The 57,671-nt window shown below is 59.6% G+C and carries 46 protein-coding genes and 1 pseudogene (2 of these 47 running past the window's edge); 22 read left to right on the top strand and 25 right to left on the bottom strand.

The window, feature by feature from the left end:
* The 6 genes from ydfG to RE418_RS19350 form a co-directional block, all read right to left on the bottom strand.
* Positions 1-584, bottom strand: the 5' portion of a protein-coding gene (ydfG, locus tag RE418_RS19375; RefSeq protein WP_025302722.1) for a bifunctional NADP-dependent 3-hydroxy acid dehydrogenase/3-hydroxypropionate dehydrogenase YdfG. Its footprint begins 166 nt before the window's first position; the window shows 584 of its 750 coding nt (coding positions 1-584); the start codon lies at positions 582-584; its stop codon lies off the left edge, out of view.
* A 125-nt stretch (positions 585-709) separates the two neighbouring features.
* Positions 710-1,231, bottom strand: a complete 522-nt coding sequence (locus RE418_RS19370) for a GNAT family N-acetyltransferase (RefSeq protein WP_043143257.1) — start codon at positions 1,229-1,231, stop codon at positions 710-712.
* Between the two features lie 199 nt (positions 1,232-1,430).
* Positions 1,431-3,683 (bottom strand): TonB-dependent Fe(3+) dicitrate receptor FecA, encoded by a 2,253-nt coding sequence (fecA, locus tag RE418_RS19365; RefSeq protein WP_337250000.1) that lies wholly within the window; start codon positions 3,681-3,683, stop codon positions 1,431-1,433.
* A 214-nt stretch (positions 3,684-3,897) separates the two neighbouring features.
* Positions 3,898-4,854, bottom strand: coding sequence for a ferric citrate uptake sigma factor regulator FecR (gene fecR / locus RE418_RS19360; RefSeq protein ID WP_060447217.1), 957 nt, complete (start codon positions 4,852-4,854; stop codon positions 3,898-3,900).
* On the bottom strand, positions 4,851-5,375 hold the full coding sequence (gene fecI, locus RE418_RS19355) for a ferric citrate uptake sigma factor FecI (protein ID WP_049295523.1): 525 nt from the start codon (positions 5,373-5,375) through the stop codon (positions 4,851-4,853). The genes fecR and fecI overlap by 4 nt, the downstream gene beginning before the upstream one ends.
* Before the next feature lie 58 nt (positions 5,376-5,433).
* Positions 5,434-5,616 (bottom strand): hypothetical protein, encoded by a 183-nt coding sequence (locus tag RE418_RS19350; protein ID WP_127146125.1) that lies wholly within the window; start codon positions 5,614-5,616, stop codon positions 5,434-5,436.
* 187 nt (positions 5,617-5,803) lie between these two features.
* On the opposite strand from RE418_RS19350, the gene guaD reads away from it, so the two are divergent.
* Positions 5,804-7,120, top strand: a complete 1,317-nt coding sequence (guaD, locus tag RE418_RS19345; protein WP_197821831.1) for a guanine deaminase — start codon at positions 5,804-5,806, stop codon at positions 7,118-7,120.
* On the opposite strand, the gene RE418_RS19340 is transcribed toward guaD, so the two are convergent.
* Positions 7,102-8,268 (bottom strand): MFS transporter, encoded by a 1,167-nt coding sequence (locus tag RE418_RS19340; RefSeq protein ID WP_213928090.1) that lies wholly within the window; start codon positions 8,266-8,268, stop codon positions 7,102-7,104. The two genes, guaD and RE418_RS19340, sit on opposite strands and share 19 nt — an antisense overlap.
* Positions 8,269-8,371: 103 nt before the next feature.
* Here RE418_RS19340 and RE418_RS19335 point away from each other — a divergent pair, with 103 nt between their 5' ends.
* The 3 genes from RE418_RS19335 to RE418_RS19325 all read left to right on the top strand — a co-directional run bounded on the left by RE418_RS19335 (position 8,372) and on the right by RE418_RS19325 (position 13,102).
* The gene (locus tag RE418_RS19335; RefSeq protein WP_049295526.1) at positions 8,372-9,286 is read left to right on the top strand and encodes a LysR family transcriptional regulator; all 915 of its coding nucleotides are present in this window, start codon (positions 8,372-8,374) and stop codon (positions 9,284-9,286) included.
* A 437-nt stretch (positions 9,287-9,723) separates the two neighbouring features.
* Entirely contained in the window at positions 9,724-11,010 is a 1,287-nt protein-coding gene (locus RE418_RS19330) for an HlyD family secretion protein (protein WP_049295529.1), read from the top strand.
* Positions 11,003-13,102 carry a peptidase domain-containing ABC transporter gene (locus RE418_RS19325; RefSeq protein WP_016927850.1) on the top strand — a complete coding sequence of 700 codons (2,100 nt, stop codon included), beginning with the start codon at positions 11,003-11,005 and terminating at the stop codon, positions 13,100-13,102. Before RE418_RS19330 ends, RE418_RS19325 begins: the two co-directional genes overlap by 8 nt.
* Before the next feature lie 186 nt (positions 13,103-13,288).
* Here RE418_RS19325 and RE418_RS19320 read toward each other — a convergent pair whose 3' ends face one another.
* The 8 genes from RE418_RS19320 to RE418_RS19285 form a co-directional block, all read right to left on the bottom strand.
* On the bottom strand, positions 13,289-13,513 hold the full coding sequence (locus RE418_RS19320) for a hypothetical protein (RefSeq protein WP_154892309.1): 225 nt from the start codon (positions 13,511-13,513) through the stop codon (positions 13,289-13,291).
* A 105-nt stretch (positions 13,514-13,618) separates the two neighbouring features.
* Complete coding sequence (locus RE418_RS19315) at positions 13,619-13,786, bottom strand: hypothetical protein (protein WP_016927849.1); 168 nt, start codon at positions 13,784-13,786, stop codon at positions 13,619-13,621.
* Positions 13,787-13,810: 24 nt separating this feature from the next.
* Entirely contained in the window at positions 13,811-14,071 is a 261-nt protein-coding gene (locus RE418_RS19310; RefSeq protein WP_016927848.1) for a hypothetical protein, read from the bottom strand.
* Positions 14,072-14,315: 244 nt separating this feature from the next.
* Positions 14,316-18,461, bottom strand: a complete 4,146-nt coding sequence (locus tag RE418_RS19305; protein WP_089180867.1) for a non-ribosomal peptide synthetase — start codon at positions 18,459-18,461, stop codon at positions 14,316-14,318.
* Positions 18,461-22,267 (bottom strand): AMP-binding protein, encoded by a 3,807-nt coding sequence (locus RE418_RS19300; RefSeq protein WP_089180868.1) that lies wholly within the window; start codon positions 22,265-22,267, stop codon positions 18,461-18,463. Before RE418_RS19300 ends, RE418_RS19305 begins: the two co-directional genes overlap by 1 nt.
* Before the next feature lie 17 nt (positions 22,268-22,284).
* Positions 22,285-22,734, bottom strand: a complete 450-nt coding sequence (locus RE418_RS19295; protein WP_043143242.1) for a toxin-activating lysine-acyltransferase — start codon at positions 22,732-22,734, stop codon at positions 22,285-22,287.
* A gap of 18 nt (positions 22,735-22,752) precedes the next feature.
* Positions 22,753-24,279 (bottom strand): hypothetical protein, encoded by a 1,527-nt coding sequence (locus tag RE418_RS19290; RefSeq protein ID WP_089180869.1) that lies wholly within the window; start codon positions 24,277-24,279, stop codon positions 22,753-22,755.
* A gap of 362 nt (positions 24,280-24,641) precedes the next feature.
* Positions 24,642-24,932 (bottom strand): hypothetical protein, encoded by a 291-nt coding sequence (locus tag RE418_RS19285; RefSeq protein ID WP_025302735.1) that lies wholly within the window; start codon positions 24,930-24,932, stop codon positions 24,642-24,644.
* Positions 24,933-25,232: 300 nt separating this feature from the next.
* Between RE418_RS19285 and dcp the strand changes: the two genes are divergently transcribed.
* Positions 25,233-27,434, top strand: coding sequence for a peptidyl-dipeptidase Dcp (gene dcp / locus RE418_RS19280; RefSeq protein WP_089180870.1), 2,202 nt, complete (start codon positions 25,233-25,235; stop codon positions 27,432-27,434).
* Positions 27,435-27,541: 107 nt separating this feature from the next.
* Here dcp and RE418_RS19275 read toward each other — a convergent pair whose 3' ends face one another.
* Positions 27,542-28,438 carry a LysR family transcriptional regulator gene (locus RE418_RS19275; protein ID WP_025302737.1) on the bottom strand — a complete coding sequence of 299 codons (897 nt, stop codon included), beginning with the start codon at positions 28,436-28,438 and terminating at the stop codon, positions 27,542-27,544.
* 105 nt (positions 28,439-28,543) lie between these two features.
* Between RE418_RS19275 and RE418_RS19270 the strand changes: the two genes are divergently transcribed.
* Positions 28,544-29,959, top strand: a complete 1,416-nt coding sequence (locus RE418_RS19270; RefSeq protein ID WP_025302738.1) for an aldehyde dehydrogenase family protein — start codon at positions 28,544-28,546, stop codon at positions 29,957-29,959.
* A gap of 125 nt (positions 29,960-30,084) precedes the next feature.
* Here the strand turns inward: RE418_RS19270 and RE418_RS19265 are convergent, their stop codons facing one another.
* From RE418_RS19265 to RE418_RS19245, 5 genes are all read right to left on the bottom strand, one after another.
* Complete coding sequence (locus RE418_RS19265) at positions 30,085-31,395, bottom strand: MFS transporter (RefSeq protein ID WP_016927840.1); 1,311 nt, start codon at positions 31,393-31,395, stop codon at positions 30,085-30,087.
* 142 nt (positions 31,396-31,537) lie between these two features.
* Positions 31,538-32,167: an N-carbamoylsarcosine amidohydrolase gene (locus tag RE418_RS19260; protein WP_033634448.1), complete on the bottom strand. Its 630-nt coding sequence runs from the start codon at positions 32,165-32,167 to the stop codon at positions 31,538-31,540.
* 9 nt (positions 32,168-32,176) lie between these two features.
* A complete protein-coding gene (locus RE418_RS19255; RefSeq protein WP_170310522.1) occupies positions 32,177-32,878 on the bottom strand; it encodes an Asp/Glu racemase in 702 nt (233 codons plus the stop codon).
* Between the two features lie 66 nt (positions 32,879-32,944).
* Positions 32,945-33,739 carry an alpha/beta fold hydrolase gene (locus tag RE418_RS19250; RefSeq protein ID WP_025302741.1) on the bottom strand — a complete coding sequence of 265 codons (795 nt, stop codon included), beginning with the start codon at positions 33,737-33,739 and terminating at the stop codon, positions 32,945-32,947.
* A complete protein-coding gene (locus RE418_RS19245) occupies positions 33,736-34,887 on the bottom strand; it encodes an FAD-dependent monooxygenase (protein ID WP_033645813.1) in 1,152 nt (383 codons plus the stop codon). Before RE418_RS19245 ends, RE418_RS19250 begins: the two co-directional genes overlap by 4 nt.
* A gap of 326 nt (positions 34,888-35,213) precedes the next feature.
* Here RE418_RS19245 and RE418_RS19240 point away from each other — a divergent pair, with 326 nt between their 5' ends.
* The 4 genes from RE418_RS19240 to RE418_RS19225 all read left to right on the top strand — a co-directional run bounded on the left by RE418_RS19240 (position 35,214) and on the right by RE418_RS19225 (position 41,002).
* On the top strand, positions 35,214-36,272 hold the full coding sequence (locus RE418_RS19240; RefSeq protein WP_025302742.1) for a 2,5-dihydroxypyridine 5,6-dioxygenase: 1,059 nt from the start codon (positions 35,214-35,216) through the stop codon (positions 36,270-36,272).
* 66 nt (positions 36,273-36,338) lie between these two features.
* Positions 36,339-36,812, top strand: coding sequence for a MarR family winged helix-turn-helix transcriptional regulator (locus RE418_RS19235; protein WP_089180871.1), 474 nt, complete (start codon positions 36,339-36,341; stop codon positions 36,810-36,812).
* 85 nt (positions 36,813-36,897) lie between these two features.
* Complete coding sequence (locus tag RE418_RS19230; RefSeq protein ID WP_033640422.1) at positions 36,898-37,440, top strand: (2Fe-2S)-binding protein; 543 nt, start codon at positions 36,898-36,900, stop codon at positions 37,438-37,440.
* The gene (locus RE418_RS19225) at positions 37,433-41,002 is read left to right on the top strand and encodes a molybdopterin cofactor-binding domain-containing protein (RefSeq protein WP_060447209.1); all 3,570 of its coding nucleotides are present in this window, start codon (positions 37,433-37,435) and stop codon (positions 41,000-41,002) included. Before RE418_RS19230 ends, RE418_RS19225 begins: the two co-directional genes overlap by 8 nt.
* Before the next feature lie 6 nt (positions 41,003-41,008).
* On the opposite strand, the gene RE418_RS19220 is transcribed toward RE418_RS19225, so the two are convergent.
* Complete coding sequence (locus tag RE418_RS19220) at positions 41,009-41,890, bottom strand: LysR family transcriptional regulator (protein ID WP_049207183.1); 882 nt, start codon at positions 41,888-41,890, stop codon at positions 41,009-41,011.
* A gap of 107 nt (positions 41,891-41,997) precedes the next feature.
* Here RE418_RS19220 and RE418_RS19215 point away from each other — a divergent pair, with 107 nt between their 5' ends.
* Both RE418_RS19215 and RE418_RS19210 read left to right on the top strand, forming a co-directional pair.
* Positions 41,998-42,741 carry a sulfite exporter TauE/SafE family protein gene (locus tag RE418_RS19215; protein ID WP_049207185.1) on the top strand — a complete coding sequence of 248 codons (744 nt, stop codon included), beginning with the start codon at positions 41,998-42,000 and terminating at the stop codon, positions 42,739-42,741.
* A 291-nt stretch (positions 42,742-43,032) separates the two neighbouring features.
* Positions 43,033-43,299: a hypothetical protein gene (locus RE418_RS19210; protein WP_089181675.1), complete on the top strand. Its 267-nt coding sequence runs from the start codon at positions 43,033-43,035 to the stop codon at positions 43,297-43,299.
* Positions 43,300-43,368: 69 nt separating this feature from the next.
* Here RE418_RS19210 and RE418_RS19205 read toward each other — a convergent pair.
* Positions 43,369-43,568: pseudogene (locus tag RE418_RS19205) on the bottom strand (monooxygenase); the annotation flags it as partial.
* Positions 43,569-43,677: 109 nt separating this feature from the next.
* On the opposite strand from RE418_RS19205, the gene RE418_RS19200 reads away from it, so the two are divergent.
* The 5 genes from RE418_RS19200 (at position 43,678) to RE418_RS19180 (ending at position 49,771) form a co-directional block, all read left to right on the top strand.
* The gene (locus RE418_RS19200) at positions 43,678-44,733 is read left to right on the top strand and encodes a P1 family peptidase (RefSeq protein WP_025302749.1); all 1,056 of its coding nucleotides are present in this window, start codon (positions 43,678-43,680) and stop codon (positions 44,731-44,733) included.
* Between the two features lie 16 nt (positions 44,734-44,749).
* Positions 44,750-45,574 (top strand): M55 family metallopeptidase, encoded by an 825-nt coding sequence (locus RE418_RS19195; RefSeq protein WP_025302750.1) that lies wholly within the window; start codon positions 44,750-44,752, stop codon positions 45,572-45,574.
* A gap of 200 nt (positions 45,575-45,774) precedes the next feature.
* Entirely contained in the window at positions 45,775-47,997 is a 2,223-nt protein-coding gene (locus RE418_RS19190) for a molybdopterin cofactor-binding domain-containing protein (protein WP_049207190.1), read from the top strand.
* Positions 47,997-48,455 carry a (2Fe-2S)-binding protein gene (locus tag RE418_RS19185; protein WP_025302752.1) on the top strand — a complete coding sequence of 153 codons (459 nt, stop codon included), beginning with the start codon at positions 47,997-47,999 and terminating at the stop codon, positions 48,453-48,455. Before RE418_RS19190 ends, RE418_RS19185 begins: the two co-directional genes overlap by 1 nt.
* Positions 48,456-48,466: 11 nt before the next feature.
* Positions 48,467-49,771, top strand: coding sequence for a c-type cytochrome (locus tag RE418_RS19180; RefSeq protein WP_043143228.1), 1,305 nt, complete (start codon positions 48,467-48,469; stop codon positions 49,769-49,771).
* A gap of 36 nt (positions 49,772-49,807) precedes the next feature.
* Here RE418_RS19180 and RE418_RS19175 read toward each other — a convergent pair whose 3' ends face one another.
* Positions 49,808-50,977, bottom strand: a complete 1,170-nt coding sequence (locus tag RE418_RS19175; RefSeq protein ID WP_089180872.1) for a cupin domain-containing protein — start codon at positions 50,975-50,977, stop codon at positions 49,808-49,810.
* A gap of 560 nt (positions 50,978-51,537) precedes the next feature.
* On the opposite strand from RE418_RS19175, the gene RE418_RS19170 reads away from it, so the two are divergent.
* Genes RE418_RS19170 through licT form a run of 3 tightly spaced genes read left to right on the top strand, consistent with a single transcriptional unit; the run spans position 51,538 to position 55,666 of the window.
* The gene (locus RE418_RS19170) at positions 51,538-53,391 is read left to right on the top strand and encodes a beta-glucoside-specific PTS transporter subunit IIABC (protein WP_049295547.1); all 1,854 of its coding nucleotides are present in this window, start codon (positions 51,538-51,540) and stop codon (positions 53,389-53,391) included.
* Positions 53,388-54,803: a glycoside hydrolase family 1 protein gene (locus RE418_RS19165; protein ID WP_049295548.1), complete on the top strand. Its 1,416-nt coding sequence runs from the start codon at positions 53,388-53,390 to the stop codon at positions 54,801-54,803. The genes RE418_RS19170 and RE418_RS19165 overlap by 4 nt, the downstream gene beginning before the upstream one ends.
* Positions 54,804-54,823: 20 nt before the next feature.
* A complete protein-coding gene (gene licT / locus RE418_RS19160) occupies positions 54,824-55,666 on the top strand; it encodes a BglG family transcription antiterminator LicT (protein ID WP_089180873.1) in 843 nt (280 codons plus the stop codon).
* Here licT and RE418_RS19155 read toward each other — a convergent pair.
* Positions 55,651-56,565 carry a LysR family transcriptional regulator gene (locus RE418_RS19155; protein ID WP_043143219.1) on the bottom strand — a complete coding sequence of 305 codons (915 nt, stop codon included), beginning with the start codon at positions 56,563-56,565 and terminating at the stop codon, positions 55,651-55,653. The two genes, licT and RE418_RS19155, sit on opposite strands and share 16 nt — an antisense overlap.
* Positions 56,566-56,668: 103 nt before the next feature.
* On the opposite strand from RE418_RS19155, the gene RE418_RS19150 reads away from it, so the two are divergent.
* A complete protein-coding gene (locus RE418_RS19150; protein WP_060433884.1) occupies positions 56,669-57,235 on the top strand; it encodes a chromate transporter in 567 nt (188 codons plus the stop codon).
* Positions 57,232-57,671, top strand: partial view of a chromate transporter gene (locus RE418_RS19145; protein WP_028127817.1) — the 5' portion only. 82 nt of this gene lie beyond the right edge of the window; only the first 440 of its 522 coding nucleotides appear in the window; the start codon lies at positions 57,232-57,234; its stop codon lies off the right edge, out of view. The genes RE418_RS19150 and RE418_RS19145 overlap by 4 nt, the downstream gene beginning before the upstream one ends.

Below are 57,671 nucleotides of genomic sequence, written 5' to 3'. Positions count from 1 at the left end.
CCGTCATCGCCCTTGAAGCGCACGTTGGAAAACTCGGTGCCGCCCACCAGGCCCGGCTCGATATCGGTCACGCGGATGCGCGTGCCGTGCAGATCGGCACGCAGGCCCAGGCTGAACTGTTTGACGAACGCCTTGGTGGCGCCGTACACGTTGCCACCGGCGTAAGGCCAGTTGGCGGCGGTGGAGCCGATGTTGATCACGTGGCCGACGTTGCGTTCGACCATGGCCGGCAGCAGCGCGCGCGTCATGTTCACCAGCCCTTTGGCGTTGGTGTCAATCATGGTTTCCCAGTCATCGGCGTTGGCCTTGTGCGCCGGCTCCAGCCCCAGCGCCAGCCCGGCGTTGTTCACCAGCACGTCGATCTGACGCAGCTCGGCCGGCAGTGCCTCGATCGCCTGTTGAATGGCGGCGCGGTTGCGCACGTCGAGCCGCACGATGTGCAGCGCTTGCCCTAATTCGTCCTGCAGCTCTTCGAGACGCTCAAGGCGGCGGCCGGCGGCGATCACCTGGTGGCCTTCACGGATAAAACGGCGCGCAATGGCTTCGCCGAAACCGGAGGTGGCGCCGGTAACAAAAATAATCATGTTGCTGTTCCTCAACTGTTTTTACCCTACATGCCTCTATCATTAGCACAAACCCGCAGGCAGTGGCAGCGGTTATCACGGCGGAAAGCAAAAAAGGTCACACCGGGCCGGCGGCCCGATGCAGATTAGCGCTGAGGCGGTAAGTGGTACACTACGGCGTCATACTTGACGCGTTCGCAACGGCCGGCCAGCACGCCGCCCAGCGACTCGACGAGGCGGCGGCTGGCGGTATTCTGTTCGGCCACCGGGTAGATAAGGTGCTGCGGCTGAAAGCGTTCGCTGACCCAGCGCGCGATGCTCTCAACGATTTCGCGGCCGTAACCCTGGCTATGCAGGCTCTCTTTGACCCAGATGCCCAGCTCCGGGGTGTGGCTGCGCAGGTTGTGTGCGCCGCCGACGCCGACGAACTCTCGGTCTTCGCGCCGGCGGGCGACGAAGATCACTTCTTCGCCTTCGCGCATCAGCGGCAGCCAGCCTTGCCAGACGTTGGCGAAATCTTCCGGTGACGCTTCCGGCTCAAAGGTCATAAAGCGCGTCAGAGTGGGGGTGATCGCCTGGTAAACATCGTCGGCGTCTGCTGCGGTAAAGGGGGCAATCAACAAACGGTCGGTGTCCACGCGGCACTGAGAAAGGTCATTATGATTCATCTTATTCCCTCGCTTTTCAGGCCAGAACGGCAAAAAATCCGCGCCCATAAATCGGGGCGGATCGTCGATACTACGCGTATTAGCGTCAGAAGCGACTTATTTTTCGCCGTTGCGGCGGCGCGGAGGAGTGGTTTTATGTGACATCGTCACGTTGATGGGAAAGGCGGCGGGCACGGTTAACCGCACCCGCCGCTGAAGATCAGAACTTCACTGAACCTTGCAGATAGATCGTGCGCGGCTGGCCGATGTACAGACCTTTGTTGTTGTCGTCATAGGCGCGGGTGAAATACTCGTGGTTGAACAGGTTTTTCACCCCGACGCCCAGATTCAGACCGGCCATTTCCGGGCCGAAATCATAGGCGGCGCGCACGCCCCACAGCATATAGCCGGGAATGCGGCCGGTGCTGCCGTCGGCGCTTTCCGCCACGGTGTTGGCGTTGTCGGCGAACTGGCTGGACTGGAACTCGCCGTTAAGATTAAACGCCCAGTTGCCCGGCGTGTAGTCCAGCCCCAGCGTGCCTTTATGCTTCGGCGAGAACGGCACCTGGTTGCCCTTGTAGCCGCCGTCTTCGCGGATGGTGGCGTTGACGTAGGCGTAGCTGGCGTAGGCGGTCAGGTCGTCCAGTTTCGGCGTCAGCTGCGACAGATCGTAACGCAGGCTGCCTTCCAGCCCGGCGTGGCGGGTTTTGCCGCGCGCGGTCACGCTGTCGGTCACCTGGTTGGAGTCGTACTGGTTGTTGAAGTTGATCAGGAACAGCCCGATCTCGCCGGTCAGCGCATCGCCGGCGTAGCGGGTGCCCAGCTCCCAGGTGCGCGCCTTCTCCGGTTCAATCTTGCCGCTGTCGACCGCTTTGCCCATCTGGCTGTATTGCACGGTGCCGAAGGAGCCTTCGGTGTTGGCGTACAGGTTCCAGTATTCGTTCAGGTGATACATCACGTTCAACGCCGGCAGCGGTGCGTTATAGCTAACGTCGAGGCGGTTGTTCTTGATGTAGTTGTTCTGATACGACTTGATGTACTCGTAGCGCATGCCCGGCGTGATAGTCCAGTCGCCGATGTCGATGCGATCGTCGATATAGAAGGCGTGCGCCTCGGTGCCGGACTGGGTGTCGCGATCGTACGGGCTGGCGGTGGACGGCAGCCTGCCGGTGCTGGCCTTGCTGGTGTAGCGTAGCTCGTGGGTGGATTCGCTGACGTAGCGGTAGCCGACGCCGACCTCATGCGCCGAATCGCCCCAGCGGAAGCTCTGGCTGTAGCGCGGTTCCACGCCGCGCACCCAGTATTCGCGCGGCGACAGCGTCAGGTTTTTACCCTGATCCAGATAGCCGCTGCGCAGGGTGTAGGTGTAGAAGCTCTGCACGTCGAACTTATGCTGTTGATCCGGCTGATACTGATAGCCGAAGTTGGCCAACTGACGGCGGCCCCAGAACTTGTCGTACGGGCGCGTCGACTGGAATGGGTTGGCGTTGTAGTCCGCCCGGCTCAGGCCGCCCGGCATGTCCGCTTCGCCTTCGTAGTATTGCAGCAGGCTGTTGAAGGTGTGCACCTCGTTCGGGGCGTAGCGGCTTTTCAGCATCACGTCGTCAATCTTGGTCGCGCTGTGCTCGCGCCAGTCGCTGCCGCGGGTGCCGGAGTAGAGCAGCGCCGCGCCGAAGCCGTTGTCGGCGGTGCCGCCGATCATCAGGTTGCCGGTGCCTTTCGGGTGATCCTGGCGCGAGGTCGGGCTGAGCTGCCCCTGCATGCCGGCCTCCATGCCGAAGGTTTTCGGGATGGCGCGGGTGACGAAGTTAACCACGCCGCCGACGCTCTGCGGCCCGTAGCGCACCGCGCCGCCGCCGCGCACCACGTCAATCGCATCCATATTGCCGAGCGAGACCGGCGCCAGCGACAGCTGCGGCTGGCCGTAAGGGGCGAAGGGCACTGGGATGCCGTCCATCAGCACGGTGGATCGGCTGGCGAGGCGCGGGTTGAGGCCGCGAATGCCGAAGTTCAGCGCCATGTCATGGCTGCCGGTGCCGTTGTTCTCCGGCGCCACTACGCCCGGCACGCGGTTCAACGCTTCGCGCACGGTGGTGGTGCCGGTTTTGACGAAGTCTTCGCGGCGCACTACGTCGCGTGCACCGGGATGCTCGAACACGTCTGCCTGACGGCCTTCCGCCAACCAGTCGCCGACCACGGTGATGTCCTCTTCTTTCTGCGGCTGCGGCAGTTTGGCCAGCGTGTAGCCGTTGTTGCCGAGCGCTTTAGCCTGCAGGCCGCTGCCCGCCAGCAGGGCGTTCAGGCCGTCATCGACGCCGTAGCTGCCGCTCAGGCCCGGCGAACGTTTACCGGCGGTCAGTGCGCCGTCCACCGAGAGCGCGATGCCGGCGCGCGCGGCGAAAGCGTTCAGCGCGCCGTCCAGCTCACCGGCCGGAATGTGATAGGCGGCAGCGGCGCTGGCGGCGCTCGCCATCTGCGGTGCAGCGAAGACCAGGCCAATGGCCACGGCCAGCGGCGTGGCCCGTTTTCCCCAAAGCGAAGCCGGAGCGACCTTTCCCCAAGCGTTGTTCATACCTTCTCCTGAATCATTTTTTATTTATTGCTGCAGTGTTTTCCTGGGAGTCGGATGAGCGAAGCAAAAGGGACAATCAAGAATGCGATTTTTTATCATTTTTATTTAAAAAGATTCAGGCGGGGACGATTTGCAGCCAATAGCGGGTAAAGCTCTGCAGGCGCACCGGCAGGGTCTGGCTGAGCAGGGCGAGGGCGCGATCGGTATCGTTGAGCGGGAAACTGCCGCTGACGCGCAGGCCGGCGACGGCCGGATCGCAGCTCAGGTGGCCGCGCCGGTAGCGCGCCAGTTCGGCGATCACCCGGTCCAGCCGCCACTGGCTGACGCTCAACACGCCGCGCAGCCAGCCGTCCTCCGTCGTGGCCGGTTGTTTGTCGCTGAAGGCCGTGGTGCTGAAGCTGATCTGTTCTCCGGCGTTCACCCGGCGCTTTTGTTGCGCGTCTTGCGCCAGCTGCGCCTCGACCGCGTGTTCCAGCACCGCCAGGCGAGTTTCGCCGTCGCTCTCGCGCACCAAAAAACGGGTGCCGAGCGCGCGCATCGCCCCCTGCGGGCTTTGTACCCACAGCGGCCGGGGATCGCGTCCGGTCACCAGGCTGATTTCTCCGGCGTGCAAGCGGATCAACCGTTGGCGATCGTCGTAATGCACGTCTACCGCGCTGGCGGTGTTCAACACCAGTTGGGTGCCGTCGCTTAACACAATGGGTTTGATTTCGCCGGTGGCGGTGCGGTAGTCGGCGCGCAGCTCCCGGCCGAGCGGCGACTGGTAGAAGAATCCGCCGCCGCCCACGCCGAGCAGCAACAGCAGACTCTTCAGCAGGGTGCGGCGATCGATCGCCGACTGGCGGTCGGCGCGATCGAGCGCACGGTAGCTGAACTTGCCCGGCACGCCCTGCAACTGACTCTGCAGCGCTTCGACGCGCTGCCAGGCCCAGCGGTGATCGTCATGCTGCTGGTGCCAGGCTTGCCATTGTTGGCGCTGGCGTTCGGTGACGTGCTCATCGCACAGCAGGGCATACCAGTGTGCGGCCATTTTCAGCGCCTGGCGCTGCTCGGGGGTGATGGCGTTGCTCATGAATAAATGTCGTTTTCGAGGCTGAACAGCAGGCAATGCTCGGTGGCTTTGGCCATGTATTTTTTAACCGAACTGACCGACACGCCGAGGCGCGCGGCGATGTCCGCATAGCCCAGACCGTCGAGCTGCGACAACAGAAAGGCCTGTTTTACCTTCGGCCCCAGGCCATCGAGCATGGCGTCGATCTGCTGCAGGCTTTCCAGCAGGCTCTGGCGCTGCTCCGGCGACGGGGCGTAGCCTTCCGGGATCAGCGCCAGCATCTCCAGATAGGCGCGTTCCAGCGTTCTGCGGCGGAACAGATCGACCATCACCCGCTTGGCGACGGTGACCAGAAAATCTTTCGGCTCGCGCAGGGTCGCCGCGGCGTCGCTTTTCAGCAGGCGCATGAAGGTGTCCTGCACCACATCGTCCGCGTCGAACGCGCAGCCCAGCCGCCTGCGCAACCATCCCTGCAACCAGGCATGATGGGTGGCGTAAAGGCGCGATAGCGCGGTGTGCGGGGCGGAAGCGGTGGCGGACATGGTTTTCGCATTGCTGGTCAAAAAGATGCGCGGATGATAATTGAGAATGGTTATCGTTTCAAGTTTGTCGGGTGGCCTGCGGAATGGGCCAGACCGCTTTGCATCGTGTTGGAATAAACGTCACGGCCGCGAAATTATCCGCTTGCCCAATAAAGGTGCAGCGGCGCGGTGTTATTTCGGCAAGCAAACGGTTGCTATTCGTCTGCCGTTGAAGACCGCCACGCGTTTTATTCTTTTTCATCGGTTGTTTTTCTTTGGTTGAATTGGTATCACTCTGTTTTTAAATAAAAATATATTTTATGACCGCCTATTGGCACACGGCTTGCTATGCTTAATCCGGTCTTTATGTTTGGGTAAAAAAGGCCTTGTTTCATCATCGCAAGTTATTACGCGGGTGAGCTTGGCCGGCCGTCACAAGGAAGAAAATAATGGCACTGCAATTCACCACGGCTATTCGTGGCAATTTTTTTGATATCGCCGCCTGTGTGGAGGCGCCACAACAGCTCGAGGAACGCCTGCGGCATGTTCCCGACGGTTTGCTGCTGCTGAACGACGGCGTCATCGTCTGGTTCGGCAGCTGGCAGCAGGGCGAGGCGCTGCTGCCACCGGGCTTCGCGGTCACGGAGTATCGCGACAAACCGATCGTACCGGGGTTTATCGATACCCATATCCACTATCCGCAAACCGAAATGATTGGCGCCTATGGCGATCAACTGCTGGACTGGTTAAACAATTACACCTTCCCGACCGAAAGCCGTTACGGCTGCGAGCAGCACGCCGATGCGATGTCGGCCTTCTTTCTGCGGGAGTTGTTGAGCAACGGCACCACCACCGCGCTGGTGTTCGGCACCGTGCATCCGCAGTCGGTCGATACGCTGTTCAGCCAGGCGGCAGCGCTGAACATGCGCCTGATCGCCGGTAAGGTGATGATGGATCGCCATGCGCCGGAGGCGCTGCTGGAAACGCCGGAGCAGAGTTACCGCCAAACGCGTGAACTGATCGAACGCTGGCACGGCAAAGGCCGCCTCGGTTACGCCATTACGCCGCGCTTTGCGCCCACCAGTACGCCGGCGTTGCTGGCGCAGGTGCAGCGGCTGCGCGAAGAATTCCCCGACGTTTGGCTGCAGACGCACCTGAGCGAGAATCCGCAGGAAGTGGCCTGGGTAAAAGCGCTGTTCCCGCAGAGCCAAAGCTATCTGGACGTTTACCACCGCTACGGCATGACCGGCGGCAAAAGCGTGTTCGCCCACTGCCTGCACCTGGAGGAGCAGGAGTGGGACTGCCTGTGCGAGACCCGCTCGGCAATCGCCTTTTGCCCCACCTCCAACCTGTTTCTCGGCAGCGGGCTGTTTGACCTGCAGCAGGCCTGGCGCAAGCGGGTGAAGCTCGGTATCGGCACCGACGTAGGGGCCGGCACCACTTTCAATATGCTGCGCACGCTGGGCGAGGCATACAAGGTCGGCCAGCTGCAGCATTACCGGCTCTCTGCCGTAGAAGCGTTCTATCACGCCACCCTGGGCGGCGCCCGCGCGCTGTCGCTGGACGACAAAATCGGCAACTTCAACGTCGGCAAAGAGGCGGATTTCGTGGTGCTCGATCCGGCGGTCACGCCGCTGCAGCAGTTGCGCTACGCCAACAGCGCCACGTCTGCGGAGCAAGGGTTCGTGCTGATGACCCTGGGAGACGATCGCAACATTTATCGCACCTATGTGAATGGTAAGGTGGTTTATGAGGCGTCGCGCTGACACAGCCGCGCCTGCAGCCAAACGCTGAGCGGTGCGACGGCGACGGCACTCAGCGCGCACAGCCATAACAGACGTTGCAAACTGAGCGGGGTGAGGCCGCCGCTCAGCAGCGTGGAGGAGAGCAAGAAGGCCACCGTGGCGCTCAGGTGTATCAGGGCGGTTTGCAGTACGCCGAAGGCGGCGCGTTGCCGATTGTCCGGCCAGCGCATGCTCAGGGAAGAGATCGCCACCAGCCGCGCATAGGCCGCCGCGAGAAACGCGACCATGAACAGTTCACCGCGATCGCCACCGCGCGCCACCAGCCACAGGCTGCCCAGCAGCAACAGCGTGGCGCCCACCGTCAGCGTCACGGCACCAAAGCGTTGCAGCCAGCGGCCTGCCAGCACGGTCGCCAGATAACCGGCCACGCCGCCGATGAAAAATAGCCAGGACAAATGCGCGTCTGCCACCTGTAACCGCTGGGTGAGCAGCGGCGCCAGCACCGGGATCAGCAGCATTGGGCTGAACTGCGTCAGGCCGGCGGCGGCGGCGAACAGCAACAACCGGCGATCGAGCGTGACGGGCGCGGCAGCCTGTGGCTGCGGCGCATCCCTGGGAACGAACAGCGCCACCAACACCGCCGCCAGCAGACACAGCCCGCCGATAGCCGCCAGCGCAACGCGCCAGCTTGCCACTTCGCACAGGTACAGCATGCCCGGCATGCCGACAATGCTCACCAGCGAAAAAGACGCGATCACCGTCGCCAGCATTCTGCCGTGCAGCGCGGCCGGCGCGGCGTTGAGCAGCAAGCCGATCCCGACGCCCATCGTGGTGCCGCCCAACAGCCCGGCCAGCAGCCGCAGCGCTAACAGCCAGTAAAACTGCTGGGTTGTGGCGATCAATAAGGTGGTCACGGCCAGTAGCGTGACATTGAGCATCAGAAAGCGCTGCTTCTCAACGCCGCCGATCCAGAAAAATGCGCCGATGCCGGAAATCACCGCCGCCAGCGTATAGGCCGCGCTGACATAGCCGGCGTAGCTGACGGGCACGGAAAAGTCGGCGGCCATGTAGAGGAATATCGGGTTGAATACCATGTATTCCAGTGCGTTGGTGAACTGAATAAAGGCGATGACCAGCGCTATCGCCGTCAGCTTTCTCGTGGGTGTCATAAGCATCTATCGGTTGCAGAGTCAGGCCGGCAGTGTAGCGCTTGGCGTTGATCGGGATTAGATGGTAGAAATGGCATGGTTTGTTATCAAATCAGGGATAATCATGCGCGATAAATTGGATTTAAACCTGTTACGCATCTTCGTGGCGGTGGTGGAGCAAGGCAGCTTCGTCGGGGCGGCGCGGGCGCTGGCGATGCCGACCTCCAACGTCAGCCGCTATATCTCTCAGCTGGAGCGCCAGCTCGAGCAGCGATTGCTCGAACGCAGCACTCGCTCGATGCGGCTGACGCCGAACGGCCAGCTGTTGCATGAACGCACCCAGCCGCTGCTGGCGTCGCTGGAACACACCGCGCAAACCCTCAGCGAACGGCAGCAACAGCTGCGTGGGCCGCTGCGCCTGTGCGTGCCCAATGAAGTGGGGCCATACCTGTTGGGCGAGCCGCTGGCGGCGTTCGCCCTGCAGCATCCGCAGATCGAAATCAGCTGCGTGACCAACCTGGCGGGTATGACGTCGCTGCTCGACGATGTCGATCTGGCGGTGATGATCAGCCGGGGCATGCTGGACGACAGCGACTATGTCGCGCAGCCGCTGGCGTCTTTCCCCTGCATCGTGGTGGCCGCTCCGGCGTTGCTGGCGCAGTGGTCGCCGTCGTCGGAGATTGAACAATTCACGCAATTGCCCTGCATCAGCACGGTGGATGCGCTGAAGGGCATGCCGTGGCAGTTCGTCCGCCCGGACGGAACCTTCGTTACCGTCCCGGTCAATGCGCGCTATCGCGTCAATAGCGGGGAAATGGCGCTGAAGGCGGCCTTGGCCGGCGTGGGGTTCGCCATGCTCTCCGAGCTCGGCTGCCGGCCGTTTCTGGCCGATGGCCGTTTGGTTGAGGTGCCGCTGGCACTGCCGCCGGCGCCGCTGCAGCTGTATGCCGTTTATCCCGGCCGCCGCTATCTGCCGGCCAAAACGCGCGCGCTGCTGACCTTTCTGATACAGCAGGTCGGCGAGGCGGCTCACGTCTAATCACTTGTTTTTTCTCAAACTGCCAACTGCCCTAAGCTAGGAGGTGACTCAGAGGGAGCCATTCCCCGAGACCTTATTCCGTGGACATGGAGGCGTTTCGATTTGATGCGTTTATCCACATTGCTGCTCGATCCGGCGGTCACGCCGCTGCCTATTACATATGGCGAGAGATAGAATGAATAGAGTTATTTGATTAGGAGGCTCTTTATTGGTTTTTTATCGATATGCATAGTGATATACGGCTATGTGGCTGGGTAAGTGCGTAAAAAACATTGCATTTATTCGGAACGCTCGATATCATAATGAGAATAATTATCTTTACGATATCGCTAATTAAAAACAACAGATCTGTTTTAATCTCTGCTGCTGTTTTTCGATATGCTTCCGCATTTTACGAGCCAAGGCTGGCTTGAATTTTATTTCTGGAAAGGGATGTCATGCGTGATTTGTTTCGACAGGAAGCCACGGATCATCAGCGGGCGAAATGGGCGGGTAAGGCTTTATTGATAAACGGCTTGCCTGCCTGGTGCTTTGGTCTTTTATCGTTTTTATTTATTCTTGTTTTCCTCTCTTTTCTTATATTCAGTCATTATACACGCCGCATTAATGTTTATGGTGAAATCACCACCTTCCCCCGCTCAGTCAACGTGTTTGCGCCCCAACAGGGTTTTATCTCGGAACGCTTCGTCGAAGTGGGGGATGTGGTTAAAAAAGGCCAGCGTCTTTATCAGATTGATGTCAGCCGAGTGACGGATAACGGGAAAGTGAGCGCCAATACGCGCCTGGCGCTTGAAAACCAGTTAAAACATGTCGACAGCATCATTCTTAAGTTGCAAGACAACAAGCGTATGACGCTGGAAAATCTACGCGCGCAAAAAAAACAGTATGAATTGGCGCATATGCAGTCCAAACAGCTGTTGGATAATGCACGAGAGGGGGTGGCATTTGCTCAGGACAACATGCGTTCCTATAAGGAATATCAGCAACGCGGTCTGATTACCAAGGATCAGCTTAGCGGGCAAACCTATTCATTTTATCAACAACAAAGTCTGTTCCAAAACCTGCATAGTCAACACATTCAGGAGTCGTTGCAAATTACGAATTTGGAAAGTGACATCGTTACGCGCGCGGCAGATTTTGATAACCAAATTTCGCAGTACCAGTTTCAGCGCAATGATTTGCAACGGCAGTTAGCGGAAGCCGATGCCAGCGGCGCATTGATCGTGAACGCCCCAAGCGATGGCCGCATTGAGTCTCTCAGCGTTACGCCGGGTCAGATGGTCAATAGCGGTGACAGCTTGGTACAGATTATTCCACGTAATGGCGCGATTTATCAGCTAGTTTTATGGTTGCCGAACACCAGTGTGCCTTATGTTTCAGCGGGGGACGGCATTAACATTCGCTATGACGCTTTCCCTTATGAGAAGTTCGGTCAGTTTCCCGGCAGAATAGAAAGCATCGCTTATGTACCGGCCTCCATTCAAGAAATGTCAACTTACAGCAGTTCTCCCGTGCATCAACCCAGCGCGCAAACGGCATCTTTTTACAAGGTGACCGTTTCCCTGGATAAAACGCATGTCAGTTACCAGGGCAAAGCGTTGCAGCTCACTAACGGCATGCGGGCTCAATCCACGCTGTTTCTGGAAGAAAGGCCTCTATATCAATGGATGTTCTCACCTTTCTACGATATGAAAAACAGCCTGATGGGGCCAATCAATGACTGAATCTTATTTAGACGCGCTAAAGGGCAAACTCAATTTGTCGCTGCGCCGCAAAGTGCCGCAGATCCTGCAAACTGAAGCCTCGGAATGCGGGCTGGCCAGTTTAGCGATGGTATGCCATTACCATGGTTTGCAAATCGATCTGTTTAATCTGCGCAGCCGCTACGGCTTTTCTTCACGCGGGGCGACGCTCTCCGCGTTGATTGACATCGCGAGCGCACTCAAGCTGCAATCCAGAGCGTTATCGCTGAATATCGATGAGCTTAAGGCGTTGAAAATGCCCTGTATTCTGCATTGGGACATGAAGCATTTCGTGGTGCTTGTCAGTGTCAGCCGAGGGCGGGCGGTGATCCATGATCCTGCCTTTGGCCGTAAAGTGCTGGAGTTGCATGAACTGTCGCGGCATTTTACCGGCGTAGCGCTTGAGCTATGGCCAGACAGTGAATTTCAGCCGATCAAACAGCAAAGCAGATTGCGCTTTCGTAAGCTGATGAGCAATGTGCGCGGCCTCAAGGGAGCCTTGCTAAAGATCTTCTGTCTGTCGATCGTGATTGAAGCGGTTAATCTGCTGTTGCCCGTTGGTACGCAGTTGGTCATGGACCATGTGATTTTGGCCGGCGATCATGATCTTTTAGCGCTGATATGTATAGGATTGCTGTTCTTTATTTTATTCCGCACCGGCGTATCCATGTTGCGCTCGTGGATCTCTATCGTCATGGGCGCGTTGATAGACGTGCAATGGAAGGCGGGAGTGTTTGATCATCTGATGAAATTGCCGCTTTCCTTCTTTGAGAAGCGCAAGTTGGGTGATATTCAATCCCGTTTCGGCTCATTGGATACGATAAGAGCGACTTTCACTACCAGCATCGTCAGCAGCATTATTGATGGCATCATGTCTGTCGGGGTATTTGTCATGATGCTGCTCTATGGCGGCTGGTTAGTTTGGGTGGTGCTCGGCTTTACGGCGATATACGTCATTCTCAGGCTGTCGACTTATCAACATTATCGGCAGCTGTCGGAAGAGCAGTTGGTGAAGGGCGCGCGGGCCGGGTCTCATTTCATGGAGACGTTATATAGCATCAGTACGTTAAAGGCGTTGGGGTTATCTGAAACCCGTTCACAGTATTGGCTGAATCTAAACGTAGAAACGATCAATGCGGGTATCAAGCTGACCAAGTTAAACATGATGTTTGGCGGTTTGGGGGCGTTTATTGCCACCTGCGATCAGGTGATCATCCTTTGGCTCGGCGCGGCATTGGTCATAGACAATCAAATGACGATCGGCATGTTTATCGCGTTTAACGCCTACCGTGGGCAGTTCTCGGAGCGTGCCAGCAGCTTGATCGACATGATGCTTCAGCTGCGAATGTTAAGCTTGCACAATGAAAGGGTGGCGGACATTGTGCTTTCGTCACCGGAACCGCAAATGCCCGCGCGTCAGCTCTTCACAAAAGGCAACGCCGCAGAGCTTCAGGTGCGGAATCTGCGCTACCAGTATGATCGTTTGGCGAAACCCATTATCACGGATTTGAATCTCAGCATTGCCGCGGGAGAAAGCGTGGCGATTGTCGGCCCCTCCGGCGTGGGTAAAACCACATTGATGAAGTTAATGTGTGGGTTGCTGTCGCCGGATGAAGGAGCCGTGCTGGTCGATGGTATGGATATCAGCAACATTGGCGTTAATAATTATCGCCAATGTATCGCTTGCGTGCTGCAAGATGACAAGCTGCTGGCGGGATCTATCGCTGAAAATATTTCAGGATTTGACGCCGAAATGGATCTGAAACGTATTGAGGCGTGCGCACGGCGTTGCAATATGCATGATGATATTCAAAACATGCCGATGGGCTACGAAACATTGATCGGCGAATTGGGGGGAAGCCTTTCTGGCGGACAGAAACAGCGTTTATTGATAGCCCGTGCGCTCTACCGTCGCCCCAGCATTCTGTTTATGGACGAAGCGACCAGCCACTTGGATCTCGATAATGAAACACATATTAACCGCGCTATTTCACAACTGAACATTACCCGCGTGATTATTGCGCACCGTCCATCGACGATTGCCTCTGCGGATAGAGTCATTCAACTCGGGTAACGTCAGCTTCGCTTCACCTGGCTTCTTCATCTCGACATTTTCGCTACGCCAACCGCGCTGCTCACCCTGTGGTGGGCCCATGACAAAAAGGGTTATCATAACGATAACCCTGGCATGAAATGACGCTTTAGGCGCTGAAGCCAACGTTAACCGGGGAGGTCAGCCGTGTGGCTGGCAGGGCCCCGATCAGTTCGAATCGGTATTGTTGTTGTTCCCCCACATGGTACCGCCGCCGTTGCTCCCGCCCCAGGGAATGCCTGATGGGCCAACAGAGCCGGGGGCACGATCGCCGGTGACATAGTTACCGACAGCACCGCCGACAATGGTGCCGACAACGCCGCCCGCCACGCCACCGATAGAGCCGATGCCACCGCCGATCGCTGCGCCGACCGTTTCCGCGGAAACCGTCAATGTACCGCTGCGATCTCCTGCACCGGAAATGATTGAACATTCTTCAGAGGTAAGATTGCGCATATTTGCTCCTTAATCATTAAATTTTCAAATAAGCCACGTTTATCATGCCGAGCGTTGCCCGCGATCGCTATTGAGCAATTTATGCGTGCCGATAACGGCAACGGCGATAAGGGCGTATTTCAAGAAGCGATTGAGGGTGAAATAATCCGCAATCGTGCCAGCAACAAGCCCAATTAAAATGGCGAACAATACAATAAGTGACTTTTTCATATGATGAACACGAATCTTCCTGTATTAGTTACTGTCGGCAGGATTGTTCGTCGATGTTTGTTTATTGCCACCCAACATGGATTCCACCATTTTGCCTGCGGTATAGGCGGCACCACCGATAACGGCACCGGCAACAGCGCCTGGGCCGGCACCGACACCGCCAGCCATGGCGCCGGTCATCGCGCCACCAACCGCGCCGGCCGCGACGGCCCCGCCCAGTTCCGCATAGCTGAAATCCCCAGCGGCTGCGATAAAGTTCACTTCATTAATCGTAAGTTCTCTCATAACGACTTCCTTATATTATTGGTTTTTGGTTTTTGCAGTTTTCCGATACCAGAAAAATGCCACTAGCAAGGTTGAAAAGATAAAGGATTGAATGATTGTGCTGGTAAACCTCCTGTCTTCGGAAAAAAATAACGAATAAAAAATATCCATGAATGTGTAGTAAAAGCAGAACAAAAAAATCCAACTGCTGGGTAATTTCATCAGTGCCTCGATAGGTTTGATTGGCCAGGGGTATCTTCTCGCGTTATTCCAATGATGTGGACAACGCGCGCAGCATCCGCGTCAGCGCTCGAAGAAGTTGAGCGTTGTTTAAAATGCTGTAATGCGTTTCTGCACAATAATTGAGTTGAACGTCATGAGAGGATTGCCTCTCCCAGCGTTGTGCAAGATTGGGGTGTTTACGCTGACGTTGCTGGCTGAGCCAAAGCGTCAGCGGTATCGCTATCTGTGGCAGAGGGCCGGCGTTATTCGTCAGATCAAAGGATTTTTTCAGCGCCCAACAAAAGGCTTCGGCATGTTCCAGCGTGATCTTCTCCGCAAGCACGCTCTGATTCAGCGCATAGTGCATTTTTATCTCGTTGGCGAAGCTGTCTATCGCGTTCGTTTCTTGATGCCGACACAAATGGCGCGCAATACCGAGAGAGTCGAACAGGCTGAGATAACTTTGCGCCACGCTGAAACCTCGATTCACTGAGGGGTGCTGGGCGGGCAAACCGCTGTCGACAAGCACCGCATGCGCAAAGGGCGCGCCTTGTTCCGTAGCCTGCGCCGCCATATGGACAGCTAATTGGCCGCCCAATGACCAGCCGGCGATAACGGCAGTGTCGCGTTTGGCACGCGGTATGGCCGCCAAATGGGAGGCGGCCAATCGCTGCAGGGTGAGTGTGTCGTCTGCGCCTGGCGCGGCCAACCCCGGGCTGGCGATGGTGATGATGTTGGCGCAGGCGTAAAGTTGTTTTATCCACTTTGCATATTGATGTACCTGGCCACCGGCACCATGCACCAAATACAAGGTGGGCAGAGAGGGGCGATCGGCTGCGCCGGACAACATCGATAACGGCAGGGGCGCGTTATCGCGCAGACGCTCGGCAAGTTTATCGAGCTGTGAGTAGCCAAGGATTTCCGCCAGGGTTAATTCCACATTAAGGGCGCGCTTGATGTTACCCAAAAACGTAATGCCGGAAAGCGAGCTGCCGCCATTGCTGAAGAAGCTGGCATAGGGGTCGATCTTGTCTGGATCACAGCCTAACGTATCCGCCAACAACTCACGTAGCAGCATGAGTTCCGCGGACGCGGCGGGAACAACATCGCTGGCCTGACTCCGTTCGGTGCCTGGCGATAGCAAGGTGCGATCCAATTTGCCGTTGCGTGAAAGCGGGAAACGTTCAATAAGATGATAGTGGGATGGCGCCATATATGCGGGCAATGCGGCCGTAACCTGCTCGCGTATTCTTTGCTCCGCCTGGACGCTGGCTTTCCCCGCCTCGGTCAATGTGATATAGGCTTCCAGATACGGTGTGCCGTTCCTGGTTTCATCGCGACAGACGACGCACGCTTCAGCGACCAGTTCGCTGCTTTTGAGCGCGAATTCGACGTCACCCAATTCGACGCGAAAACCCTGCAGTTTCACCTGTTGGTCTTCGCGGCCGAGGAATTCGATGTAACCGCTGCGATGCCAACGGCCACGATCGCCGGTGCGGTACACGCGTTCTCCGGTGGTTGGGAGAAGAACAAAGCTGCCGGCGGTGGTTTGCCTATCGCGCCAATACTCGCGGGCAACGCCAACGCCACCGATATAAATGTCGCCGGTAACGCCGAAACCGCACGGCTCGAGTTTTTCATTCAACACCCACATGCTTTGATTCGGCAATGCGGTTCCATAGGGGATGGCGTTTCTGTAGTGCGTATCTCGTGTAAGTGGATGATAAATTGACCATATTGCCCCTTCGGTGGCACCGCCAAGGCTGGTGATGGTGGCGTTGGGGCAAAGCCGATGTGCTTCGGCGATCAGCCGCGGAGAGATACGATCGCCGCTCAGCCAGATATGCCGCAGTTGAGGCAGCGACAGGATGTTTTCTTGTGCGCAGTATTGCACCAGCATTTGCAAGATGGCGGGAACCGAGTTCCAGATGCTGATTTTCCGCTGGCGTATCGCATGTAGCCATGCTGACGGCTCTTTAGCGTCGTGCGGCGATAACACGGTTACCGATGCGCCGGCTAGCCAACTGCCGAACAGGTCATAGACCGATAAATCGAAGGCCAGGTCGGCGAGCGCCAATACGTTGTCACGATGTGAAACGTTAAACAGTTGATTCATGGTCAGCAAGGTATTGGTGACGGCGCCGTGTTCCATCGCCACGCCTTTTGGCGTGCCTGTCGTCCCCGATGTATAAATGACATAGGCGAGTGCTTCCGCTTCGCCTGATGGGAAGGTTGCTGTGCCTGCGGCAGGGGGAGAAAACAGCGCCTCCAGATCCTGAACGCGGGTTGTCTGCGGATAGCGGGCGCGATGGTGAGCCCGATTGCTCAAAACCCAGACGCAACCCGATATTCGCATAATGGCCGCTACGCGGGCATCCGGTAATCCTTCGGCCAACGGCAAGTAGGCGCGTCCGGCGAGGATCACGCCGAGCGCCGCAATAGCTTGATGAGCGCCGCGTGGAAGATCGATGGCGATGAGTGTGCCAGGGGCGGTATGGGCGTTCAGCCAATGCGCCACGAGGCCGGCGTGCCGCAATAGCCGATCGTAATGCCACACCTGATCTCCCTCGAACAACGCCGGGCGATCCCCATGCTGGTGGGCAGCGCGTAACAGCCGATCGGAAAGAGGTTGCCGCAAGCATACCGGCATCGCCTGCCCGACGGAGAGCTGCCGCAATTGCCGGTTATCGGCCATTGGCGCCAGCGAATAGTGGTCGACGGCCCGCGAAGGATCGCAGGCAATTTGCTGCAACAGCAATGCGTAAGCTTGCGCCAATCCGTTAATACGCTCCGGCGTAAACAGCTTGGCGTTGTATTGCCACTCCAATTGAATGCCCTCTGCGCCGGAAATCACTTCCAGAACCAGATCAAACTTGGGCGGCGCATAGCGTCTTGGCAGGGTGTTAACCTGCGCACCGCCAAGATTTAGCTCGTTGCTTTTGCGATGTTGGCAGACGAACATGATTTGAAAAATGGGGTGGAACTTGCCGCGCGTGGGCTTGAGTTGTTCAACCAGGTAAGAGAAGGGCAATCCCTGATGTTTGAAAGCGCGCGCAAATTTATTGGCGTTCTTTTGCAGCAGCGCGGTGAAACTGTCGTCGCCAGTGATGATAAATTGGTGAGCGATCGTGTTGACGAAGCTGCCAACGGCGTCGTTTAACGTCGGCTCGTTCCTGTTGGCGATCGGGCTACCGATGACTACGCGATCCGTCGCCGATTCTCTGGCAATCAGTAACGCGAAGGCGGAGTGCAACAGCGTAAACAGCGTCGTACCGTTATGTTTGGCTAACTGGGCCAGGGCCGGCTGCAGTTCGTTCGTCAGCGATGTTCTGACGATATTCTGTGTTTTGCCTCCCGCGGTGATGGCGATATCGTATTCAAGCGCGTGTTTTTCCGGCGCACCATCCAGTTCATCGCGCCAAAACGCCATGCTGTCATCGACATTGGCGACGGCGAGGAAAGGGTCTTCAAGATAGCGGAAAAACGCCTGACCGTTGTCATAATGCCAATGCTCTTCGTACGCTTGATAGTCACGGCTCAGTTCATCCACCAGCAAATTGGCCGTCCAGCCGTCGACCACGCAATGGTGGAAGGTCAAGAACAGATAGTGGTGCTGCGCGCTCTTTCTCAAGATCCGGCAGCGCAGGGGATACTCAGCCGCGAGGTCAAACGGAATCGTACACTGGGCGTTAAGCGCCGCCAGCATATTTTCTTGCTGCTCTTCACTGTTCAGCCTGCTGATGTCCTCGAGGCTGTGTTCGAAAATGGTTTCATCAGGATGCACGATGTCAACGGTGATGGCTTCACCGTCTAGCCGGTAGCGGCCGCAAAGCGCACCGTGCCGCTTGAGCAGTTTTTTCAACGCGGCGAGCAAACGCTCGGGTTCAAAGGGCCCCAGGATCTCTTTAGCGATCGGAATGTTATACAGCGGGCTGTTCTTGGTGAAGTTTTCATACAGCCACAGGTATTGGCCCGCGTAGTGATTGACGGTGTAACAAGGCTTCTCGCCGGTGTGCCGCTCTGAATTGTCTGGCGTACAGACAGATAAAAATGCGGTAATGTCTTCCTGCACCGCACTGAGTGCGGCGGCGTCAACATGCTCGATGGTTTGGCGTCGAGGCGACAGCTCGCCGAATTTTGCTCCCTGTTTCGCCATTTCCATCAGATTGATCAAGCCGATGACGCTCATCAGTGCGCTCCTTCCATGTTGACGTCGATAGTTTTCGCTGTTCGACCGCTTTTATTCGGGCGTTTGTCGCTGTGGGCGGAAATCAAATTCAGCCAATGCGCTAAGCTACACAACTGCACTCCCGGGTTTCTCCGCTGCGCCATTGTGAAGGCGGCGCGATGGTCGATATTCTCGCCATCATCGAAACCGAAGATCCTCAGTACGCAGCCGTTCAATCGCTCATTGGCCGTATCGAACCGAATGTGCGGGAAATAACCCAGCCGCGCAGAGAGGGCTATCAACTCTGTAACGCCGGCGTCGACGGCTTGGCGGCGCGCATCGACTTTATGCAGCAACAGTAGTCGCTCATGCCGGAAATCGCGTAGCAGGCCTTGCGTGAGTCTGGCTCCGCCGGCCGTATCATGCATAAAGATCATGTGGTTAACTCGGCCGGGCAGGGTGTGCAGCAGGGCCGAAAGTGCATCGAGCCAACTGGCATATTGAGTGGCTTCGTTCGGTACGTTGAATATGGCCGCGTTCAGCGACCATTCAGCAGGCAACGGCAGCGCCTGCGGTGACAGAATGTCCACACCGCGTTTGTCGGCGAGGGCGGCCAATAAAAGCCGTTCATCTGTGCCTTCGGGAGATTGAATAAACAGCCTGCTGCTGGTCGGCGCCTCGGTTGATAGACAGCGGCCGATAGCGCAACGGATGTCCAGATGCTGCGGATCCAGACCATAGCGTGCATGGGCCAACTGCGTCAGGTGTCGGCAGAAATCGGCGAGTCTTGGATGTTCAAGAATGTCGCTCAGGTTCAGATCCAACCGACAGTGGGCGTTAAGCACGTTAATGATTTTTATGGCCTGCAGGGACTCGCCGCCGAGCGTGAAGAAGTCACCATCGTCACTGCCCAGCGTCGCCAGCCAAACTTCATGCACCAGGGTGTTGAATGTCGTCGAACGCAACTCCCGTGTGGGTTCAGGCATCCGGGATTGTCTCTCCAGGGTGCGATAATCAATCTTGCCGTTAGCCAGTTTGACCAGCGGCGTTGGATGATGCACGAAGCGCTGAGGAATATGGGCATTGGGCAGTTCGCCGTACAGTGTGCGGCGCATTGCCTCACTGAGCGGCTGCCGGCTGTGATAATGCGCGTACAGTTCCGTTCCCGCGTCGCCGCTTTTGGCCAGTACGGCAATCTCGACAATGGAGGGCAAGCGGGCCAGACAGCTTTCTATCTCACCCATATTGACGCGCTGCCCGGCGATTTTCGCTTCACGAATTTTGCGGCCAAGGAACACCAACTGCCCATCTTGGCGCTGGCAGGCGATATCGCCGGTACGAAAGGCGGGCATGAGATGGCCGTTGGCCTCAAGGGTGACGAACTTTTCCGCGCTCAGCGTTGGCTGATGCCAATATCCCAGGCCGACGGTCGCTCCGGCTATCAGTAATTCGCCGCTGCAGCCGAGCGGCAACGGCCTGAGATCCTCGCCGACGATCGCCGTGTATATACCATCCAGCGGTGTGCCTATCGTCACGGCGGCGCCATCGTTTTTGATTTCTGCGGCCGTCGCCACCACGGTTGTTTCGGTTGGGCCGTAGGAGTTGAATAACTTCCTGCCTTTGGGGTAGTGCGCGAACCAGCGTTCTTTGGCTCGCGGTGAAAGGCTTTCGCCGCCGATGATAACGGTAGTGACGGCCGGCGGTAGCGTCTGTTCACCGCCGGAGGCGAACAGCATTTCATTAAAGTAGGCGGTCGGCAGATCCAACAGGCTGATTTGATGATCGTCGCAGAATGTGAAGAAAGCGGCAAAGCTGTGCTTGACGGTCTCGGGGGCGATACACAGGTGGGCGCCGGCCCCCAGCGTCATGAAAATTTCTTCGATGCAGGCATCGAAATGCAAGGGCGCAAATTGCAACACGCGTTCGTGCGGTTGAATGCCATAGCATTTTATCGCCGCATCGACAAAAACGTTGAGAGCATGTCGGGCGCCTATCACGCCTTTAGGCATTCCCGTCGAACCGGAGGTAAACATGATATAGCTGGTACCGACCGGGAACGCCGGCGCCTCAGTCGATGTTTGCCGGCGAAACACGGTGAAGTGTGCGAAATCCGTCGGCATATTGAGTGTCGATGCGCGCCAATGCGCCAATGCGCCAGGCTCGGAATGAACGGAGGGACGCGTGCGATCGGTAATCAGGATAGCGTCGCTAAACTGTTCAAGCAGTTGACGGTAAGCCGCTCCATCCCCTTTGGCATTCAGGTTGACGAAGGGCATTTTCAATTGCAACGCAGCAAGCATGCAGATGATGGCCTCCGGCCCTTGCGGCAAGTCGAGCAACAGTACGGTATGTGCGGCGCGAACGGGAGCCAGGACATCGGCCAGCGCACGCCACTGCTGCTGCAAAACGGCATAAGACAGCGTTCTGAGCGATGACGAAGCGTGTTCAGGCGTGAGGATCGCCGTGCGTTGCGGCGCTTGAACGACGGCACGATCGATACGCTGCATGATATCGACCACGTTGTCGTTGGCTGTTTTACCCAGCAGCGAGAGCGGGAAACGTTGTCGCAATGCCGCGACGGAAAGATTTTCCGGATCGTCGTACAGCAAGGTGCACAAGGTCTGTATCCCCTGGCTGTGCCGCACCAGACTGGCCGCATCGTAAAGCCCTGAGTCGGCATCGATCTCCAGCCGCAGCGTTTGGTTATCGAGATCGGGACGCATGTTGAAGACCAGATCCTGCGCGCCTCCTGAGCGTAAGTTACGGATTTCACTACGCTGAGCGGGAGAGAATGAGGCTGCCGCTTCAAAGGGAATGATATTGACCACGATGTTGAACAACGGCGAGCGGCTGGCGACGCTCCTCAGACTTTTTATCTCTTCGTAACGAAACGCTTGATGTTTCTTGAGTTGCTTGAGCGCGTGTTCAATGGTTTGCGCCAACTGTCGGCATGAGGCGGTGTCCTCAATATCGAGAGTCAAAGGAACAACGTTGGTCTTGCAGGTTAGCGCCTGCCTCGACAGGGCGTCTGTTCGCGCCATCATAGGGACGCCGATCGTTTGCTGCTTCTCGCCGGTACATAGGTATAAATACGCCATCACCGCTACAAAAGTGCGCGCCAGCCAGGAAGGATGTTCGGTTTGCAGCGCAAGCCGCTCGGCAGGATAGGGCAACGACGTCACATGGCGGATGGTCTGTCCCGAGGGAATATTGGCGCAGGCTAATGTCATCGGGTCTGGCAGTGAGGCGCTGGCCGCTTGCCAAAAATGTCGGTCTGCTTGATAGGCGGCTGACTGTTTATACTCAGATTCAGCCCTGAGCAAGGCATCGATCGCCGGTACGTCTTGCGGTTGTTGTGTCTGGTCTCGGTAGGCCTGCGCCACTTGATGGATCAGCAAATAAGTACCGTAACCATCAAGCAGCAGATGGTGGCTGCAGAAATACCACAGAAAGCGTTTCTCACCCAGCCTGATGATTTTTTGTCTGAATAACGGCGCTGCGTTCAGCGAGAAGGGGCGCTTAGCATCCGCTTCCATTAATTCGATAGCGGTGGCCATATCGTTGGCGCTCTGCGAAAGATCTACCCATTCCACTGAGATATTGGCGGTGACGGAATATTGATAAGGCGTGCCGTTATCCTCATCAAACAGAACGTGCAGCGTAGGGGTTTGGCTGATGACACGATGAATAGCACGTTTCATTCTTGCGATATCGAGAGTGTGATTTATTTCGACATATTCCGCGATATTATAGCTCGATTTATCATCGCCGATCTTGGTGCCATAGTAAAATCCTGCCTGTGAATCCAGTAATTGATGTTTGCTCATTGCCTCATCCCTGACAATTATTTTTCTTTATTTTTTACAGTCATCAGTCTGCCCGTTCGGCGGGAGCGCCACACAACCGTGCGGCGTTCTACGATGGGGTGAACTCTTTTAAGGTGTTCCAAACATAAATGCGCGCTGCCTGGCTTGCAGCAAAAATCTAAAATACACAGCGTACCGCCCTCATCCCATTCTGAGTTATGGAGAAGAAACTGCGGATCGTTAATAAATCGACTCAGCGTCTCATCTTTCAGGTAGGCCCAGGTTATATACCCTATCGGGTTATCCAAATGGTCGAATAATATTTTAAATTGGTTTTGATTAATCGCTTCCTGAGTCCATAGCTGCAACGTTTTTATATGGTACAAACTGTAATTTTTATTCATCAACATACAGTTAACGGCGAAGCCCAGGCTCTCGTATTGACTGAACCTACTTTTACCCTGCTGGTTTTCTTTGATAAAACTCACGAAATATCCTCAGCGTTGTTATTGTAATACGTTGATCGCCTGGCGCTCGAAACGGTCGAGATAGGTTTGCAATTGTTCGGTGATCTCGCTGACTTCGCCGCGCCAGCCGGAAATTTCTTGAAAAATCACTTCACGGCGCATGAACGTGCGGGAACCCAACCTTCTGGTGACGGTCTGCTTCATCGCCAGTTGTAATCCGGCGGAGGTTTGAGCTGCTGATGTTTCCTGAAGGTATTGCGCGTATAACCGACGGAACGCCAGAGAAAATCTCTCCTCCGCGGTCGTACCCTGTTGTTCGGCGGGAACCCTTACGGGTGCGTCGATGAGCCGGTGCAATAGGGCAATCGCCGGATGAGCATTCCCCAGGCCAAGACCTTGTCGACGGGTAAAGACGCCGGGAGCCAAATCGAACATTTTTTGCAAGCGTTCGCCTAAGGCGAACCACTCGGCGGTGAGAGGCAGGCGTTGTAAAAATGCAGGGTCAAAACCCGCCATACCGAGATTATCCAGCAGGCAGGCTCGTTTATAGGCCATGTTGAAGGCCGCACCGATGCCTTGGTGCGCTGCCGCGAGAAATGCCGGGCCGAATTGATGCTTGGCTAAATAAAAAGCGAGATCTTGCAAGCCTCTCAGCAACAAAGGGGCGTCTTCATTGAGCTTGTTGTGTTGAATGTAGCTGCGCCCGGGATCGCGACGTTCTGCGGGAAAAACACTGCGAACACCATGAAAGTCCAGCAGCCTACCGGCCATATCGCAATTGGAGGGTGAGGTCATCATCACCAAATGCCGGGTGCGGCAGTACGCGATCTGCGTCGCGAGACGCCGGGCAAGCTCGCAGAGCCCGTAGAATGCTTGTTCTTCCTGGGACAATGCCAACCAGCTTGCGGCGTCAAACTCCGGGGGACGAGGCAGAAAAGCCGGCGCGGCGACAATCAGCTTTTCGACCCGCTGAATATCCGAAGGCTGCCTTTGCATCGCATCATGAGGATGATAGTAGGGTGCGCGGCAAAAATGTGCAGGGCGCACGACGGGCTCACGCACCAGCAACGCCTTGCGGTTATGGGGACTTCTCGCCGATTCAGGAGAGATGGCGGCTAAGGGGCTATCGGTCACCAAGATCGCCTTATTGGGCACGGCACCGTAAGGCAGCAGTTTGGCCATGACGTTCCCCCATAATGCCTCCAATACTGCGCCGGTCATCGTCAACTCGCCATCGACATGCTTTGCCCCTTGACCGACTAACGCATTAGCCCCAATACCTTTAACCTGCCAACGCCCATCAAAGCCACAGCGTGCTCCGCCGCCGTTGCGCGAAATAGCGCCGCCGCCATAACGTTCGGCGAAAAAGACTTTTTCATCATTTAAGCGCGGCGTACCATCATCAAAAATAGCATGGCGATTATTTTCTTCGATGAGATAGCTGGTCTCTTTTTTCAGTTCGTCTTGTTCAGCAGGGCTTAATGCATTGTGCCAGAGTAATTGAGAACCTGTCTTTTTTGCGACGAAAGGGATCAAGCTTTCGTGAAGCATGGCGAGCTTTGTCATTTTTTAATCGTTATTTTTATTGGTGCAGAGTAAGTTAAATCCCGGCCTTATTGCACAAGGAATAATAAGACTGTTTTTTTAATTTGATGAATCCGGTGTTGAAAGTGAAGACGAAGGTGAAGGGCGGCCACCGCCACTGCCATTCCAGGTTGGGCCCATAGGAACCTGTGGAATAGCAACGTTAACCGGCATGTGTGGTGCGGCTTGAATAGCTATTTCCGTCCCGACGCCCACGGCTAAGGATACGGGGGTGGGTAATTTCGCTATTGTGCTCAGGCTACCGACAATGAGCGAAGTCGGATTATAAGAATCGTTGCCGTCAGAACCGTTAATACATGACAATTCAACTTCCGTTAAGGCTCTCATTTAAACTCCTTCTTGCGAGAGGTGATAGATAAAACAAGCGAAAAAATAATCGCCATCGGCAAACCATAACTGGCCGTGGTTTTAAGGGCGGCCGTATCCAAAAGGATCGCCTGGCGCTGCAGGCAGTAGTCTAAAAATACGGCAAGGGGAAATATCAAGAACAGCATAACGATGTGGTACGTGCGCACGCCTTTTTTCTTCGCGTTTTTATAGATCGCACTGATAATGAGGATGAAAATGACAATAAGAACTATTTCCGTTATAAGATACAATTTGATTAGCTCCATTAATCAAAATTTACATCAAGTTACATTGGGTAACCTGATAAGTCAACAGGGTATTTTATGATTCCTCTTTATTTATCATGGTATTGAATTAATTAATCATAAAATGATTACCTTTTGTGACTATATGTCGATGATGAAAAATAAAGATGTCAAAGAAGCGTTTGGCCGCGGTCGGCGAGGCGGTTAACTTCTAATCACTTGTTTTTGCTCAAACTGCCAACTGCGCCTAAGCTAGGTGATGACTCTGAGGGAGCCATTCCCCGAGACCTTATTCCGTGAACATGGAGGAGTTTCGATTTGATGCGTTTATCCACATTGGTGCTGGCGATCGGCATGGCGCTGGGCTCGCAGGCACAGGCAGCAGAAACCCAACCTCACGCCGACCATAGTGCGCTGCCCAGCGGCCAGGCGAAGGAGGCTACCGTGACCGGTGAAGCCAATCAGCACGACAAGCAAAAGACCCAAAACCCGTTCTTCTATCAAAGCCGTCTGCCGTTCCAGGCGCCGCCGTTCAACCTGATCAAGGAAAGCGACTACGCGCCGGCGATCGAGGCGGGCATCAAGCAAAAGCGGGAAGAGGTGGAGAAGATCGCCAACAACCCGGCCAAGCCCAACTTCAAGAATACCTTCGTGGCGCTGGAGCAGGCCGGTTCGCTGCTGACGCGGGTGATGAACGTGTTCGGCGCCATGACCTCGGCCAACACCAGCGATGCGCTGCAGAAGCTGGATGAAGAAACCTCGCCGATGCTGGCGGCGCTGAACGACGACATCATGCTCAACGGCAAGCTGTTCGCGCGCATCAAGGCCATCTATCAGGATCGCGATGCGCTGAAGCTGGATCCGGAATCGCGCCGGCTGGTGGAAGTGACCTACAAGAACTTCGAGCTGGCGGGCGCCAACCTGTCGGACGCCGACAAGGCCAAGCTGAAGGCGCTGAACCAGGAAGCAGCGACGCTGAGCACCCAGTTCACCAACAAACTGCTGGCGGCGAGCAAAAACGGCGCGCTGGCGATAACCGACCAGGCGAAACTGGACGGTCTGTCCGAAGGTGAGCTGGCCGCGGCAGCGCAGGCGGCCGCCGAGCGCAAGCTGGAGAAACAGTGGCTGTTGGTGCTGCAGAACACCACCCAGCAGCCGCTGCTGCAGAGCCTGAAAGATCGCGACACCCGCCAAGCGCTGTTCGACGCCTCCTGGACGCGCGCGGAGAAGGGCGACGGCAACGATACCCGCCAGACCCTTTCCCGTCTGGCCAAGGTACGCGCCGAGCAGGCCAAGCTGTTGGGCTACCCGAACTACGCCGCCTGGAAGCTGCAAAACCAGATGGCCAAGACGCCGGATGCCGCCTTGAGCTTTATGCGCAACATCGTGCCGGCGGCCACCGCGCGCGCCGAGCGTGAAGCCAAAGACATTCAGGCGGTGATCGATCAGCAGAAAGGCGACTTCAAGGTGCAGGCCTGGGACTGGCAGTTCTACGCCGAACAGGTGCGCAAGGCCAAGTACGATCTGGACGAATCGCAGATCAAACCTTACTTCGAGCTGAACAACGTGCTGAACAACGGCGTGTTTTACGCCGCCAACCTGCTGTACGGCATCAGTTTCAAAGAACGCAAGGACATTCCGGTCTACCAGCCGGACGTTAAGGTGTATGAAGTGTTCGACAAGGACGGCAAATCGCTGGCGCTGTTCTACACCGACTCCTTCAAGCGCGACAACAAGGGCGGCGGCGCCTGGATGAGCAACTTCGTCGATCAGTCGAAGCTCAACGGCACCAAGCCGGTGATCTACAACGTTGCCAACTTCACCAAACCGGCGCCGGGGCAGCCGGCGCTGCTGTCGTATGACGATGTGATCACCATGTTCCACGAGTTCGGCCACGCGCTGCACGGCATGTTCGCCGATCAGGAATACCCGAGCCTGTCGGGTACCAACACCGCGCGCGATTTCGTCGAGTTCCCGTCGCAGTTCAACGAGCACTGGGTCAGCGATCCGAAAGTGTTCAGCCACTTCGCCAAGCATTATCAGACCGGCGAGGCGATGCCGCAGGAACTGGTCGACAAGATCAAGAAGGCCGACAAGTTCAACAAGGGCTACAGCATGACCGAGCTGCTGTCCGCCGCGCTGCTGGACATGCACTGGCACATGCTGACCGCCGACCAGCCGCAGCAAGACGTGGACAAGTTCGAGGCCGAGTCGCTGCAAAAAGACAAGGTCGATCTCGGCTACGTGCCGCCGCGCTACCGTTCCAGCTATTTCCAGCACATCTGGGGTAACGGCTACGCCGCGGGCTATTACGCCTATCTGTGGACGGAAATGCTGGCGGACGACGCCTTCCAGTGGTTCACCGAGCACGGTGGCCTGACCGCCGAAAACGGCCAGCGCTTCCGCGACATGATCCTGTCGCGCGGCAACAGCCAGGATCTGGAGAAGCTGTACATCGACTGGCGCGGCAAAGAGCCGAGCATCGAACCGATGCTGATCAACCGCGGGCTGAAGGACGAATAGTCCCGAGGGTATGAACAAGGAGAGTGAGTAAACCAACGGCACGCCAAATGCCGGTCGCATTCCGACGTTTGGCGGTGCCGTTTTCTGGTCGACAGAGAGAAGACAAGCTACCTGGCCTGAATTTCATGCACCAAATCGATAAATGCCTTGAGCCCCGGAGGCACATGTCGTCTGCCGGGATAATAGAGACGCAATCCGCCGAAAGCTGGGCACCATTCGTCCAGTACGCTAATAAGACGACCTGATGCGATATCTTCACGGGCAAACCAATCTGAAACGAAGGCAATCCCCACACCGCTCAATGCGGCACGATGAATGGCGCGCATTTCATTCAATACAATGCGCGGCGGTACGTTGACTCGAAGTTTCTGCTGGTGGCGTTCCAATTCCCAATGGTAAATCCCTCCGTGTGACATACGCATCCCGACGCTTTTGTGCCGTAACAGATCCTCCGGCGATTGCGGTATGCCATGTTCAGCGAAATAGTCTGGTGTAGCGACCACCAACATGCGGATATCTCCCGTTAGCTCCACGGCGATCATGTCCTGCGGGACGGACTCCGCCAAACGGATCCCCGCGTCGTAACCTTCCGCCACAATGTCCACCATTCTTGATTCGCTGGTGATATCGAGCCGCATTTGCGGGTAACGCCGCAAATACGTTTCGATCAACGGTTCGTAGAGCAGGGAGACGCACTCCTGCGGTGCGCTGATGCGCAGCGTGCCGGTTGGCGCGTCGGGCTGGGTGGCAATCTCTTCTGATGCACGCCGAATCTCGGCCAGAGCGGGGGCGATTCGTTCTACATAACGCGCGCCCGCCGGCGTCAGCGCCACGCTGCGGGTCGAACGGTTAAACAGACGTATTTTAAGGCGGCTTTCCAACCCGGCCACCGCATTGCTGACGGCGGTGGCCGACATGCCTAATTGCCGTGCGGCGGCGCGAAAGCTTTGTCGCTGTGCCACCGCCAACACGACTTCCAACTCTGTCAGTCCACTGCGATGCATAGATTATCCCGATTATCGGTACAGTTCGTACAGGATAGACCCACTTATCGTATTGATCATCTGTTTCTATACTCGTTTGACTAATCGGAACATGTGGAGCGCACCATGCAAAAAATTGACAGCATTTATATCAACGGTGAATTCGTGACACCCCACGGTGAAGAACGCTTCACGCTGTTTAACCCGGCGACAGAAGACGTGATTGGCACTGTGCGTCTGGCGGACGAGGTGGATGCCGAGCGGGCGATTGCCGCAGCCAAGGCCGCATTTCCTTACTGGTCCAAGACCAGTAAGGCGGAACGCCTTGCCGTATTGCGCCGTATGCACAAAGCGGTTATGGCCCGTGAAGATGAGCTGATGGACGCCGTCGTGATGGAATATGGCGCGCCCAAAATTCGTGGGCGCTGGATGGCCAGCTACCCGGCGGACGCGATAGCTCAGGCGATCGACGCGCTGGAAAATTTCGAGTTTACGGAACAGGCGGGTAAGGCGCAGGTCATCATGACGCCTGTCGGCGTCGCCGGGCTGATTACGCCATGGAACAGCGATGCCGGGTTTATCTGCAACAAACTGGCGACGGCGATGGCGGCAGGGTGCACCGCGGTGATCAAGCCCAGCGAAATGAGCGCAATGCAAACGCGGGTTATCACCGAAGCGTTGCACGATGCGGGCATTCCTGCCGGGGTATTTAACATTATCACCGGGCGAGGCGAGGTGGTGGGTGAGGTCATTAATCGACATCCCGATATTGCCAAGATCTCGTTTACCGGTTCCACGGCGGTGGGCAAACATATCGTAGAAAGCGGTGCAGAATCGCTGAAACGGGTGACATTGGAACTGGGGGGCAAATCGCCGACGCTGATCCTGGACGATGCGGATGTCATGCAGGCCGTGCCTTTGGCGCTTGCCGCCGGTTTTATGAATAGCGGCCAGGCCTGCATTGCAGGCACGCGAATTCTGGTGCCGCGCAGCCGTCAGGCGGAGTTTGAACAGGCGATTGCCGACGCGGTAGGCAAAGTCCGGTCGGGCGATCCGCGCGATGAAAATACGGAAATCGGCCCGATGGTGAGCCAAAAACAGTGGCAACGGGTGCAGGATTATATCCGCTTGGGCGAGGAAGAAGGGGCGACATTGTTGGTTGGCGGCGTTGGCCGTCCATCGGGTATGGATAAAGGCTGGTGCGTGAAGCCTACGGTATTTGCGGGCAATAACCGGATGCGCATTGCCCGGGAAGAAATTTTTGGTCCGGTGCTGGTGATCATCCCTTACGACAATGAGGCCGAAGCGCTTGCGATCGCCAACGACACCGCCTACGGGCTGAGTGCGCTGGTGTTAAGCGGCGATCGCGAACGCGGGGTGCGGGTGGCGCAGCAGATTGACTCCGGGCGTGTTCTGCTGAACACGTTGGATCATGAACCTAAAGCGCCGTTTGGCGGTTTCAAACAGTCCGGGCTGGGGCGCGAGATGGGCAAATGGGGGATGCAGGCTTATCTGGAAGCAAAAACGTTGTTGGTGGGGTAACCCAGAGCCCATCGTCGTTATTGACATGTCCTGTTATGGGGAGAAAACGGCGCAAGAATCAAAGCAGACAACGGTTCCTTATCATCATTGTCATTGTCTTGCGCCTTTCCCCTTTCTATTAACGCTCAGCGGTTCACCACCTTGGCCGGCAGGGCCACCACCAGCAGCGAGCTGAGCAGCAGGCAGCCGGCGAAGGCCCAGAGCGCGCCGCCGCTCTTGCCGGTCAGATCCAGCGCCAGCCCCATCAGCGAATTGCTTACCAGCCCGGCGATGTTGGCCAGCGAACAGGCCAGCGCGAAGCCGGTCGCCGCCGCCGTGCCGCGCAGGAAGGTGGCCGGCAGGCTGAAGAACACCGGCACTGCGCCGATGATTGCCGCCTGGGCGATGGAGAACAGCAGCACCGTGGCCAGCGCATTGTGGGTGAAGAAGGTGCTGCCGGCCATCGCCAGCGCGCCGATGATAAACGGCACGATGATATGCCAGCGCCGTTCGCGCAGCCGGTCGGAACTGCTGCCGATCAGCAGCATGCCGAGCAGGGCGGCGACGCTGGGGATCGCCGTCAGGTAACCGATGGTGGTGATGTCGGTAACGCCGGCGGTTTTGATGAAGGTCGGCATCCAAAAGCCCATGGCGTAGGCGCTGAGCAGAATAGCGAAGTCGATGCCGCCGAGCATCCACACCTTCAGGTTGAAGAAGCCGTCGCGGAAGCTGTGCTTGCCGTGATCGGCCTCGGCGTCGTCGCGCGCCAGATCGTCGGCGATGCGCTGTTTTTCCTCGGGCGTCAGCCACTTGGCCTGCTGATAAGTGTTAGGCAATAGCCAGAAGGTCAGCACGCCCAACAGCACGCTGGGAATGCCCTCCAGCAAAAACAGCCACTGCCAGCCGTGCAGCCCGTGGCGCATGTCGAAATGGCCCATGATCCAGCCGGAGAGCGGCCCGCCGATCACGCTGGAGAGCGGCAGGCCGATCATGAACAGCGCGATGATGCGGCCGCGGCGATAGGTCGGGAACCACAGCGTCAGGTAAAAGAGCACGCCGGGCAGGAAACCGGCCTCCGCCACGCCGAGCAGAAAGCGAATGACGTAGAACTGGGTCGGCGTGGTGACGAACATGGTGGCGGTGGACAGCAGCCCCCAGGTGATCATGATACGGGCAATCCACATCTTGGCGCCGACGCGCTGCAGGATCAGGTTGCTCGGCACCTCGAACAGAATATAGCCGACGAAGAACAGCCCGGCGCCCAGACCAAAGGCCGCTTCGCTCAGCTGCAGCGCGTCGGCCATCTGCAGCTTGGCCAGCCCGACGTTGATGCGATCGAGGTAGGCCGCCAGGTAACACAGGCAAAGAAACGGGATCAGTTTCCAGGTGATTTTGCGGTACAGCAGCAGCGATTCTGCGTCCGCTTTCCCCGCCAGCGGGGTGTCGACAATGGCCATGATGTTGTCTCCAGGTGGTGCGTGTTGGCCTCCGCAGGAGGCGCCTGTTGTGTTTGCGTTGCATGGACGCCGCCCTGTTTCGGGCGGTCGCGTGAGGCGCTGTCTGCGCCTTCGTTATTGTCGTTGCAGGTGAATCGTTGACTCATAACCGGTTCAGGTAGTCGAGCGCCTCCCGTTTGTGCACCACGTCGCCGTATTTGCTGTCGATGTCGAACAGGTTGGCTTCGTGCGGGCCGGGGTGACGATCGCCGACGCACTCGCGCACCACCATGGCGCGGAAGCCGTGCTGCACCGCGTCCACTGCGCTGGCGCGGATGCAGCCGCTGGTGGAGCAGCCGATCATCAGCAGCGTGTCGATCCCTTGCGCCACCAGCAGCGGCGCCAGCGCGGTGCCGAAGAAGGCGCTGGCGTATTGCTTGCTCAGCACCACCTCATCGGCCAGCGGCGCCACCGGCGGGCAGAACGCCGCCAGCGGGTTGCCCGCCACCATGTCTTTCATCACCGGCGCTTTCTTCACCCACAGGCCGCCATCGGCAAAATGGCCTGCATGATAGCGGATATGGGTGTGGATCACCGGAATTCCTGTTCGGCGCGCGCAGGCCAGCAGCTCGCGGCTTTCCTCGACCGCGCTCACCACGCCCGGCGCGAACAGCGGCGCGCCTTCGGTGGTGTAGGCCTGCATAAAATCGATCGCCAGCAGCGCCGGGCGCCGGCCGAAGCCGATGCGCTGGCCCCAGACGCCGCGATAGTTGTCGCTGAGGGTGTCGTTCATTCTGCCTCCTCAATAGGCGCCGGACAGCAGGGCGCCGGCGCCGGGAACGATCGGTTCCAGCTCCAGCGCGGTCAGCATCGCGTAAGTGGTGGCGATGGCAGCGGTGATCACAGGTTTGCCGGTTTGGGCCTCCACCGTCGGGACGGCCGGCAGCGAAGGCATCTGCACGCAGGCGGACAGCACGATAGCATCGACCTCGCGTAAATCCATCTCGGCGACGATCCCCGGCAGCCTGGCCGGATCGTGCCGGCCGACGTCGAGGTTGTCCGGGATCTCCAGCGCGCGCCACACCTTGACCTCGATGCCTTCGTGCTGGATGTAGTCCACCACCAGCTGGGTCAGCGGTTTCATGTAGGGCGCCACCAGCGCGATGCGTTTGGCGCCGATCACCTTCAGGCCGTTGACCAGCGCGCCGGCGCTGCTGATAACCGGCGCGGCGGCCTGATTGTCTTTCGTCACCTGCGCCAGCCGGGCCTGCGATTCGCGGTGATAGCCCAGCCCCATCGCCATGATGGCCACCAGGCAGGCGTAGCCGAGCACGTCGACCCGCGCGTCGGACAGCTCCAGCGCGCAGCGATCGGACTCGGCGTCCATCGCCGCCAATTCTTCTTTATTGACGTGTTTCATGCGCATGCGGCTGGAGTGAAAAGTGAAACGCTCCGGGCGTATCAGCTGGCGCGCGCCCAGCATCGCCGGGATCTCGGTTTCCATTGTGGTGTTGGAGCTGGGCACGATCTGGCCGATGCGGTAGTGGTTGCTCATGTCGGTGTTCCTCAGTTAATCCAGAAAATCGCCCAGGGCGCGGAAGAAGCCGTCGAAATCGTCCCACGGGATCATGTGTCCGGCGTTCTCGACCTCGACGATGGCGATCTCCGGCTGTAGCGCGCGGATCTCTGCCCGGTCTTCGGGCTGAATGACGCCGCCTTTGCCCGCGGCCATCAGCAGCGTCGGCATGGTCAGCAGCGGGTAGTCACGGTGGCTGTCCACCTGATGAAAATCGTCGTAGGCGCGTTGGATCGCCGGCTCGTAGCAGGTGTGCAGCCACTCGGCGCGCAGCCGGCGCTGCTCTTCGCTCCAGGTTGGGCAAAAGGCGCGCATCTGCTCGGCGCTCATGCCCGGCAGCGACTGCCGGATGGAGTCGGCGTACCACGGCCATTGGCCGGGATAGGCGCGGCGGCCGGGGCCGGAAACCGGCGGATCGACCAGCACCAGCCGCCGCACGCCGGCGGGCTGCAGAGCGGCGGCGCGCAGGGCGAAGCGGGCGCCCATCGAATGGCCGAGCAGGGCGTAACTGCCCAGGTTCAACGCAGCGGCGAAGGCGTTGACGTCCTGCGCGCAGGTCTCTGCGTCATAAGCCAGTTCCGGGCCGCTGGACGACAGACCGCGGCCGCGCACGTCGAGCACGTAGACGTCGTATTTTTCCCCCAGCCGCTCGGCGACGAAGCCCCAGGTGATCGCCGGGCTGGTGATGCCGGGGACCAGGATCAGCGCCGGGCCGTGGCCGCCGTAGCGCAGATAGTGTTGGCGAATATCGTTGGCGTGAACGTGGGCGCCGTAGAGGAAGGTGCTCATGCGGCGTTCTCCGATTTCAGCGCTTGCGCGTACAGGTCATAGCCGTAGACCCAGGCCGGATCTTCCTGGGTGCGCAGGAAGGTGTTGGCGTTGGACACCGCCTGCACCCGGGAGGCGCGCTCCTTGCGGTTGGCTTCATACAGCTGGAAGGCGGTGCGGTAGTCGCCGAGGCCGGTTTCCTGCAGGCAGCGGGTCAGCATGGCGGCGTCTTCGATCGCCATCGCCGCGCCCTGCGCCATGTGCGGTTTCATCGGGTGGCAGGCGTCGCCAAGCAGCACCAGACGGCCTTCGCTCCACAGCGGCAGCGGTTTGCGGTTCAGCAATGGCCATTTGGTGACCTGTTCGCTGGATTCGATCAGCGCCTGCACGATCGGGTGGTAGCCGGCGAAGGTCTCGAACATTTCTTCGCGGCTGCTGTCGATGAAGCTGCCCTGGAAATCCCAGGCCGGGTGCGGCACGCCGCTGACGTAGTAATACTCGTCGCGCCGTTGGGTGGTGTAGTAGACCATCAGATGGCGATCCGCCGACCACCACTTCACGCAGTCTTCGAACGTCAGGTTGTATTTCGCCAGCTTCTCGCCGCGGATCAGCGCGCGGTGGGCCACCCAGCCGCTGTAGGTCGGCGCTTCAGCGCCCAGCAGGTGCTCACGAATGCGCGAATTGATGCCGTCGGCGCCGATCACGATGTCGGCGTGGGCCGAGGTGCCGTCGACGAAGTTCAGCACCACCTCGTCACCGCGATCTTCAATTTTGCTCAGGCATTTGCCGAAGTGCAGGGTGCCGGGCTGCAGTGCGGAGAGCTGCAACGCCTGCAAATCGCCGCGGTGCACCGTCACATAGGCGGCGCCGTACTCCCGGCGGGCGAAGGCGCCCAGTTCGATGCGCGACAGGTAGTCGCCGCTTTCGGCGTCGCGGCTGAACCAGAAATCGGGATGAGACGCCATCTGCTCCAACCGCTGCTCAATACCGAGACGGCGGAAAATCTTCAGTACGTTCGGCCCCATGTGAATGCCGGCGCCAAGGCGTGAGAACGCCGGGCTCTGTTCATACAGATCGACGGTAAAGCCGGCTTTTTGCAGCAGCCCGGCGGCGGCGGCGCCCCCCAGCCCGGCGCCGACGACGGCGATGCGTGGTTGTTTGCTCATCATGTTTCCCCTCTCTGTTGGCTTTTTTCAGCGTAGGCCCAACGCGTGGCTGGACGATCGATTTATAGTGTATGCGCTAGATAACGCAAAGTTGCAAAAGTGTTAAATCAGATCTCGCTCACGCTAATTGACGGCGTATTACTGTTAAACTCATGTTAATCACAGGATTGATGCGGGATGAAATAGGACTTTCTTATGGTGGATATTCGCAGCTTGCTTTCCTTTGCTTTTTTGACTTAGATGAAATGAGTGTGTTCACTTTAAATTGTTTGAAAAATCACCGCCGCCTTGCGGGCGTCGGTCACCCTTGACGAGACAGGAGACAGGCCATGGCGGTCAATGAAACCCAGTTGGTACAGCTGTTCGAGCAGGTGCTTACGCTGTCGAAGGTCGATGCTTCGCAGAGCGTGGCGATTTTGAAAAGCCATTATTCCGATGCGCGCACGGTGCGCGCCGCGACCGACGCAGCGCTGCGGCTGGGCGCCAAGGTGTATGCCGTCGAACTGCCGGCGTTCAACCATCCGCGAGCGATGGGCAACGACATGACCGCCTATTGCGGCGATACCGCGCTGACCGGCAATCTGGCGGCGCAGCGTGCGCTGGAGGCCGCCGACCTGATCGTCGATACCATGATGCTGCTGCATTCGCCGGAGCAGGAACAGATCCTGAAAACTGGCACCCGCATCCTGCTGGCGGTGGAGCCGCCGGAGGTGCTGGCGCGCATGTTGCCCAACGCGGAGGACAAGGCGCGGGTGCTGGCCGCCGCCGCCGTGCTGGAGCAGGCGAAGCTGATGCAGGTGACCTCCGCCGCCGGCAGCGATTTCCGCGCGCCGCTGGGGCAATACCCGACGGTGACCGAGTACGGCTATGCCGATGAACCGGGGCGCTGGGATCACTGGCCGAGCGGTTTCCTGTTCACCTGGCCGAATGAGGAGCAGGCGGAAGGGGTGCTGGTGCTGGAGGTCGGCGATATCTTGCTGCCGTTCAAAAGCTATGCGCGTGAACGCATCACGCTGGAGATCGAACAAGGGTTCGTTACTCGCATTCACGGCGGCTTCGAGGCGGAATACCTGCGCGAATACATGAAATACTTCGACGATCCGGAGGTGTACGGCATCTCGCACATCGGCTGGGGTCTGCAGCCGCGCGCCCAGTGGACGGCGATGGGTCTGCACGACAAGAACGACGGCATGTGCATGGATGCGCGCGCGTTCTACGGCAACTTCCTGTTCTCCACCGGGCCGAACACCGAAGTGGGCGGCACGCGCAAAACGCCTTGCCATATGGATATCGCACTGCGCCGCTGCGACATTCGCCTCGACGGGCAAACGGTGGTGGCGGACGGGGAAGTGGTGGCGCCGGAAGCGTCGCGCGTGCGCCGGGCGTAATCGTTGCTGCCAACGGCGGGGGTTTGTACTATTCTCGTGGATTCCATAGATGGTGAGAGTAACGCAATGACGCCCCCCGAATACCCGTCAGCCGTGAGCGGCCAACCTGAAAATTATCATTTTACCGAGCAAGTCGGGCACCTGCTGCGCAAGGTTTATCAGCGCCACGTGGCGATTTTCCAGCAAAACGTCGGCGATTCGCAGCTGACGGCGGTGCAGTTCATCACCCTGTGCGCGGTGCGCGATATGGGGCCGAGCTCGCTGACCGAGCTGGTGCAGGTGACGGCGGTGGATCAGGCCACCATCCGCGGCATCGTCGAACGGCTGAAGGCGCGCGATCTGATCACGGTGACGCCGGATCCGATCGATCGGCGCAAGGTGGTGGTCGGCCTGACCGACGCCGGCGCCGTGCTGTTGACGGAAACGGTGCCGCAGGCGGCGAAAATCACAGAACTGACGTTCGGTACGCTGAACCCGGCCGAACGGATAGCGCTGATATTCCTGCTGAATAAAATGCTGGAAGATCCGCCCACCGGCTGATTCGCCCGCGCAACGTCGGTTGCCTGGTGGTCGGTGGCGAGAGGCCAGCCCATAAGATCATCACGTGCAGGCGGAGACGCGAACAATGGCGATATCTGAAGTGCAATCGCCCAGGGACGGCGCGAAAACTACGCTGACGGAGCATCCGCTGATGCTGTCGGTGAACGGCGAACAGCTTCATGCGCAGGTGATGGCGGATACGCCGCTCTTGCTGGTACTGCGCAACGATCTGGCGCTCAACGGCCCGAAGTACGGCTGCGGCCTGGGCGAATGCGGTGCGTGTACCGTGTTGATCGACGGCGTGGCGGCGCGCTCCTGCGTGATCCCGGCGCTCGGCGTGTCCGGCCGGGCGATCGTGACCCTGGAAGGCCTTGGCGATCGCCAGCGCCCGCACCCGGTGCAGCGTGCCTTTATCGAAGAGCAGGCGGCGCAATGCGGCTACTGTCTCAATGGCATGATCATGACCACCAAAGCCCTGTTGGATCGTAATCCCGCCCCGAGCGAGGCGGAGATCCGTCAGGCGCTGTCCGGCAACCTGTGCCGCTGCGGCACCCATCTCGAAATCCTGCGTGCGGTTCAGCGCGCCATCATTCTCTGCCGCGATGAGGACGCCCACGCCCATGACTGATTCCCGTGTCCCATCGCCGAGCCAGGCCGACTTGCTGCAGCGCGACGGCGTGCTGCTGATCGTCGACAGCGTGCAACCGCCGCCGGGACTGGTGCCCAAAGGGCAAACGCCGGTGCTGAAGCCCAAAGAGCAGGGGCTGTTTATCGCCCTGTGCGGCAGCGGCGAAATCTATGCCTTTAACGGCCATGTCGATCTTGGCACCGGCGTGCGCACCGCGCTCGGGCAGATCGTCGCCGAAGAGCTGTACCTGCGCATGGATCAGGTGCAAATGGTGTTGGGCGATACCGAGCGCGCGCCGAATCAGGGCGCCACCATCGCCAGCGCCACGCTGCAGATCTCCGCCGTGCCGCTGCGCAACGCCGCCGCCGAAGCGCGCCGTTGGCTGTTGCGCCAGGCGGCGCAGCGCTTCGATGCGCCGGTGGAACAGCTGACGCTGGAGGAGGGCGTGATCCGCAGCCCGCAGGGGCAGGCGCTCAGCTACGCCGAGCTGGTGGCCGGCGGTCATGTCGAGCTGTCGATTTCCGGCGACGCGCCGCTGAAACCGCAGGCGGAGTATCGCCTGGTGGGCACCAGCACCGCGCGCGTCGATATTCCGGCCAAGGCGACCGGCGAAACCACCTACGTACACGATATGCGCCTGCCGAACATGCTGCACGGCCGGGTGGTGCGGCCGCCCTATGCCGGCTACGACAGCGGCGAATTTGTCGGCACCAGCCTGCTGGCGGTGGACGAAACCTCGATCGCGCATATTCCCGGCATCGTCAAACTGGTGGTGATCGGCGATTTCATCGGCATCGTCGCCGAGCGCGAAGAGCAGGCGATCAAGGCGGCACAGGCGCTGCAGGTCAGTTGGAAAGACTGGCGCCGCAATTTGCCGCAGATGACCGACGTGGCGCAGGCGCTGCGCGACAATCCGCACTCTACCCGGGTGGTGCACGATACCGGCGATGTGGACGCGGCGCTGGCGGCGGCCGACAGGCGTTTCACCCGCAGCTACCTGTGGCCGTATCAGCTGCATGCCTCGATTGGCCCTTCCTGCGCGCTGGCGGACTATCGGCCGGAGCGCCTGCAGGTCTGGTCAGGCAGCCAGAACCCGCACCTGCTGCGCGCCGATCTGGCCTGGCTGCTGGAATACCCGGAAGCGCAGATCGAGATCGTTCGCATGGAGGCGGCCGGCTGCTATGGCCGCAATTGCGCCGATGACGTCTGCGCCGACGCGGCGCTGCTGTCGCGGGCGGTGGGCCGGCCGGTGCGGGTGCAGCTGACCCGCGAGCAAGAGCATGTGTGGGAACCGAAGGGCACGGCGCAGCTGATGGAGGTGGACGGCGGGCTGGACGCCGCCGGGCACCCGGTCGCCTACGATTTTCGCACCTATTATCCTTCCAACGGCGCGCCGACGCTGGCGCTGTTGCTGACCGGCCGGGTTGAGCCGCTGCCGGTGGCCTATGAAATGGGCGACCGCACCTCGGTGCCGCCATACGAATATCCGTCGCTGCGCGTCAGCATCGAGGACATGGCGCCGATCGTGCGCGCCTCCTGGATGCGCGGCGTTTCCGCCTTGCCCAACACCTTCGCCCACGAGTCTTATATCGATGAGCTGGCCCACGCCGCCGGCGTCGATCCGCTGGAGTATCGGCTGCGCTACATCCATGATGAACGCGCCAGTGAACTGATGCGCAGCACCGCAGAACGCGCCGGCTGGACGCCGCATACCGAACCGATGCAGACCCCGGCGGAAGACGGCGTGCTGCGCGGGCGCGGCTTTGCCTACGCCCGTTACATCCACAGCAAGTTTCCCGGCTTTGGCGCGGCCTGGGCCGCCTGGGTGGCCGACGTGGCGATCGACAAAGCCAGTGGCGAAGTGGCGGTAACGCGCATCGTGGTCGGCCACGACGCGGGCATGATGGTTAACCCGGACGGCGTGCGTCACCAAATCCATGGCAACGTGTTGCAATCGACCAGCCGGGTGTTGAAAGAGCGCGTGACCTTTGAGGAATCGACGGTCTCCGCCAAAGAGTGGGGGGCTTACCCGATCCTGACCTTCCCGGAGGTGCCGGAGGTGGACGTGGTGATGATGCCGCGCCCTTACGATCCGCCGCTGGGCGCCGGGGAGTCGGCGTCGGTGCCCAGCGCGGCGGCCATCGCCAACGCGGTGTTCGACGCCACCGGCATTCGTTTTCGCGAGCTGCCGATCACCTCGGACAAGCTGCGTGAGGCGCTGAACGGGCCGGATGCCGAGCGGCAGGACGCGCCTCCCAAGAAAAAGAAACGCGGTAAATGGTGGTTCGGCGGCGCGGCGGGGCTGTTCGGCGCGGTGCTGGGCATCGCCGGCAGCGCCTTGCCATGGCGGACGGAGATCGCGCCGGTGGCGACGCCTGGCGCCGGCACCTGGTCGGCCGCCACGCTGGAGCGCGGCCGTCAGTTGGCCGCCGCCGGAGACTGCGCGGTTTGCCATACCGCGTCGGAAGGGGCGACCAACGCCGGTGGGTTGGCGATGGCGACGCCGTTCGGCACGCTCTACAGCACCAACATTACCCCGGACGTGGCAACCGGCATCGGCAACTGGTCGTTTACCGCATTCGATCGGGCGATGCGTCAGGGCATCGCCCGCGACGGCCGCCACCTCTATCCGGCATTTCCTTACACCGCCTTCAGTAAAATGACCGACGGCGACATGCAGGCGCTGTACGCTTATCTGATGTCGCAACCGGCGGTGCGCCAGAGCAATCCGGCCAATCAGATGCGCTTCCCGTTTAACCTGCGGCCGCTGATGGCGGGCTGGAACGCGCTATTCCTGCGCCAGGGGGAATATCAACCCGATCCGCAGCAAAGCGCGCAGTGGAACCGCGGCGCCTATCTGGTCAACGGCCTTGGCCACTGCGCCGCCTGCCATTCGCCGCGTAATCTGCTGGGGGCGGAAAAGGGCGGCGCGGCCTTCCTGGCGGGAGGGATGGTGGACGGGTGGGAAGCGCCGGCGCTGAATCAATTGGCCAATGCGGACAAGCCCTGGACTGAGGAGCAGCTGTTTCAGTACTTCCGCACCGGGCATTCCGCCGAGCACGGCGTGGCGGCCGGGCCGATGGGGCCGGTGGTCAGCGAACTGGCGACGTTGCCGCAGAGCGATCTGCGGGCGATGGCCAACTATGTGATGTCGCTGAGCGCCAAGGCGACGCTGAATGTGGAACCGCAGGCGCAGTTGGCGGCCCGCGCGTTGCCTGCGGGTCAACTGGCGGGCGAGCGGTTGTTCCAGGGCGCTTGCCAGGCCTGCCACAGCGCCGCCGCCGGCGGGCCGCAGCTGTTCGGCGTCAGCCCGGATCTGGCCAATAACACCAATATCTTCAGCGATCGCCCCGATAACCTGATCAAGGTGATCCTGCAAGGGATCCCCAAGCCGGCCACCGCCGAATTGGGCTTTATGCCGGGCTTTAAGGACAGCTTTTCCGATCGGCAGGTGACGGCGCTGGTGAATTATCTGCGCCAACGCTATGCCGGCGACAAACCGGCCTGGCGCGACGTGGAGGCTCAGGTGGCGCGGCTGCGCGCAGAGCCGGGCACGCACTGAGCCGCCTCAGGCTTGGCGCAGGAACGCCACCAGCCGCTGCGCCGGCAGCGGCAGCTGCGCCAGGTCACGTACCACGATCGACAGACGCCGGGTTGCCCACTCGTCCGTCAGCGGCAGGGCGCCGTGTCGGATCTCCGGATGGCGTTGGGCGCTCTCTTCCGGCACCACCGCCAGCCCGGCGCCGCGCAGCACCATGCGGCAGATGGCGTCGAAATTAGCCGCACGCGCCCGCAGCCGCATCGGGCCGCCGCTGCGTATCGCCAGCTGTTCCAGATGCTGTTGCAGCGCACTCTCTTCCGGCAGGCCGATGAAATCAAAAGGCAGGGCGTCCGCAAAGCTGAGCGAGCGGCGGCCGCTGAGCGCATGCCCCGGCGGCAGCGCCAGCACCAGACGATCCTGGCGAAAAGGGTAGCTTGCCAGCCCACGCAGATCGGCGTGGTCCGCCACGATGCCGATATCCGCCGCCCGTTCGGCGATCGCCAGCGCGATGGCCGGGCTGGGCAGCTCCTCCAGCGCGATGTCGGTGTGCGGGTGCAGCACCAGAAAATCCGCCAACAGCTCCGGCAGAAAAGCGTCGGCGGCGACGGTATTGGCGACGATGCGCAGCTGGCTGCGCTGGCCCGGCGCGAACTCGGCCATATCACCCCGCAGCCGGTCGCGCTGTTGCAGCAGCACGCGCGCGTGTTGCAACAGGCGCTCACCGGCGGGCGTCGCCTGGACGCCGCGCGGATTGCGCGTCAACAGCGCCACGCCGGCCTGTTGTTCCAGCCCGCGCATGCGGGCGCTGGCGGCGGCCAGCGACAGCCCGACGCGCTCGGCGCCGGCGGTGATGCTGCCGGTTTCGAGCACCGCCACCAACAGCCGCAGATCGATAAAGTCAAAATGCATGCGTTCTTCCTCTGTCTTTGCCGCAGGCAGGCTCTGCCATTGCCGCATTGTGCTGCGGCGCGGCGCTGGCCACAATCGAGCCGTTGATTCGCCATAAGGATAGACGCATGTCGCTGACGTTACTCGAGATTATCGCCCTGACGGGCATTTTTACGCTGGCCGGCACGGTCAAAGGGGCGATCGGTCTGGGGTTGCCGACGGTGTCGATGGGGTTGCTCAGCCTGATGATGCCGCCGGGGCAGGCCGCCGCGCTGCTGCTGTTACCCTCGTTGATCACCAATCTGTGGCAGTTGCTGTGCGGGCCGAGGTTGGGGGCGCTGTGCCGTCGACTCTGGCCGATGATGCTGTGCGTCATGCTGGGCACGTTATTGAGCGCCGGCGCGCTCACCGCCACCGACGGCCGCCTGGCGCCGCTGGCGCTGGGCGTTTGCCTGATCGGCTATGCGCTGTTGGGATTCACCCGTTTCGACTGGCGCGTTTCCGCCACGGCAGAGCCTTGGCTGGGGCCGCTGTGCGGCCTGGTGACCGGCGTGCTGACCGGCGCCACCGGCGTATTCGTCATACCGGCGGTGCCCTATCTGAACGCATTGGGCCTGGCGCGTGACGATCTGGTGCAGGCGCTGGGGCTGTCGTTCACCGTCTCGACGCTGGCGCTGGCCGCCGGATTAGCCTGGCATCAGGCGCTGCCCGCTACGCTGCTCGGCGGTTCGCTGTTGGCGCTGTTGCCGGCGCTGGGCGGCATGTGGCTGGGGGAGAGGGTGCGTCGTCATTGTCGCCCGCAGCTGTTCCGCCGCCTCTTCTTTATTGGGTTATTAATCTTGGGCGTTGAGATTATTTGGCGATTCAATTAATTGAATCGATAGCATCTGCGTGTAATTTGGTTCGGTATATTATTCTGGATTTTATTCCAATATGATTATTTTCAGCAGTGAGAATACACCTTCAGTCATTCTTGTCAAAAAATAGCCCTTATGACAGCGGTTCCTGCGCCAGTGGTTTCTGGGGAATGGCAGTTCTACAGGAAATGGTTATGGCGGCAATGGCACTGGACCGAGAGAGGCCAGAGAATCCAGAACCAAACGCTAATTAACAGCTGCAATCCCAGCACAGAAGTAAAATTCTGTGCTTTTATGGGGTATATGATGAATAAATATGTTGTTTTTATAAAGAGCGATGAATCAAGGGTGCAGAGAAAGGAAGTGGTTACACGAGAAATAATTAAAGATATGAAGCAGAAAGGGTTCAGAAAGCATCATATTGAAGTAGAAGCTGAGAACGAAAATGATGCCATTAACCAACTAAATAAGAACAGCAATGACTATTTGGACTCATTGAGAAATTTTTCCGGTGATTTATTGTTTTGCTCTGTTTTCGTCATTGTTATGGTCATGGTTTATTTATTCAATTGAGCCATAATCCAGTTTTGAATCATTCATTTTTTTATACTATCCGATTGCCCGCTAAAAACCCAATAAGGCTCAGGCCTGCGGGCCGCCCAAAATGGTCTCCCACATGCCGGCGAGAATGCGTTTGCCGATTTCGCTCTTCAGTCTTCATACCCGCCGTGGGTGATAGCCATGTCTTTGCCGTGCGCCACGTCGCAGCGTTTGCGTGCCTTCAGCACCAGATCTTGATAACGCAGCAGGGTGTCTTCGATGCCCTGCGAGTGGGTCTGAACGGCGATGGGGCAAGGCGATTTTTGCTGCCCGCTTCCGCTTTCAATTTACGGCGCGGCGCATTGCGCGATATTCTGGTTTTCTGATGGGCTAACGGCGGATGAGGGAACCATGATTGACAGCCAGGTGTTTGAACAACAAAGCCTCGACAATCTGCTGAGCTATTGGCGGCGCCATCGCCGCCTGCCGGGCGCGCGCTATCCGGCCGGGCCGACAGACAGCCTGTGTGACGTGCCGGGCGTCAGCGTCGGGCATCACACCTTGGCCGACGGCGAATGCCAGACCGGCGTCACCGCCATCGTGCCGCCGGGCGATCTGTTCAACCAACCGTTGCCGTGCGGCAGCGCGGTGCTCAATGGCTTCGCCAAGCCGCTGGGATTGGTGCAATTGAATGAGCTGGGGGAGTTGCAAACGCCGATCCTCCTGAGCAACACCTTCGCCGTCGGCACGCTGTTCAACGCCATGGTGCGGCGCAGCTGCTTGCGCTACCCGCAGATCGGCCGCGGCAGCGCCACCATCAACCCGCTGGTGCTGGAGTGCAACGACGGCTACCTCAACGATATTCAGGCGATGGCGGTGCGTGAGGAGCACGTCTTCAGCGCGCTGGATAACCATTCCACCCGCTTTGCGCGCGGCAGCGTCGGCGCCGGGCGCGGCATGAGCAGCTTCGGCCTGAAGGGCGGCATCGGCACCGCCTCGCGTTATTGCCCGGGGCTTGGCACCACGCTCGGCGTGCTGGTGCTGGCCAACTTCGGTACCCTCGACTCGTTGACGCTGAGCGGCGTGCGCGTCGGCCCGGCGCTGGGCAAGCTGCTGGCGGACCCACCGCCGCAGGTGGACGCCGGTTCGGTCATTATCATCATCGCCTGCGATCGGGCGCTGGACAGCCGGCAACTGAACCGTATCGCCCGCCGAGCGGGCGCGGGTCTGGGGCGGGTGGGCAGCCATTGGGGGCACGGCTCCGGCGACATCGCGCTGGCGTTCTCCACCCGGTTGCTGGGGGCCACGCTGCCGGACGAACGGCTGGAGCCGCTGTTTGCGGCTGCCGCGGATGCCACCGAATACGCAGTATTGGATGCGTTGCTGAGCGCCGAGGGCGTCAGCGGTTTCCAGCAGCACGCGCGTATGGCGTTGGGCCCGCTGCTCGATCGGCTGGCGGCAAATTGAATAACGGGAGTGTGATGTGAAAGTCTTTATCTCTGCGGATATCGAGGGTATTGCCGGCGTGATGCGGCCGGAGCAGTGCAACCCGGCCCATGCCGACTATGCGGCGGCGCGCGAGCTGATGGAGCAGGAAGTCAACGCCGCCATCGACGGCGCTTTCGCCGGCGGCGCTACCGAGGTGACGGTGGCCGACAGCCACGCCATGATGCAGAATCTGCGCGCCGACCGCATTGATGCGCGGGCGCGCCTGGTGCAGGGCAAACCGCGCGGGCTGTCGATGGTGGAAGGGCTGCAGCATCAACGTTACGACGGCCTGATGTGCATCGGTTATCACAGCGCCGCCGGCGAACGCGGCGTGCTGGCGCATACCATCAACGGTCGGGCCTTTTATCGCGTCAGCCTGAACGGCGAAGTGGTAGGCGAAAGCGATCTGTATGCGGCGATGGCGGCGGAGTTGAACGTGCCGTTGTGGCTGGTGAGCGGTGACGACGAGCTGCAACGTTGGATCGCTGAACGTTATCCGCAATCTGGCTATGTTTGCGTAAAACGCGCCCTCTCGCAAACCGCCGCCGAATCGCTCAGCCCACAGCGGGCGCGGGCGGAGATCCGCGAGCGGGCGATGCAACAGGTGCGCCAGGGCGCCAGACTGCCGGTGGAGCGCCGTTTTATGCCGCCTTACCGGCTGACGCTGATGGCGGCCAAACCGGTGCTGGCGGATCTGTTCAGCCTGGTGCCTGGCGTGGAGCGCCAGGACGCGCTGACCGTGGCCTTCGACAGCGACAACATGGCGGCGCAAATCAACCTGCTCAGCGTCTTCTCCTATCTGGCGACGACGCAGAGTTGACCCCGGTGCGGGTGCCTGCCCGCACCGCACGATTCTCCAATAGAAAAACCCTCTTCAACATTAAGTCTACTGGATAATAGGCTACGCTAATTATTGCTCTGTTGCGCTATATCACCTGACGGGCGCAACAAGCCATTCCCATAACAAGATTTGTTTCGCCGAAGGCAGTGACGCCTTCGGTTTTTTTGGAGTCATGAGCAATGAGCATATCCCAAGTTCCGCTTTCGCGGCGGCGGTTTATCGTCGGCGCCGGGGCGTTGGTGATCGGCGCCTATCTGCCATCCACCGGCGCGCTGGCGCGTTCGGCTGCCCCGATCGCCTCCGGCGCGGCGGCGTTAGACGCCAACGCCTTCGTTCAGATCGGCGCCGACGGCGTCGTCACCGTCATCAGTAAACACACCGAAGTGGGCCAGGGGGTCTATACCGGCATGGCGACGCTGGTCGCCGAAGAGCTCGATGCCGACTGGGCACAGGTACGGGTCGTGGCCGCGCCGGTGGACACCAATGTCTACAAAAACCTGGCCTTCGGATTCCAGGGCACCGGCGGTTCCAGCTCGGTGGCCAATGCCTATGAGCAAATGCGGCGCATGGGCGCCATGGCGCGCGCGCTGTTGGTGCAGGCCGCCGCGCAGAGCTGGAAAACCTCGGCGCAGGAAATCACCGTGCAGGCGGGCAAGATCCGCCATGCCGCCAGCGGGCGCGAAGCGGGCTTCGGCGAATTCGCCGCGCTGGCCGCCACGCTGCCGCCGCCCGATCCCGCTAGCCTGACGCTGAAGGATCCGGCCAATTTCACCCTGATCGGCAAAACGCGCGGTTTGCACCGCGTCGATTCGCTGGCTAAAACCAACGGCAGCGCGCAGTTCTCGCAGGATATCCACGAGCCGGGCATGTTGACCGTCACCATCAAAAAACCGCCGCGTTTCGGCGGCAAGGTGGCGACGTTTGACGCCGAACGCGCGCTGGCGGTACCGGGCGTGGTGGCGGTGAAACAGGTTGCCACCGGCGTGGCGGTTTACGCCAACAATACCTGGGCGGCGATCCAGGGGCGGGACCGGCTGCGGGTCACCTGGGACGACGCGCAGGCGGAGCGACGCAACACCGAGGAAATCTACGCCGAGTTCCGCCAGGTGGCGCAGAAAACCGGCGTGGTGGCGAAGAGTCTTGGCAAGCCGGACGAGGTGTTCGACAAGGCCGACAAGGTGATCGAGGCCGAATACACCTTCCCGTACGTCGCGCACGCGCCGATGGAGCCGCTGGACGGCTATCTGTTCTGGGACGGCGAGAGCGTCAAGGCGCGCTACGGCTGCCAAATCCAAACGCTCGACCACAAGCAGCTGTGCGATCTGTTCGAGTTGCCGCCGGACAAGGTGCAGATTGAAACCATTCTGGCGGGCGGCAGCTTCGGCCGGCGCATCGATTTAGGCAACCCGACGCTGGGGCCGGATCTGGCGGCCGACATGGCGGCGGCGGCCAAGGGCATCGGCCCCGGCCACGGCGTGAAGGTGGTGTGGACGCGCGAGGACGACATCCGCAACGGCTGGTATCGCCCGATGATCCTGCACCGCCTGCGCGGCGCCATTCGGGGCGGCAAGGTGGTGGGCTGGACCGATACCGTGGTCGGTCACTCCTGGACGCGCCACAGCGCGATGGATGCGCTGGTGGTCAACGGCCTCGATCAGATGATGGTCGAAGGCGCCAGCGAGGTCTCATACACTTTCGAAGCCTTCCGCTGCGATGCGCATATCGTGCCCGGCAAGGTGCCGACCACCTCGCTGCGGTCGGTCGCCAGCACCCACACCGGCCACGCGGTGGAGAGCTTTATCGATCAGCTGTTGCAGGAAACCGGCCAGGATCCGGTCGAAGGGCGGCTGGCGCTGATGGGCGATGCGCCGCGCGCGGCGGGCGTGCTGCGGGCGGTAGCGAAAGCCGCTGACTGGCAGGGCGCTAAAGTGGTAGACGGACGCGCGCGCGGCGTGGGCGTCGCCAAGGCGTTCGACACCTATGTGGCGCAGGTGGCCGAGGTGTCGATCGGCGAAGGCGGCATCCCGAAAGTGCATAAAGTGTGGTGCGCGGTGGATTGCGGCGTGGCGGTGAACCCCGATGTGATCCGCGCGCAGATCGAGGGCGGCATCGGTTACGGCCTGAGCCTGGCGCTGTACGGCAATATCACGCTGAAAGACGGCGTGGTCGAACAGTCCAACTTCAATAACTTCCGCCCGTTGCGCATCGATGAGATGCCGGAGATCGAGGTGATCATTGTGCCCTCGACCGAGAAACCGACCGGCGTGGGCGAGCTGGGGGTGCCGACCATTGCCCCGGCAGTCGGCAACGCGCTGGCGCTGCTCGGGCGGCCGCGCACCTCGCTGAGCCTGCCGCTGCATAATCCCACTGCGAATCCGGCGTCTGACAAGGAGAGAACCTGATGATTCAATTAACCGTAAACGAGCAGCCGCTGACCTTCGAGGGCGATCCGCACATGCCGCTGCTGTGGTTCTTGCGTGACGAAGCCGGCCTGACCGGCACCAAATTCGGCTGCGGCATCGCCATGTGCGGCGCCTGTACCGTGCATCTGGACGGCGTGCCGGTGCGTTCATGCATGACGCCGGTCTCCGCCGCCGTCGGCAAAAAAATCACCACCATCGAAGCCGTGGGCGCCACGCCGGAAGGCAAGGCGGTGCAGGAAGCCTGGCTTGATCTGGACGTGGTGCAGTGCGGTTACTGCCAGTCCGGCCAGATCATGAGCGCCAGCGCGCTGCTGGCGCAAAGCAAGAACCCGAGCGATGCGGACATCGACGCGGCGATGGGCGGCAACGTTTGCCGTTGCGCCACCTATGTGCGCATTCGCGCCGCCATCCACCAGGCCGCCAAGGCGTTGGGTTAGGGAGAGATGCGATGAGCAATGCCTTGAAAGGGCTGTTATGGCTGATTATCGCCGTGGTGGTGTTGGCGGGAGGATACGCGCTGTATACGCTGCTGCGGCCCACCGGCGCTGAGCCTGCGGCGCCGATCGCCGGGGCGCCGGCCGGCATCACCGACAAACTGGCGCGCGGCGAGTACCTGGCGCGTGCCGCCGACTGCGTGGCGTGCCACACCGCGCCGGGCGGCGCGCCTTATGCAGGCGGCTTCGCCTTCAAGTTGCCGTTCGGCACCATTTACGGCACCAACATCACCGCCGACAAGGAAACCGGCATCGGCAACTGGAGCGACGATCAGTTCGTGCGCGCGGTGCGTGAGGGCATCGGCCCACAGGGCAACCTGTATCCGGCGATGCCTTATACCTCGTACACCGAACTGAGCCGCGATGACGTGCTGGCGATCAAGGATTATCTGTTCAGTCTGCCGCCGGTGAAACAGGCCAACCCGCAAAACGAGCTGTCGTTCCCGTTCAACCAGCGTTGGGGCATGAAATTCTGGAACCTGGCGTTCTTCCAGGAGCAGCGTTTCGCGCCGGATCTCAACAAGGATGAACAGTGGAATCGCGGTGCCTATCTGGCGACGGCGCTCGGCCACTGCGGCGAGTGCCATACGCCGCGCAATCTGGGGTTTGGTCTTAACCAGAGCAAGCACCTGAGCGGTGAAGTGGTGCAGGGCTGGTTCGCCGCCAACATCACGCCGGACAAACAGACCGGCATCGGCGGCTGGAGCGACCAGCAACTGTCGCAATATCTGGCCACCGGCCATGCGCCGGGGCGCAGCAGCGCCGCCGGCCCGATGGCGGAAGCGGTGGAAAACAGCCTGCAGTTCCTGACGCCGGAAGATAATCTGGCGCTGGTGAAATACCTGCGCGACATCGAACCCATCGCCGGCGACAGCGCGGCAGCGGTGAACTTGCAGCCGAAGGGCGCGGGGGCTTCCACCCCGATCCTGCCGGGCGGGCAAGACAGCTCGCTCGGGCGGCGGATGTTCGCCAACGACTGCAGCGGCTGCCACCAGTGGAACGGGCCGGGCCGCCAGAGCGAGTACGCGTCGCTGGTGGGCAGCACGGCGGTGAACGATCCGCAGGGGCGCAGCGTGGTGCAGGCTATCCTGAAGGGGACGAGCATCAGCGTCGGCGAGCGGCATGAGATGATGCCGTCGTTCGGCAGCGCCTATTCCGACGAGGAAGTGGCGGCGGTCGCCAACTTCGTGGTCGGCCATTTCGGCGACAAACAGGGCAAGGTCACCGCCAAACAGGTGGCGGAGCAGCGCAAGCAGTAAAGAAAGCGGCGAGGGAGATTCTCCCTCGCCGCGGCGTCAGCGGCTGCGCCGCGACATCACCCGTTTGTCTTTCGGTCTATCCTGCCAGTCCTCAACCTGATTATTGAAGTTGTCCGCCAGCAGGTAAGCCGGGGTTTTCGCCAGCCAGTCGGACAACGAAATATCCTGATAAATGCCGTTGTCCATCACGATCAGTACCTTCAAATCCTCATCGCCGATGTTCTCGATGTAATGGCCGAAGCCCTGCGGCACGTAACCGACGTCCGAAGGGGCGTACTCTTCCGTCTGCGCGTGGCTGTGCGAGCTGAACACCGTCATCCGGCCTTTGCCGGCAATATAGTATTGCCATTCGTTGGCGTTGGGGTGCCAGTGCAATTCCCGGATCGCGCCGGGTTTCACGATCTCGATGATGCCGGTCATGGTGGTGGAAATAGGAAATTCTTTCGACGACACCAAATGGACGCTGCCGGCGTCATTTTCAAAGAACGGCTTTTGCTTCATTAATTCATAGCGGTGGGTCAGCGGGGCATTATTTAATCCGCCGTCGTTTTTCGGCAATGGTAATGTGGGCGGGACGGCGCCGCCGACAATATAAGCTTCACCCTGTTTGGCCTTGGAAAATACCGCCGCCGGCATGTCGACGCTTTTTTCCAATACCTCTTTCGGCATATGCGCCACCCAGTCGGTGATGCTGAAGGTGCCGAATTCGGAGAAATGCCCGTTATCGAATGCCAGAATAAAATGCGCGCCGTCCGCCAGCGCCTGAATGGAATGGCCATAGCCTTTCGGGAAATACCAGACGTCGCCGGGGCCGAAATCCGCCACCTCACATTTTCCCTCGGGATCGAGGATGGTGATGCGCGCATGGCCTTCCAGCATGAATGCCCATTCGGCGGCGATGGCGTGCCAATGCAGTTCGCGCACGCCGCCCGGCTCCAGCGTCATGTCGACGCCCGCCACGCCTTCGGAGATCGGGAATTGCTCGACGGTGGCTTCGCGTGCCCAGCCGTTGGGCAGGCTGCGTTTTTTGCTGTCGGTGAATTTGTATTTATAGAGATGCTGCGCATCGGCAGGCGGCTGATAGCTGCTGGGAGGCACGATATTACGATGGTCGTCGGCAGCGGCATTTTTGGCGATGCCGCCGATCATGCCGGCGGCGGCCGCGCTGACGGCGGAGACTTTCAATATATCACGACGCGATAGCATAGCATTTTCTCCAATATAAACCGTGCGCCTGCAGCAGCAGGCGACGGGGAAGGCGCGATCGCCATTGAAATGATTTTTTGTCATCGGCGGGAATAGGCTGTGACCCTTAAATCCTAGCGGCTGGAATGTATTGCGTAGGCGCTTATTTGTTTGCGTTTGTTACTAAGTGAGTGCAGGTTTAATTAATTGTCCGGAAGTTGAATGGTCATGGATCTGAATTAATCTTCCCCCGTAATTAAATAAACAAAGTGACAATAAAGCGCATTATTTTGGGTTATTTCCTTCCGATTGCGCTATGGGTGTGCGCAAAAAGCGTGCAGCGGCGACATTGCAGTGCATTTACGCTAAATCGTGACGCCTTTCACAACGCTGACGTATGGCTATTGCCGAGTATTCGCGAGTATGGTGATACTTTTAGCGCGGTCGAGAAGACCGCACACCATTTTTATTGCGGCGTGTTACTGCTAAAGCAGGCAAGACCAAAATAGGAATGCACTTCTCCTTGTGACGAGGCGCATTTCCATTTTGGTCTTTTTTTTTGCATTTTACTGGGGAAAACGATGGACTATCAGAAACTTGGCTTAGAAATATTGGCGCGGGTCGGCGGTAAAGGCAACGTCAGCAAGCTGACGCACTGCGCGACCCGTTTGCGTATGGAATTCAACGACGACGCTAAAGTGGATTCGAAGGCGATCGAAGCCCTGCCGGGCGTTATCAGCGTGGTGGTGCGCGGCGGCCAGTTTCAGATCGTGGTCGGCAATAACGTGCAGCAAACGTTCCGCGTGCTGCAAAAGGAGATTGGCCAGCCGCAAACCGGCGCTCAAAAGCAGCAGCCGAAAGGTGACGTGGTGTCACGGATTATCAGCGTGATTTCCACGACCTTTACCCCGGTGATCCCGGCCATTACCGGCGCGGGGATGATCAAGGCACTGCTGGCGATCCTCAAGCTGGCCGGGGCGATAGATCCCGCCGGCACGACCTATCGATTGCTGGATACCGTCGCCGATGCGGCGTTTTTCTTCCTGCCGGTGCTGTTGGCTTACGGTGCCGCGATAAAATTCGAGTGCAATCCCATCCTGGCGATGACCCTCGCCGGCGCGTTGCTGCACCCTAATCTGGCTCAGATGCTGGCGGCAGGCACCGCGATTGATTTTCTCGGCATGCCGGTGCGGCTGGCGGATTATGCCGGCTCGGTGTTGCCGATCATTTTTACCGTGTGGCTGATGTCCTATATCGAGCGGTTTGCCGAGAAAGTTTCGCCGACGATGATCAAGTTCTTCACCAAACCGATGATTGTGCTGCTGGTCACCGCGCCGCTGGCATTGGTGGTGGTCGGGCCGTTCGGCATTTTCCTCAATGACATGGTGGCCGCCGGTGCGGCGATCGTCGATGGTAGGGCTAGCTGGCTGATTCCTATGTTGATGGGCGGGCTGCAGCCATTTTTGGTGATCACCGGCACCGCCTGGGCGATGACACCGATAGCCACCGGCCAATTGACCAAGAATGGTTTTGAGATGATTAACGGGCCGGGCATGTTGGCGTCCAATATTGCGCAAGGTGCGGCGACGCTATGTGTGGCATTCCGCACCAAGAACACGAATTTGCGCCAGTTGGCGTCCTCCGCCGGTTTTACCGCGTTGTTGGGGATCACTGAACCCTCGCTGTACGGGGTGACGCTGAAACTGCGCAAGCCGTTGATCGCAGCGATGATCGGCGGTGGCTGCGCCGGCATTTACGCCGGGTTGAGCGGGTTGGTGCGCTATGCCTTCGTTTCTCCTGGCCTGGCTGCTTTGCCGGCGTTTATCGGTGAGAACCCGATGAATATCGTGCATGCGCTGATCACTTGCGCCATTGCCATCGTCGTGACCTTTGCCCTGACCTGGATCCTTGGCTTCGACGATCCGGTCGAGGAGGCGACCGAAGTGACTCAGGTGGCGGCCGACGAGGTATCGCCGGTTTTCAGCCCGCTGACTGGCAAAGCCGTGACGTTGGATCAGGTCAACGATGACGTCTTCTCACAGGGCTTGTTGGGCCAGGGCATGGCGATCATACCGTCGGAAGGGGTGCTGCGTGCGCCGCTGGACGGCGAGATCGTGACTTTCCTGCCGTCAAAACATGCGGTCGGCATCAAGGGGGACAACGGTGCGGAGCTGTTGCTGCATATCGGCATCGACACGGTAAACCTGGGTGGCCAACACTTTGACTCCGGACTGCAGATTGGCGATCGCGTGAAGGTCGGCGACGAGCTGGTGCGTTTTGACATCGGCGCGATCGCCGCATTGGGCTTCGATCTGACGACGCCGGTATTGATCGTCAACAGCGAAGCGTTTCAGGTTCAGGTGTTACCTAAGCCGCATGGCGTTCATGCCGGTGAGACGATTATGGCGCTGAAGGCCAATAAGGAGCCGGCATGATTTATCAACGCTTGCACGATTTTCCCGCCGAGTTTCTCTGGGGCGCGTCGACTTCCGCCTATCAGGTGGAGGGCGCATGGAATGAAGACGGAAAAAGCCCGTCGATCGTCGATATGCTTGAACATCCCGCAGGCACGGCGGATTTTACGGTGGCCAGCGATCACTATCATCGCTTTCGCGAGGATGTGAAGCTGTTCGCAGAACTGGGGTTAAAGGCCTACCGGTTTTCGGTTGCGTGGACGCGCGTGTTGCCCGATGGCGTCGGCGAAGTCAATGCGCCGGGGCTGGCGTTTTACCGGCAGTTGATCGACGAATTGCTGGCGCACGGCATCGAGCCGGTGGTGACGCTGTATCATTTCGATCTGCCTTATGTGCTGGAGCAGCAGGGCGGCTGGTCCAATCGCGCCACCATCGAGGCTTTTGTCACTTACGCCGGCGTGCTGTTCGACGCCTTCGGCGATCGGGTGAAGTATTGGCTCACCATCAATGAACAGAACACCATGATCCTGCACCCCGGCGCTATCGGCACGCCCAAAGGCGGTGCGTTGCCTGACAAACGGACGCTGTATCAGCAGAGTCATCATATGTTGGTCGCTCAGGCCAAAGTCATGGCATTATGCCATCAGCGCTGTCCCGGCGGGAAAATTGGCCCGGCGATCAATACCACCTCGATGTATCAGGAGACCTGCAATCCGCTGGATGCCATTGCCGCTCATAACTGGGAGACGTTGCGCTGTTGGAGTTTTCTCGATGTGGCGGTGCATGGCCGCTACAACGCCCTGGCCTGGCGTTATCTCGAGGATCGGGGGTGGGCGCCGGACAGGGAGCCGGAGGACGCGGCGCTGCTGTTGGCGGCACGACCGGATTATGTGGCGATCAATTACTATTCCACCGCCACGATCGCCGCTAGCCGCGGCGACGGTTCAGACGTGAGCGCACGCGCCGGCGATCAGCAAATTATGCTCGGCGAACCGGGTGTGTATCGTGCGGCGGAAAACCCGTTTGTCGGCAAGACGCGCTACGGATGGGTGATCGATCCGGTTGGCCTGCGCTTAACGCTGCGCAAGACCTTCGAACGCTATCACCTGCCGATACTCATCACGGAGAACGGAATTGGCGCGCCGGATGAATTGCGGGCGGATGAGACCATCGACGACGACTATCGCATTGAATTCATGCGGCAGCATGTCGAACAGATGCGGCTGGCGATCAACGATGGCGTCGAGCTGCTCGGTTATTGCCCGTGGGCGGCGATTGACGTCGTCAGCACGCATCAGGGCTACGCCAAGCGCTATGGATTTATCTACGTGAACCGCGGAGAACGGGATCTTAAGGATCTGCGGCGCATCAAAAAACGCAGTTTTGACTGGTATCGGCAGCTTATCGCCGCCAATGGCCGGTTAGGCAAATAAGCAAGGTGACGGCCGAGACGATGAAAGTCATTAAGGTGCTCAACAACAGTCTGGTGTTAACCGCGGACGACGATAACCGTGAGGTTATCGTCATGGGCAAGGGAATTGGTTTTAACAGCAAAACCGGAGACGAGATCAACCCGGCCGCCATTGAGAAAGTGTATGTGGTGCAGGAGGGGCAAAAGGGGCGCGATTACCTGCGGCTGATTGAAACTGCCCCGACGGAACACATCGAAATTGTGCAGATGATCCTCAGTGAGGCCAACCGCCAACTGAACGGCAACATTAATGAACAGATTTTCTTTACGCTGGCGGATCACGTCAGTTTTGCTATCGAACGTCATCACAAGGGTATCGCCATCCAAAACCGCCTGCTGTTCGAGGTGAAGCGTTTCTACCCGCGAGAGTTTGCGGTGGGGCTGCAAGCCTTGGCCTACATTAACCAGCGGCTGAGTATCCAACTGCCTGAAGAGGAAGCGGGCAATATCGCCTTTCACCTGGTCAACGGCCAGACCGAAGTGCAAAACATGGAGCACACGTTGCTGGCGGTGAAGATGCTGAAAGATATTTTCAATATCATCAAGTATCACTTTCGCCTCAATATCGACACCGATTCGCTGAACTACGCGCGCTTTTTAGTGCATATGCAGTTCTTTATCCAGCGCATGCTCGACGGCAAACAGATGACCTCGAAGGCCGACTTTCTGTTTGCCCAGATGACGGCCGAGTACCCGCATGCCTATCGTGGTGCGCTATTGATCCGCGATTACGTGAAGAATCTGCTGCAAATGGAGATGTCGAACGATGAGCTGCTGTATTTGATGATCCACCTGACGCGCATCACCGATCAGCCCGAGGCCTGAACCGCCTCGGCGACCAGTTCGCGAAAGCGCTCGACGATCGGTGAGGCCGGGCTATGGCGCAGCGCCAGGTAAAGCGGGGCGCTGAGCTGCGCTTCTTCGGCGAGGGTGCGGTAGACAATGCCGTCGCCGCCCAGCCGCCGCATCGAGCCGGGCACGATTGACAACCCCAGCCCGGCGCCGACCAGGCTGAGGGTGGCCGGCAGGCGTGGCGCTTCCTGCACGATGCGCGGGCTGAAGCCGGCGCGGTGGCAGGCGGCCAGGATGGCGTCGTACAGCCCCTGGCCGGCCGGGCGGCGATAGAGAATAAACGCCTCGTGGGCCAGTTCGGCCAGCGGCAGCGGCTGCTGCGTTTCTTGCGCCAGCCGGTGGCCCAGCGGCAGGGCGACGATCATCGGCTCGCTGAGCACCGGCTCGACGCTCAGGCCGGGAATGCCGTTGGCCGGCGAACGCACGAAGGCGGCGTCGAGGCGCTGTTCCAGCAACGCCTCCATCAGTTCGCCGCTGCCGGCTTCTTCCAACTGGGTGGTGATACCCGGCAGGATGTCGCGGTAGCGGCGCAGCAGGTTGGGCACGAACGGATGCAGCGCGGCGGAGCTGGTAAAACCGATGGCGATGTGGCCCTGCTCGCCACGGGCGGCGCGCTGTACCGCTTCGCGCAGGCGTTCGGCGCGCGCCAGCAGGGCGCGAGCCTCTTCAAACAGCACGCCCCCCGCTTCGGTGACGCGCACGCCGCGCGGCAGGCGCTGCAATAAGGTTACGCCCAGTTCGTCTTCCAGCCCCTGCAGCAGGCGGGTCAGCGGCGGCTGTTGGATAAACAGCCGCTCGGCGGCGCGGGTGATGTTGCCTTCTTCCACCACGGTGACGAATGCCCGCAGGCGACGCAGTTCGATCATAGCCATACCTCAAAGGTATTGTTAGTTTCTCCGGAATGCATTAGACATCATGGCACGGCGGCGCGCATGATACCAGACATCAAAACAAGCGATGTGGAACGGCAATGTCATGTCAGATATCAATACGTTAAAACCGCACCCGGCGGCAGCGCCGGGTAATGCGGAGCTGTTTTTGGGCTTTCTGTGGCTGGGGCTGATCGGCTTCGGCGGCGTGCTGCCGATGGCGCGCAGTATGCTGGTGGAGCGCCGGCGCTGGCTGAGCGGCGAACAGTTTACCGAGCTGCTCGGTCTGTGCCAGTTCCTGCCCGGCGGCAATGTGATCAACCTGTCGGTGGCGGTGGGCATGGAGTTTCGCGGGCTGCGCGGCGCGCTGTGCGCCTTGCTGGGCCTCATCAGCGCGCCGACGGCGATCGTGGTGGGGCTGGGCGTGGTGTACGCCCGCTTTCAAAACGATCCGCATGTGCAGCATGTGTTCGCCGGGCTGGCCGCCGCCGCCGCCGGGCTGCTGCTGTCGACCGGGATCAAGATGCTGCTGCCGCTACGCGGTAAATGGCCGGCGCTGGCGATCGTCGCGCTGGCGCTGATCGCCATCGCCTGGCTGCGCCTGCCGCTGTTGCCGACCATGCTGGTGCTGGCGCCGCTGAGCATTCTGCTGATGTGGCGGTGGCCGTCATGAGCGGGGTGTTGATGGCGTTGGCGCTGATTTTCACCGAGCTTTCTTTATTGGCGTTCGGCGGCGGCATGACCATTCTGCCGGAAATGCAGCGGCAGGTGGTGGAGGTGCATCAGTGGATGAGCGCCCAGGAGTTCAGCGCGCTGTTCGCCATGGCGCAGGCCGCGCCGGGGCCGAACATGATGATCGTGCCGCTGGTCGGCTGGCACGTCGCCGGCTGGGCGGGGCTGTTAGTGTCTTCGATCGCCAAGTTCGGGCCGTCTTCCATCGTTACGCTATTGGTGATGGGCGCCTGGCGGCGCTTTAAGGATCGCCCGTGGCGCCGCATCGTGCAGGCCGGACTGGTGCCGCTGACCGTGGGGTTGGTGGCGGCCAGCGGTATCTTGATCGCCGAGGCTTCCGCGCCCAGCTGGCGGCTGGCGGCAATCGTGGCGCTGGC

It is taken from the genome of Serratia sp. szju, from assembly GCF_044594185.1.
In the GTDB taxonomy this organism is placed as follows: Bacteria; Pseudomonadota; Gammaproteobacteria; order Enterobacterales; family Enterobacteriaceae; genus Serratia; species Serratia bockelmannii.
Note: the sequence above shows the minus strand (reverse complement) of the source record. Positions and strands in the feature narration are given on the sequence as shown.

Coding starts and splice junctions, on each gene's coding strand:
- fecR (WP_060447217.1), bottom strand. CDS start 4,854: ATGAGCAACGCCATCACCCCCGAGCAGCGCCAGGCGCTGAAAATGGCC.
- RE418_RS19200 (WP_025302749.1), top strand. CDS start 43,678: ATGATTGACAGCCAGGTGTTTGAACAACAAAGCCTCGACAATCTGCTG.
- fecA (WP_337250000.1), bottom strand. CDS start 3,683: ATGGCGAGCGCCGCCAGCGCCGCTGCCGCCTATCACATTCCGGCCGGT.
- RE418_RS19310 (WP_016927848.1), bottom strand. CDS start 14,071: ATGAGAGAACTTACGATTAATGAAGTGAACTTTATCGCAGCCGCTGGG.
- RE418_RS19175 (WP_089180872.1), bottom strand. CDS start 50,977: ATGCTATCGCGTCGTGATATATTGAAAGTCTCCGCCGTCAGCGCGGCC.
- RE418_RS19150 (WP_060433884.1), top strand. CDS start 56,669: ATGTCAGATATCAATACGTTAAAACCGCACCCGGCGGCAGCGCCGGGT.
- guaD (WP_197821831.1), top strand. CDS start 5,804: ATGGCACTGCAATTCACCACGGCTATTCGTGGCAATTTTTTTGATATC.
- dcp (WP_089180870.1), top strand. CDS start 25,233: ATGCGTTTATCCACATTGGTGCTGGCGATCGGCATGGCGCTGGGCTCG.
- RE418_RS19190 (WP_049207190.1), top strand. CDS start 45,775: ATGAGCATATCCCAAGTTCCGCTTTCGCGGCGGCGGTTTATCGTCGGC.
- RE418_RS19270 (WP_025302738.1), top strand. CDS start 28,544: ATGCAAAAAATTGACAGCATTTATATCAACGGTGAATTCGTGACACCC.
- RE418_RS19275 (WP_025302737.1), bottom strand. CDS start 28,438: ATGCATCGCAGTGGACTGACAGAGTTGGAAGTCGTGTTGGCGGTGGCA.
- RE418_RS19215 (WP_049207185.1), top strand. CDS start 41,998: ATGTCGCTGACGTTACTCGAGATTATCGCCCTGACGGGCATTTTTACG.
- RE418_RS19170 (WP_049295547.1), top strand. CDS start 51,538: ATGGACTATCAGAAACTTGGCTTAGAAATATTGGCGCGGGTCGGCGGT.
- fecI (WP_049295523.1), bottom strand. CDS start 5,375: ATGTCCGCCACCGCTTCCGCCCCGCACACCGCGCTATCGCGCCTTTAC.
- RE418_RS19285 (WP_025302735.1), bottom strand. CDS start 24,932: ATGGAGCTAATCAAATTGTATCTTATAACGGAAATAGTTCTTATTGTC.
- RE418_RS19235 (WP_089180871.1), top strand. CDS start 36,339: ATGACGCCCCCCGAATACCCGTCAGCCGTGAGCGGCCAACCTGAAAAT.
- RE418_RS19240 (WP_025302742.1), top strand. CDS start 35,214: ATGGCGGTCAATGAAACCCAGTTGGTACAGCTGTTCGAGCAGGTGCTT.
- RE418_RS19165 (WP_049295548.1), top strand. CDS start 53,388: ATGATTTATCAACGCTTGCACGATTTTCCCGCCGAGTTTCTCTGGGGC.
- RE418_RS19210 (WP_089181675.1), top strand. CDS start 43,033: ATGAATAAATATGTTGTTTTTATAAAGAGCGATGAATCAAGGGTGCAG.
- RE418_RS19185 (WP_025302752.1), top strand. CDS start 47,997: ATGATTCAATTAACCGTAAACGAGCAGCCGCTGACCTTCGAGGGCGAT.
- RE418_RS19255 (WP_170310522.1), bottom strand. CDS start 32,878: ATGGAAACCGAGATCCCGGCGATGCTGGGCGCGCGCCAGCTGATACGC.
- RE418_RS19225 (WP_060447209.1), top strand. CDS start 37,433: ATGACTGATTCCCGTGTCCCATCGCCGAGCCAGGCCGACTTGCTGCAG.
- RE418_RS19230 (WP_033640422.1), top strand. CDS start 36,898: ATGGCGATATCTGAAGTGCAATCGCCCAGGGACGGCGCGAAAACTACG.
- RE418_RS19155 (WP_043143219.1), bottom strand. CDS start 56,565: ATGGCTATGATCGAACTGCGTCGCCTGCGGGCATTCGTCACCGTGGTG.
- RE418_RS19315 (WP_016927849.1), bottom strand. CDS start 13,786: ATGAAAAAGTCACTTATTGTATTGTTCGCCATTTTAATTGGGCTTGTT.
- RE418_RS19325 (WP_016927850.1), top strand. CDS start 11,003: ATGACTGAATCTTATTTAGACGCGCTAAAGGGCAAACTCAATTTGTCG.
- RE418_RS19290 (WP_089180869.1), bottom strand. CDS start 24,279: ATGACAAAGCTCGCCATGCTTCACGAAAGCTTGATCCCTTTCGTCGCA.
- RE418_RS19250 (WP_025302741.1), bottom strand. CDS start 33,739: ATGAGCACCTTCCTCTACGGCGCCCACGTTCACGCCAACGATATTCGC.
- RE418_RS19335 (WP_049295526.1), top strand. CDS start 8,372: ATGCGCGATAAATTGGATTTAAACCTGTTACGCATCTTCGTGGCGGTG.
- RE418_RS19350 (WP_127146125.1), bottom strand. CDS start 5,616: ATGAAAAAGAATAAAACGCGTGGCGGTCTTCAACGGCAGACGAATAGC.
- RE418_RS19180 (WP_043143228.1), top strand. CDS start 48,467: ATGAGCAATGCCTTGAAAGGGCTGTTATGGCTGATTATCGCCGTGGTG.
- RE418_RS19330 (WP_049295529.1), top strand. CDS start 9,724: ATGCGTGATTTGTTTCGACAGGAAGCCACGGATCATCAGCGGGCGAAA.
- RE418_RS19260 (WP_033634448.1), bottom strand. CDS start 32,167: ATGAACGACACCCTCAGCGACAACTATCGCGGCGTCTGGGGCCAGCGC.
- RE418_RS19245 (WP_033645813.1), bottom strand. CDS start 34,887: ATGATGAGCAAACAACCACGCATCGCCGTCGTCGGCGCCGGGCTGGGG.
- RE418_RS19340 (WP_213928090.1), bottom strand. CDS start 8,268: ATGACACCCACGAGAAAGCTGACGGCGATAGCGCTGGTCATCGCCTTT.
- licT (WP_089180873.1), top strand. CDS start 54,824: ATGAAAGTCATTAAGGTGCTCAACAACAGTCTGGTGTTAACCGCGGAC.
- RE418_RS19300 (WP_089180868.1), bottom strand. CDS start 22,267: ATGAGCAAACATCAATTACTGGATTCACAGGCAGGATTTTACTATGGC.
- RE418_RS19305 (WP_089180867.1), bottom strand. CDS start 18,461: ATGAGCGTCATCGGCTTGATCAATCTGATGGAAATGGCGAAACAGGGA.
- RE418_RS19220 (WP_049207183.1), bottom strand. CDS start 41,890: ATGCATTTTGACTTTATCGATCTGCGGCTGTTGGTGGCGGTGCTCGAA.
- RE418_RS19265 (WP_016927840.1), bottom strand. CDS start 31,395: ATGGCCATTGTCGACACCCCGCTGGCGGGGAAAGCGGACGCAGAATCG.
- RE418_RS19370 (WP_043143257.1), bottom strand. CDS start 1,231: ATGAATCATAATGACCTTTCTCAGTGCCGCGTGGACACCGACCGTTTG.